At 58.5% G+C, this 57,671-nt stretch carries 50 protein-coding genes (1 of these 50 running past the window's edge); 15 read left to right on the plus strand and 35 right to left on the minus strand.

Annotated elements, in window-relative coordinates; genetic code table 11:
* A partial coding sequence (locus CLH61_RS08070; RefSeq protein WP_143752124.1) for an Ig-like domain-containing protein occupies positions 1-8,399 on the minus strand: 8,399 nt, incomplete at its 3' end.
* 179 nt (positions 8,400-8,578) lie between these two features.
* Positions 8,579-10,159: a flavin-containing monooxygenase gene (locus CLH61_RS08075; protein ID WP_099614224.1), complete on the minus strand. Its 1,581-nt coding sequence runs from the start codon at positions 10,157-10,159 to the stop codon at positions 8,579-8,581.
* Positions 10,160-10,468: 309 nt separating this feature from the next.
* Between CLH61_RS08075 and CLH61_RS08080 the strand changes: the two genes are divergently transcribed.
* From CLH61_RS08080 to pntB, 3 genes are all read left to right on the plus strand, one after another.
* A complete protein-coding gene (locus tag CLH61_RS08080; RefSeq protein ID WP_099614617.1) occupies positions 10,469-11,101 on the plus strand; it encodes a TetR family transcriptional regulator in 633 nt (210 codons plus the stop codon).
* Between the two features lie 101 nt (positions 11,102-11,202).
* Positions 11,203-12,780 (plus strand): Re/Si-specific NAD(P)(+) transhydrogenase subunit alpha, encoded by a 1,578-nt coding sequence (locus tag CLH61_RS08085; protein ID WP_099614225.1) that lies wholly within the window; start codon positions 11,203-11,205, stop codon positions 12,778-12,780.
* A 12-nt stretch (positions 12,781-12,792) separates the two neighbouring features.
* On the plus strand, positions 12,793-14,187 hold the full coding sequence (gene pntB, locus CLH61_RS08090) for a Re/Si-specific NAD(P)(+) transhydrogenase subunit beta (RefSeq protein WP_099614226.1): 1,395 nt from the start codon (positions 12,793-12,795) through the stop codon (positions 14,185-14,187).
* A gap of 51 nt (positions 14,188-14,238) precedes the next feature.
* On the opposite strand, the gene CLH61_RS08095 is transcribed toward pntB, so the two are convergent.
* Complete coding sequence (locus tag CLH61_RS08095; RefSeq protein ID WP_099614618.1) at positions 14,239-15,351, minus strand: NADH:flavin oxidoreductase; 1,113 nt, start codon at positions 15,349-15,351, stop codon at positions 14,239-14,241.
* Positions 15,352-15,441: 90 nt separating this feature from the next.
* Here CLH61_RS08095 and CLH61_RS08100 point away from each other — a divergent pair, with 90 nt between their 5' ends.
* Together CLH61_RS08100 and CLH61_RS08105 are read left to right on the plus strand one after the other, a co-directional pair.
* Positions 15,442-15,927 (plus strand): winged helix-turn-helix transcriptional regulator, encoded by a 486-nt coding sequence (locus CLH61_RS08100; protein ID WP_099614619.1) that lies wholly within the window; start codon positions 15,442-15,444, stop codon positions 15,925-15,927.
* A 159-nt stretch (positions 15,928-16,086) separates the two neighbouring features.
* Positions 16,087-16,782 carry an OmpW/AlkL family protein gene (locus tag CLH61_RS08105; protein WP_099614227.1) on the plus strand — a complete coding sequence of 232 codons (696 nt, stop codon included), beginning with the start codon at positions 16,087-16,089 and terminating at the stop codon, positions 16,780-16,782.
* Between the two features lie 141 nt (positions 16,783-16,923).
* On the opposite strand, the gene CLH61_RS08110 is transcribed toward CLH61_RS08105, so the two are convergent.
* The 3 genes from CLH61_RS08110 to CLH61_RS08120 all read right to left on the minus strand — a co-directional run bounded on the left by CLH61_RS08110 (position 16,924) and on the right by CLH61_RS08120 (position 20,851).
* Positions 16,924-18,792 (minus strand): hypothetical protein, encoded by a 1,869-nt coding sequence (locus CLH61_RS08110; RefSeq protein ID WP_143752126.1) that lies wholly within the window; start codon positions 18,790-18,792, stop codon positions 16,924-16,926.
* A gap of 126 nt (positions 18,793-18,918) precedes the next feature.
* On the minus strand, positions 18,919-19,398 hold the full coding sequence (gene mrtJ / locus CLH61_RS08115) for a JDVT-CTERM system glutamic-type intramembrane protease MrtJ (protein ID WP_099614229.1): 480 nt from the start codon (positions 19,396-19,398) through the stop codon (positions 18,919-18,921).
* A gap of 127 nt (positions 19,399-19,525) precedes the next feature.
* Positions 19,526-20,851: a DEAD/DEAH box helicase gene (locus CLH61_RS08120; protein WP_099614230.1), complete on the minus strand. Its 1,326-nt coding sequence runs from the start codon at positions 20,849-20,851 to the stop codon at positions 19,526-19,528.
* 369 nt (positions 20,852-21,220) lie between these two features.
* Here CLH61_RS08120 and CLH61_RS08125 point away from each other — a divergent pair, with 369 nt between their 5' ends.
* Complete coding sequence (locus CLH61_RS08125) at positions 21,221-22,033, plus strand: TlpA disulfide reductase family protein (protein ID WP_099614620.1); 813 nt, start codon at positions 21,221-21,223, stop codon at positions 22,031-22,033.
* A 24-nt stretch (positions 22,034-22,057) separates the two neighbouring features.
* On the opposite strand, the gene CLH61_RS08130 is transcribed toward CLH61_RS08125, so the two are convergent.
* A complete protein-coding gene (locus CLH61_RS08130; RefSeq protein ID WP_099614231.1) occupies positions 22,058-23,410 on the minus strand; it encodes a hypothetical protein in 1,353 nt (450 codons plus the stop codon).
* A 34-nt stretch (positions 23,411-23,444) separates the two neighbouring features.
* Positions 23,445-23,825 (minus strand): MerR family transcriptional regulator, encoded by a 381-nt coding sequence (locus tag CLH61_RS08135; RefSeq protein ID WP_099614232.1) that lies wholly within the window; start codon positions 23,823-23,825, stop codon positions 23,445-23,447.
* A gap of 79 nt (positions 23,826-23,904) precedes the next feature.
* Between CLH61_RS08135 and CLH61_RS08140 the strand changes: the two genes are divergently transcribed.
* Complete coding sequence (locus tag CLH61_RS08140) at positions 23,905-24,978, plus strand: NAD-dependent epimerase/dehydratase family protein (RefSeq protein WP_099614233.1); 1,074 nt, start codon at positions 23,905-23,907, stop codon at positions 24,976-24,978.
* Here the strand turns inward: CLH61_RS08140 and CLH61_RS08145 are convergent.
* Positions 24,952-26,478, minus strand: coding sequence for a flavin-containing monooxygenase (locus CLH61_RS08145; protein WP_099614234.1), 1,527 nt, complete (start codon positions 26,476-26,478; stop codon positions 24,952-24,954). The two genes, CLH61_RS08140 and CLH61_RS08145, sit on opposite strands and share 27 nt — an antisense overlap.
* Positions 26,479-26,758: 280 nt before the next feature.
* On the opposite strand from CLH61_RS08145, the gene CLH61_RS08150 reads away from it, so the two are divergent.
* Both CLH61_RS08150 and CLH61_RS08155 read left to right on the plus strand, forming a co-directional pair.
* Positions 26,759-29,389, plus strand: a complete 2,631-nt coding sequence (locus CLH61_RS08150; RefSeq protein WP_099614235.1) for a winged helix-turn-helix domain-containing protein — start codon at positions 26,759-26,761, stop codon at positions 29,387-29,389.
* A gap of 224 nt (positions 29,390-29,613) precedes the next feature.
* A complete protein-coding gene (locus CLH61_RS08155) occupies positions 29,614-32,367 on the plus strand; it encodes a peroxidase family protein (protein WP_099614236.1) in 2,754 nt (917 codons plus the stop codon).
* A gap of 114 nt (positions 32,368-32,481) precedes the next feature.
* On the opposite strand, the gene CLH61_RS08160 is transcribed toward CLH61_RS08155, so the two are convergent.
* Together CLH61_RS08160 and rlmE are read right to left on the minus strand one after the other, a co-directional pair.
* Positions 32,482-32,691, minus strand: a complete 210-nt coding sequence (locus tag CLH61_RS08160; RefSeq protein ID WP_099614237.1) for an acetyltransferase — start codon at positions 32,689-32,691, stop codon at positions 32,482-32,484.
* A 121-nt stretch (positions 32,692-32,812) separates the two neighbouring features.
* Positions 32,813-33,433 carry a 23S rRNA (uridine(2552)-2'-O)-methyltransferase RlmE gene (rlmE, locus tag CLH61_RS08165; RefSeq protein ID WP_099614238.1) on the minus strand — a complete coding sequence of 207 codons (621 nt, stop codon included), beginning with the start codon at positions 33,431-33,433 and terminating at the stop codon, positions 32,813-32,815.
* Positions 33,434-33,640: 207 nt separating this feature from the next.
* On the opposite strand from rlmE, the gene CLH61_RS08170 reads away from it, so the two are divergent.
* Together CLH61_RS08170 and CLH61_RS08175 are read left to right on the plus strand one after the other, a co-directional pair.
* Positions 33,641-35,302 carry an NAD(P)/FAD-dependent oxidoreductase gene (locus CLH61_RS08170; RefSeq protein WP_099614239.1) on the plus strand — a complete coding sequence of 554 codons (1,662 nt, stop codon included), beginning with the start codon at positions 33,641-33,643 and terminating at the stop codon, positions 35,300-35,302.
* Complete coding sequence (locus CLH61_RS08175; RefSeq protein ID WP_099614240.1) at positions 35,299-36,030, plus strand: TrmH family RNA methyltransferase; 732 nt, start codon at positions 35,299-35,301, stop codon at positions 36,028-36,030. The genes CLH61_RS08170 and CLH61_RS08175 overlap by 4 nt, the downstream gene beginning before the upstream one ends.
* Here the strand turns inward: CLH61_RS08175 and ahpF are convergent, their stop codons facing one another.
* Positions 36,031-37,599 (minus strand): alkyl hydroperoxide reductase subunit F, encoded by a 1,569-nt coding sequence (ahpF, locus tag CLH61_RS08180; RefSeq protein WP_099614241.1) that lies wholly within the window; start codon positions 37,597-37,599, stop codon positions 36,031-36,033.
* Between the two features lie 239 nt (positions 37,600-37,838).
* Entirely contained in the window at positions 37,839-38,402 is a 564-nt protein-coding gene (gene ahpC, locus CLH61_RS08185; protein WP_099614242.1) for an alkyl hydroperoxide reductase subunit C, read from the minus strand.
* Between the two features lie 278 nt (positions 38,403-38,680).
* Here ahpC and CLH61_RS08190 point away from each other — a divergent pair, with 278 nt between their 5' ends.
* The gene (locus CLH61_RS08190; protein WP_099614243.1) at positions 38,681-39,349 is read left to right on the plus strand and encodes a transglutaminase-like domain-containing protein; all 669 of its coding nucleotides are present in this window, start codon (positions 38,681-38,683) and stop codon (positions 39,347-39,349) included.
* Here the strand turns inward: CLH61_RS08190 and CLH61_RS08195 are convergent.
* The gene (locus tag CLH61_RS08195; RefSeq protein ID WP_099614244.1) at positions 39,346-40,365 is read right to left on the minus strand and encodes an Ldh family oxidoreductase; all 1,020 of its coding nucleotides are present in this window, start codon (positions 40,363-40,365) and stop codon (positions 39,346-39,348) included. The two genes, CLH61_RS08190 and CLH61_RS08195, sit on opposite strands and share 4 nt — an antisense overlap.
* Before the next feature lie 39 nt (positions 40,366-40,404).
* A complete protein-coding gene (yghU, locus tag CLH61_RS08200) occupies positions 40,405-41,283 on the minus strand; it encodes a glutathione-dependent disulfide-bond oxidoreductase (protein ID WP_099614245.1) in 879 nt (292 codons plus the stop codon).
* A 112-nt stretch (positions 41,284-41,395) separates the two neighbouring features.
* On the opposite strand from yghU, the gene CLH61_RS08205 reads away from it, so the two are divergent.
* Positions 41,396-42,139, plus strand: coding sequence for a class I SAM-dependent DNA methyltransferase (locus CLH61_RS08205; protein ID WP_099614246.1), 744 nt, complete (start codon positions 41,396-41,398; stop codon positions 42,137-42,139).
* A gap of 37 nt (positions 42,140-42,176) precedes the next feature.
* On the opposite strand, the gene CLH61_RS08210 is transcribed toward CLH61_RS08205, so the two are convergent.
* The 5 genes from CLH61_RS08210 to CLH61_RS08220 form a co-directional block, all read right to left on the minus strand.
* Complete coding sequence (locus CLH61_RS08210) at positions 42,177-42,812, minus strand: LysE family translocator (protein WP_099614247.1); 636 nt, start codon at positions 42,810-42,812, stop codon at positions 42,177-42,179.
* Between the two features lie 92 nt (positions 42,813-42,904).
* Entirely contained in the window at positions 42,905-43,096 is a 192-nt protein-coding gene (locus CLH61_RS18320) for a hypothetical protein (RefSeq protein ID WP_143752128.1), read from the minus strand.
* Positions 43,097-43,196: 100 nt separating this feature from the next.
* Positions 43,197-43,886, minus strand: a complete 690-nt coding sequence (locus CLH61_RS08215) for a VIT1/CCC1 transporter family protein (protein ID WP_099614248.1) — start codon at positions 43,884-43,886, stop codon at positions 43,197-43,199.
* Between the two features lie 92 nt (positions 43,887-43,978).
* Positions 43,979-44,272, minus strand: coding sequence for a type II toxin-antitoxin system RelE/ParE family toxin (locus CLH61_RS18325; protein ID WP_143752130.1), 294 nt, complete (start codon positions 44,270-44,272; stop codon positions 43,979-43,981).
* Positions 44,269-44,493, minus strand: a complete 225-nt coding sequence (locus CLH61_RS08220; protein WP_091853959.1) for an addiction module protein — start codon at positions 44,491-44,493, stop codon at positions 44,269-44,271. The genes CLH61_RS18325 and CLH61_RS08220 overlap by 4 nt, the downstream gene beginning before the upstream one ends.
* 228 nt (positions 44,494-44,721) lie before the next feature.
* Here CLH61_RS08220 and CLH61_RS08225 point away from each other — a divergent pair, with 228 nt between their 5' ends.
* On the plus strand, positions 44,722-45,765 hold the full coding sequence (locus tag CLH61_RS08225; RefSeq protein ID WP_099614249.1) for an IS110 family RNA-guided transposase: 1,044 nt from the start codon (positions 44,722-44,724) through the stop codon (positions 45,763-45,765).
* A 463-nt stretch (positions 45,766-46,228) separates the two neighbouring features.
* Here CLH61_RS08225 and CLH61_RS08230 read toward each other — a convergent pair whose 3' ends face one another.
* Positions 46,229-46,579: a hypothetical protein gene (locus CLH61_RS08230; RefSeq protein ID WP_099614250.1), complete on the minus strand. Its 351-nt coding sequence runs from the start codon at positions 46,577-46,579 to the stop codon at positions 46,229-46,231.
* An 88-nt stretch (positions 46,580-46,667) separates the two neighbouring features.
* Here CLH61_RS08230 and CLH61_RS08235 point away from each other — a divergent pair, with 88 nt between their 5' ends.
* The gene (locus tag CLH61_RS08235) at positions 46,668-46,817 is read left to right on the plus strand and encodes a hypothetical protein (RefSeq protein WP_099614251.1); all 150 of its coding nucleotides are present in this window, start codon (positions 46,668-46,670) and stop codon (positions 46,815-46,817) included.
* A 178-nt stretch (positions 46,818-46,995) separates the two neighbouring features.
* Here CLH61_RS08235 and CLH61_RS08240 read toward each other — a convergent pair whose 3' ends face one another.
* From CLH61_RS08240 to CLH61_RS08305, 14 genes are all read right to left on the minus strand, one after another.
* Entirely contained in the window at positions 46,996-47,487 is a 492-nt protein-coding gene (locus CLH61_RS08240; protein ID WP_211289090.1) for a hypothetical protein, read from the minus strand.
* Between the two features lie 117 nt (positions 47,488-47,604).
* Positions 47,605-49,176: an IS1182 family transposase gene (locus CLH61_RS08245; RefSeq protein ID WP_099614252.1), complete on the minus strand. Its 1,572-nt coding sequence runs from the start codon at positions 49,174-49,176 to the stop codon at positions 47,605-47,607.
* Between the two features lie 167 nt (positions 49,177-49,343).
* Entirely contained in the window at positions 49,344-49,571 is a 228-nt protein-coding gene (locus CLH61_RS08250) for a hypothetical protein (RefSeq protein WP_099614253.1), read from the minus strand.
* A 114-nt stretch (positions 49,572-49,685) separates the two neighbouring features.
* Positions 49,686-50,318 carry an HNH endonuclease gene (locus CLH61_RS08255; RefSeq protein ID WP_099614254.1) on the minus strand — a complete coding sequence of 211 codons (633 nt, stop codon included), beginning with the start codon at positions 50,316-50,318 and terminating at the stop codon, positions 49,686-49,688.
* A 100-nt stretch (positions 50,319-50,418) separates the two neighbouring features.
* Positions 50,419-50,766 carry a DUF3024 domain-containing protein gene (locus tag CLH61_RS08260; protein WP_022993294.1) on the minus strand — a complete coding sequence of 116 codons (348 nt, stop codon included), beginning with the start codon at positions 50,764-50,766 and terminating at the stop codon, positions 50,419-50,421.
* 80 nt (positions 50,767-50,846) lie between these two features.
* Positions 50,847-53,132: a DEAD/DEAH box helicase gene (locus tag CLH61_RS08265; protein ID WP_099614255.1), complete on the minus strand. Its 2,286-nt coding sequence runs from the start codon at positions 53,130-53,132 to the stop codon at positions 50,847-50,849.
* Positions 53,129-53,863, minus strand: a complete 735-nt coding sequence (locus CLH61_RS08270; RefSeq protein WP_099614256.1) for a hypothetical protein — start codon at positions 53,861-53,863, stop codon at positions 53,129-53,131. Before CLH61_RS08270 ends, CLH61_RS08265 begins: the two co-directional genes overlap by 4 nt.
* Positions 53,864-54,017: 154 nt before the next feature.
* Entirely contained in the window at positions 54,018-54,377 is a 360-nt protein-coding gene (locus CLH61_RS08275) for a hypothetical protein (RefSeq protein WP_099614257.1), read from the minus strand.
* Positions 54,378-54,449: 72 nt separating this feature from the next.
* On the minus strand, positions 54,450-54,848 hold the full coding sequence (locus CLH61_RS08280) for a GFA family protein (RefSeq protein WP_099614258.1): 399 nt from the start codon (positions 54,846-54,848) through the stop codon (positions 54,450-54,452).
* Between the two features lie 107 nt (positions 54,849-54,955).
* The gene (locus CLH61_RS08285) at positions 54,956-55,336 is read right to left on the minus strand and encodes a phosphopantetheine adenylyltransferase (protein ID WP_099614259.1); all 381 of its coding nucleotides are present in this window, start codon (positions 55,334-55,336) and stop codon (positions 54,956-54,958) included.
* A gap of 108 nt (positions 55,337-55,444) precedes the next feature.
* Complete coding sequence (locus CLH61_RS08290; RefSeq protein ID WP_099614260.1) at positions 55,445-56,053, minus strand: hypothetical protein; 609 nt, start codon at positions 56,051-56,053, stop codon at positions 55,445-55,447.
* A gap of 94 nt (positions 56,054-56,147) precedes the next feature.
* Complete coding sequence (locus CLH61_RS18330) at positions 56,148-56,528, minus strand: hypothetical protein (RefSeq protein WP_143752132.1); 381 nt, start codon at positions 56,526-56,528, stop codon at positions 56,148-56,150.
* 369 nt (positions 56,529-56,897) lie between these two features.
* Positions 56,898-57,275 (minus strand): DUF2750 domain-containing protein, encoded by a 378-nt coding sequence (locus CLH61_RS08300; RefSeq protein WP_099614262.1) that lies wholly within the window; start codon positions 57,273-57,275, stop codon positions 56,898-56,900.
* Between the two features lie 280 nt (positions 57,276-57,555).
* Positions 57,556-57,671: the end of a ribonucleotide-diphosphate reductase subunit beta gene (locus CLH61_RS08305; protein WP_099614263.1), read on the minus strand. 943 nt of this gene lie beyond the right edge of the window; 116 of the gene's 1,059 nt are visible here — the last part of the coding sequence; its start codon lies beyond the right edge, outside the window — the gene reads right to left on this strand; the stop codon is at positions 57,556-57,558.

A 57,671-nucleotide genomic window follows, 5' to 3' on the forward strand; every position in this document is an offset into this window, starting at 1 on the left:
AGCAGGTTACCCACGCTGTCGTAGCTGTTCTGGTAGACGTTGCCACGGGCGTCAGCAATGGTCAGCTCCTGGCCACGGCTGTTGAAAGTGAACGCGACCGTGTTGCCGAGGGCATCGGTCTGGGTGAGCTGGTTGTTGCGCTCATCGAAGCTGGCGGTGGTGACGTTGCCCAGCGGGTCCACCTGGCTGAGCTGGTTGCCCCGCTCGTCGTAGCTGTAATTCCAGCTATGGCCGGCCGCATCCACCTTGGTGGTGACGTTACCCCGGTCATCGTAGTAGTACAGCGTGGTGTTGCCATTACGGTCGGTGACCACAGACTGACGGCCTTCAACGTCGTGGTTGAAGTCCGTGCGGTTGCCATCGCTGTCTTCCTGGGCGATCAGCCGGCCACTCTCGTCGTAGATATTGCGGACCAGGGTGCGGCCGAGCGGGTCGATGATGTCCAGCAAGCCGTGGTTACGGTTGTAGGTGTATGCGGTGGTATTCCCGAGGGCATCGGCACTGGCCTCCAGGTCCCCATCGCTGCTGTAGTGATAGGTGAGCTGGTCGCCCCCGGGGGTGGTGAGGGCCAGAATACGGCCGTGACTGTCACGCTGGAAGGTGACGGCCTTGCCGCTGGAATGGAAAATGCCATCGTTGGTATAGCGCAGGGAGTGACCGTTGGGGTCGACCACCTTCTCGATGCCAAAATCCTGGTTCAGGGTATAAATGTAGCCAGCCTGGGTGGTCAGCTCATAACGATCCGGATCAACCGGACCGGAGTAGTAGCCTGTCTCCAGCAGTGTTCCACCCTCATAACGGGCGGAGCTCTGGTTCAGCGCCTTGAGTGTGGACTGGGTATCTCCCACCGGATTGAACACCAGGCTGACATCCTTGATGACCTGATAGGTGTTACAGCGTGGCGATGCTCCCACCTCGAAGCGTTCGACATCCCCCGTGGGCAGGGTAACCGTCACGACGGGCGCACCCAGCGGCTCAACGCAGAAGTCGGCAATCAGGTTCATCGGGCCGCGGTTGTACTGGTTCACCGTCCAGTAACTACCCAACGTCCGGGACTCCTCAACTTTGGCGTCCTGATAGCCAACGCTCCAGCCATGGCCAAAGTCCAGCTGCTCGAACCTGCGACGGCTATCGTAGGTCCGGGTGACCCGGATCGGGATACCGGCCATCGGAATCGCCAGGTCTTCCAGGGTAATGCTGAAGTTGCCAACCTTGAGATCACCCTCGACCTGCAGGGACATCATGGCCGAGGCGGACAGACCATTCACATCCAGTGCCAGGACGGCCAGGTCATATTGGCCATTCATCAGCAGACTTGGGTCGAAGGTTGCGACCGGAGCCGACAGCTGGTTGGTGCTGCCCTCGGCAATCACCTGCCAGTCACTCGTGCCGGCCGGCGTAATGAGCACCTCCCACGCGGCCAGATTATCATCCTCGATGGTGGCGATGACCGGTGTCGGTGCAGTAACGACAATACCGTTCTCCGGTCCTTCCAGGCTCACTACCGGCGCAGTGGTATCACTGCTATCCCGGAGCGTGACATAGGCAACGCCGGTCGCACTGGTGTCCCGATCAGTCACTTTGGCGGTCACGGTATGACGGCCAACACCGGTTGCGGTCCAATAACTGCGGCCGTAGGGGTTGACCGGCAACGGCTGCCCATCGACGTCGACCGCGGTGACGAGTTCGCCGGTGCCACCCTGGGTGAACACATCGATAGTGACCGTGCCACCCGCGTCCACGGCGTCCGGAGTAACCAGCACGGTTACCGCCAGCGGCAAGGGTTCATCCTGTACCCGGAGCGTCGTGTTCTGCAGGGTTCGCCCCTTGCCATCGTCGGCATAGTAGGAGATCTCGTGAATACCGATCTGATCCGCCGTCGGTATCCAGCTCACGCGGCCCGAGGGGTCAACGGTCATCCCGTCAGGCTGAACCATCGCACCAAAGGTGATGGCGTCGCCATCGGCATCCGTTGCCTCCAACTGATAATGGTAGGTTTCACCAACTACCGTCTGAAAGGCCGGGCGGCTGGTGATTTCGGGATAGGCGTTCTCCGTCAACTCAACCACCGTGAGCGTATAGCTCTGGGTTGCCCATGCCGAGCCGTCTGACACCCGCACGGTAACCCGATGATCGCCCTGCTGCTCTGCCGTCGGTGTCCAGCGCAGCTGGCCGCTGCTACTCAGCGCCATGCCTCCGGGCCCGGTCTCGAGGGTATAGCCAAGACTGTCGCCATCGGCATCCCGGGCGATCACGTCGTAGCTGTATTGCTCACCGACGAACGCCGGCGAGGTGGGTACGCTGCTGATTTCCGGTGCCGCATTGGCCACCGCCGGCACATTCACTGCAATGCCAAAACTCTGTGTTGACGCGGCGCCACGGGCATCCGTCACCCGGACAACCACATCGTGAACCTGCCCGGCCTGAGCCTGCGCCGGCGTCCAGCTGACCTGTCCACCACTGAGGGTCATGCCATTGGGCGCCCGTTCCAGACGGGAACTGAAGTTGTCACCGTCGCTGTCAACGGCCGTCAGTGCATAGCTGTAGAGAGCGTCCGCAAGTGCCTGGGTTTCCGGCAGGCTGGTGATCTGTGGCGGATGGTTGGCACTTTCGTTGACCGGCAAAGTAAGCTTCTGGCGCGCCTCACCACCGCGACCATCGGAAACGGCAATCTCGGCAATGGCGGTGTCGCCAATCCACTCGATGGCGGGTAGCCAGCTGAACAGTCCGGCAGCCGTCAGCTCCATCCCCGCTTCGGAGGTGATCAGCGTATAGCTGAGGTCATCGCCATCGGGATCATTGGCGGTCACCTGGTAGCTGAATCGCTGGCCGGCATAAACCGCCCCGCCCGGCGTACTGGTGATGGTCGGCGGCTGGTTGCCACTGTGGGGGTCGACAACCTCGATCAGGAAATACTGTCGGCTGGATGCCCCACGGGTATCCAGGGCAGTAACCTCAGCGGAGTAAACACCCAACGCATCCAGCGATGGCGTCCAGCGAATGCTGCCGGTGACACCGTCAATGGTCATGCCAGGCTGGGACCGGCTCAGCAGGTAAACCACTGCGTCCCCATCGGGGTCGGTGGCGACGGGGTCGTACCGGTAGGTTTCGCCGCCGACAACAGTTCCCGGTGCTTCAGTTTCGAAAACCGGAGCCAGGTTATCTGCGGGAGTCACCGTTACCACATGCGTCTGCTCGGTGACGGCGCCGGAGAGGTCGGTCGCCTGCACCTGAAGGGTATACAGACCTTCGCCAAGTCCTTCGGCAACGATCCTGCCAGTACGAGAATTGAGGTCAAAGCCGGCTGGCGCGTCAACCAGTTCAAAACGATGGGCATCGCCGCGATCCGGATCGGCCACGGCAAACTCGAAACCGTAGGGCTGGCCAACGACCGCAGTGCTGGACGCTGCACTGGTGAAGGTCGGCTCGTCATTGCTGTCCGCCATCGATACAGCGAATTTCTGGCGATCGAACAATCCGGCCTCGTCGTAGGCGCGGACCTCCACCACGGCAGCCAGAGTTTCATTGTTGTCGGTGACGCACTCGGCAGCCGCAGCGGGCAGTGAGACAACGGCCCTGATGGTATCGGTGATAACTCCGTCATCCACCACCAGGCTGGCCCGGGTTTGCTCTCCGGCGGCCAACCCGGAAACGGTGACCTCGCCAAGGGCGGTTTCCCCGGTCCAGCCGTGCTGGTGCATGAACCGCACGGTTAACGGCCCCGCCAGCGGAGCCAGCCCCCGGTTCAGGACCTGAACAGAGACCGTGCTGGCAGCCGCGTCGTAGGCGATGCCGGTGACTGTCACATCGGGCAGTGCCAGCGCGTCGCGATCCGGGAACGTATTGAGACGGAAGGAGTTGTGGGTAAGCCAGCTGGCCACCGGACGCGCCGGCACCGACATATCATCGTTGATGTTATTGATGTTGTAGGCGTGCTGGTTCCAGATGGAACGGGTGGGTGCCCAGGAGTCGCTGGCATCCTCAAAAACTCGAATGCCCGCAAATGCACCACGACTGTAGTTATTGGCAATGACCACAACTTCGGCATGGCCGTCGTTGTCTACGTCCGCAACCACCGGCAGTTCATGGGTGGTTCCACTGGTATTTTCCACTTCGTAGACAATTTCCCCCGTAGGGCCGTCATAAACCCGGAAGAAATACTCATCGGCATAAACGACTTCCGCACGTCCATCCCCGTTGAAATCAAAGACCGAAGACCCGGTTTTGTTGGAGGATCGATCACGCGTGGCGGACTGCCAGACGATGTCTCCATTGGCGTCGAACACCACATAGGCATTGGCTCCCGCCACCCCGATTTCCGGAATGCCATCGCCCGTCATATCAGCAACGGTGGGGGGCCCACCGACGCCGCCACCCGGTATATCCTTCCCACTCCAGACGACCGAACCATCATTACGGTAGAGACTGACGCGACCACTGTGCACAACCGCCAGTTCCGGTGTCCCGTTCTCATCAAAGTCACCAACAGCGGCAAAGCCATCTCCGCGGTTAAACATTATCTGACCGTCGTGACGGTAGACCGTGCCACCCGCGATGACTTCCTGGAATCCGTCATTATCGATGTCAGCAGCAAACGACAGCGGGCCCACGCCATTACCACCAGCGGCTCCGGCCCCGCGCCAGAGTACCTGGCCCACATTATCGAACACGGTGTTGCCTACGATGATTTCCGGTACAGCGTCACCGTCCAGATCGGCAATTGTGGGCCCGCCCCAGCGGACATCAACCCGGTAACTCGACTCCCACTTGATACTGCCATCATGGGAAAACACGATGAGGCCACCGCCATACCGACCAGTGATGATCTCGACATTGCCATCGCCATCAATATCGGCAGCCGCCGGGGAGCTGACCGGCAAAATGGAAGCCGAGGAGGAAGTCCAGATATGTTCTCCCGACTTTGCCCAGACGGCCCTCAGGTAGCCCGGATTGTTGTAATAAGAGTTTCGGAAGGTCTGGAAGATAATGGCAATATCATCCTGGGTATTAACCGTGCCATCACCGTTAGTGTCGAAGAGGGGCACCGCAATCGGTGCATGCATAACCTGGTTATAGCTGGACGCAGGTAAGCCGGTCGCGGTCCAGCGCCATTTCTCAATTGGCTCGAGAGCGCCCAGATTCCGATCTGGCTCACCTATGCACAGGGCGTTCGTGTCGGATCGGTTATCCACCCATTTCGGGGTGGCCCGCCACTCAATCACCCCACTCTCCCGCACAATCTCCATTCCCGGGGGCGCAAGCTCGAGACCAAAAGCCAGCTCATCGCCCTGATTGGGGTCCTGTGCGTCGATGTCGTAGCGGTAGCCGGATGCTTCGTCGCCGGCTGCAACGATGGGCGTTACGATCTGCGGTGGCAGGTTTTCATGGATGACCAGGGTGAAGGTCTGCTCTGTGGTCGCACCACGGAGGTCGGTGACAAGTACCACAACCTCATACTCGCCAGGGGCGACGCCGCCGGGAGCGGACGTGAAGCGGCCGGTTCGTTCATCCACGTACAACCCGTCCGGGCCGGACACCAGGGTGAAGATATGGGCGTCTCCCACGTCCGTGTCGGATACCTGAACCTGGTAGTTGAATGACTGTCCACCTTCCAGCTCCGTCTGTGGCTCACTGGCGATGACCGGCGCTTCGTTGACGTCCTCCACATTCAGCACATAGAGCTGGGTATCACTGAGGCCATCGGGGTCGGCGACGCGATGGCGTATCAGCGCCGCACGGGTGATGTTGTTGTTGATTTCACATTCTGCAACCGCCGGATTGGCGGTAAGCACAACGGTGATATCGTCGGTCAGCGCCTCGTCAGCCACCAGGATGGACGGCTGGCTGCGCGCGCCGCTCAGCAGGCTGGCTACCTGGGTCGAGCCGAGATAGACAGGCTCGTCCCCAAGGCCTGCGAAAAACGCCAGGTCCAGGGGTACCCGGATGTCAGCCAGCCCCCGGTTGGTCAGTTCCACGCTGAGCTGGTGGGTGCCATCGCGGCCTCCGGTCAGGGTCACGTGGCCAAGACGGACATCCGGGTTACCCAGGTGGTCAAGGGCCACCGGCAGGTAGGCCATGACCAGGCTGGTGGTTGCCAGCCGGGTACCGAACAGGCCACTGGTGGTCAGCCAGGTACCACCCGCCTGCTGACTGTCCAGCAGGTACTCGATGTTGGCAAGCACCGCCGGATCCGTCAGTTCCGGATTCTGGTAGTTCAGCGCCAGCCCCACCCAGGCGGCTGCCAGCGGGTCACTTCGGGTTCCGCCAGCAGTGATCGCCCAGCCACCATCCTCGCGTTGACGCTGGCGCAACTGCTGATCCAGCAACTGCACCGCATCCGTAATCCGGGACTGCAGATCGTCGCTGTCCACATAGGGGGCGATTTCGGCGAGGCCCACCAGCCGGAAGACCCGCTTGAAAGTATCGGCTTCATTGTTATCCAGACCCGCCAGCAGATACTCGGCCATCGCCGGCATCAGTAGCCGGTAGCTGTCCGCAAGGGTCAGTTGCTCCGCGGTCGGGCTGTCGAGCGCTTCCAGATCATTCAGATAACCGGCCGCCGCCTGCCCCACCAGGGCAGTCATACTCAGTGGCTCCCGTAACCAGCCACTGCTGTGGTCTGTCGTCCAGTATGCGCGGTTGCCACTGGTGGCTACCCGATCAAGGAAGAACCTGAGCCCGTTCTGCCGGACCTGGAAGGTGCGCTCGCGTTCCGGCACGGCATTCAGTGCCCAGAGCGCAAAGGCCGTCTGGTTTTTGGCATAACCGGGGTGGGAGCGACGAATCGAGCCGTCCCCGAGCTGGGAGGACAGGATTTCAGCCAGCAGGTATTCCGCCGCTTCCTCGTCCACCTCGGCCTTGTCCTTCGACGACTCGATGCCCAGCAGGCTCTGGGTCTGAATATGACAGCCAAGACACTGGTTCTGCTTGTGCCAGGCAATTGCCTGGGGAGCAACATAACGGCTGGCGTCCGCAATCGCTGTTCGGACACGATTGAACAGGGGCGCAATGTACGCAATGCCACTGCCGCCATCGCCCTCTTCGTAGACCTTCACATTCCCGGTCGGCACCACATAACACTGCTGGTTGAACGAGGGTACGGACTGGGTGAACAACTCGGGCGGCAGCCAGCGGATGATGCCGCTGGCCGGATCCATTGCCATTCCTTCCGGCCCTCGGTCGAGGTTGTGGACCAGAACATCCTGGTTGGGATCCTCAGCCACAACCGGATAGCTGTACAACTGCTGTTCCGGCGTTGCCACGATGGGGAGACTGGTTATGACCGGCGGCAGGTTTGGCTGGATGACATTGATGGTGATGGTTGCGGTCGCGTGTAATTCGCCATCAGAAACCTGGTAGGTCAGAACTTCCTGGCCCTCGAACCAGGGCTCCGGAGTATAGACAAGATGGGGTGCGGTGCCGGAAAAGGTGCCGTGAACAGGTTCATTGACCAGGCTGAACGACAGCGTCTCACTGTCAATATCAGAACCGACCAGGGTGATGGCAACCGGATCTCCGCCCTCGGTTTCCGCGACGATATCGCTGGCCACCGGAGGATCATTCACCGGTAGCACCTCGATCGAGACTACCGCCGGCCCGGACAACTGCTCCCCGTCGTGAACCCGGAACCGGAGCTGGTCGTTTCCGGAATAATCCGCTTGGGGCGTATAAATCACCTCGCTACCCGATACCTCGATGGTGCCATGTTGTGGCGCCTCCAGAAGCTCATAGGTGAGGGCGTCGTTATCGCCATCCAGGGCCTGTAACTCGAACGCCACCGGAGTATCTTCCGGCGTCTCCACACGGCTGTTGAGGGTTTCAGGGCGATGGTTGTAGCACCGGGTGAATCGTTCGAACGTGAAATCGATATAACCCTTGCCATTAAGGGCGAAATCAGTCAGTCGGACGACGGCAAAACGGGCAACGCCATAGTTGAAGTTGGCCCCCTGCCCCGCCAGTTCGCCCCACACCGGGATGATGATGTTGCGACCAAGCAGGCCGGCAAGTCCGGTACGGACCGCCTGGCTGTTATTGACACCCGGCGCTCCCTGGACGAAGTCACCAACATCGAGGCGGGCATCGGTCGGATCATCGGGATTGCGGTAGGAACCACTGGTTCCGGGGGGCACCAGCGCTGCCGCCAGGGTATTGGTGTCGTTGGCGCCGCGCCACGAGAGCCAGCTGTAGTTGCCCTGTCCGGTGCCGAGCGCAACCTGCTGGAACGTCTGCCCTGGCGCCGCAGAGGCTATCAGAGAGTCGGAAATGGTCAGAGGATAAAGTGAACAGAAGTCCGGGCCGAGGACGATGTCGTCGGTTTCGCTGAAGGGCTGGGCCTGTGCGGCAGAGAGAAAAGAGGCAACAACCCAGGTGAACGCCAGCCCGAATGCGAACTTGTACATCACAACTTCCTTGTCTGATTTAAGTGCAAACCCTCTGCACTACTGCAAATGAATGCGACGCATTGTAGGAACGGGCAGCCGGCGTCCAGCGTGCACAGTTCACAAATTTACATTCACTTACAAAAAACAAGGCAAAAACGGGCCCTAAGGCCCGTTAGCAAACACCCGGCCTGACCGCCTCAGGCGACCGCCGGTTCACCCGGTTCCGCCACGGTTGCCCGGCTCTCACACAGGTACTGCGCGGCATCAAAACTGCGGGTCTGCTGGCGGAACTGCCAAGTGAAGCCCGGCCACAAGGTGGTGTTCTTGCCGTTTTCATTGACGTACCAGCTCTTGCAGCCGGTCTGCCACACCGAATCACCCAGTTTGGCGTGAATCGAGGCGTTGTACTTGCTGAACGCATCGGCCTTCACTTCGACGCTGGTCCAGTCGTGTTTTTTCATCTTGTTCAAGGCGTCCAGGATGTACTGGATCTGGGATTCAATCATATACACCATGGAGCTGTGACCGAGCCCGGTGTTGGGTCCCATGATCATAAAGAAGTTGGGAAAACCCGCTACGGTGGTGCCTTTATAAGCCTCGGCACCCTCCTTCCAGGCATCCAGCAGGTCCTGCCCACCACGGCCGAACACCATGCCTCGGGGGATGGGCTCCTGAGCCTTGAAGCCGGTACCGAAGATGATGCAGTCCACCGCCCGCTCAACCCCACGGTCATCAACAATCACATCGCCCCGAACCTCACGGATACCGTCGGTAAGAACGTCGACATGGTCCTGATCCAGTGCCGGGTAATAGTTATTGGAAATCAGCACCCGCTTGCAGCCAAAGTGAAACTCCGGCGTGACCTTCCTGCGCAGCTCCTTGTCGCGGATCTGGCTGCGGATGTGGCGTCGGGCCTGGAGTTCTCCGAGTTTCAGGATGCGCGGGTTACCAACAAATCCCAGCACCCGGGCTTCCAGCATCCAGTAGATGCTCTGACGCAGGGCATTGAGGGTTTGCGGGAACTTGCGGAACATCATTTTTTCCAGCGGGCGGATGGCGCGATCCGGCTTGGGCATGATCCAGGGCGGGGTACGCTGGTACAGGTCCAGATGGCCAGCGTCCTTCGCCACCTCTGGCACAAACTGGATGGCCGAGGCGCCGGTGCCGATTACCGCTACCCGCTTGCCCTTGAAGTCGTAGCTGTGGTCCCAGTCCTGGGAGTGAAAGCTTTTACCGGTGAAGGTTTCAAGCCCGTTGATGGCCGGGTAGGCGGGGGTGCTTAGGCCGCCCATACCGGACACCACGATGTCCGCCCGCAGGGTGGTAAATGCCGGCAGGTCACGGTCGGAACGGTCCAGGGGGTCACCGGGCTTGAGGCCTTTATTCTGCCTGTAGGCCCACAGTTTGGGGCTGTCACAGGTTTCCACGGTCCAGCTGGCGGTCTTCTCGTTATAGCGGGCCTCCGCCACGTGGGTATTCAGGCGGATGTGTTCCATCAGGCCGTACTTTTCGGCACAGCTCCGGAGGTATGCCTTGATCTCCTTCTGCTGGGCGAACATGCGGCTCCACTCGGGGTTCTGTTCGAAGGAGAAAGAGTACAGCGCAGACTGGACGTCGCAGGCGCATCCCGGGTAGTGGTTCTCGTGCCAGGTGCCGCCCACGTCATCACTCTGTTCGAGAATGACGAAATCGTTGTAGCCGGCTTCCTTCAGTTTGATGCCCATTCCCAGGCCGGAGAAGCCCGTGCCGATGATGGCGATCTGTGCGGTTTGTGTCATCGTTACGCTCCTGCGTCGGCCTTGGCGGCCTTGGCTGTTGTTGTCGGTGTGGTCATCATGACCGGGTAGACACATGTATACATTCGCAGGTAGACACTTGTATACTTCTGAAATTCAGATCCCGGCGGTTTGGCCCCGGGAGACAACAGACTGTCCCGACTCCCCGCGCCCAATCCGGCGGGGCCGGGTGGGCAGGGCTTCCGAAAATGCTTGGAGCCAGGGATGGCGGAAAGCAAGCGTACATGGATGTACTCGCAGCGGTTTTCGGAAGCCCTGCCCACCCGGCCCTTCCCCGAAGCTGAGAGATCCATGAACCTCATGACCGGCGGAAAACTGAAACTGGTGCAGGCCGCGCTACGGCTGATCACCGAAACCCGCAGCCTGACATCCCTGGGCCTGCGGGAACTTGCCCGTGAAGCCGGACTCAACCCGAACACCTTTTATCGTCACTTCAAAAACCTCGATGAGTTCGGCCTGCAGGTACTGGATTATATTGCCGAGGACATGAAAGCCGGGGTACGGCAGTTGCGGCAGATGGCCGCGTCCTCCGAACAGGCCTCCCACGAAACAGTCGCTTTCGTCTACCACTACTTCCTGGCCAATCCGGCCGCCACCACGGTGGCAGTGCGGGAATTGCACGGGCCGTCCGCGGTTCTTCGGCAGGCGCTGGAAGCCCAGCTGGATGCCAGTGCCCGGGAAATGGCTGAGGACATTCTCGAGCGCAGGCTGGTCGCCGGCGTGGCCGCAGAGACGATTCACGAGATCTCTCGGATGACCATCCGCTACATTCTGTTCCGGGCCATGGACTACATCGAGAAGCCGCATCAGCGGGAGTCCATTCAGCAGGAGACCGAGCGCTTCATCAATCGCCAGTTTCGCGGCGCGCTGCTGGATGACCTTTCGCCCGCCCGGCTCGAGCAACTGGTCACAACGCTCGTTTAGCGACACAGCAGCACCCGGCCGCAACAGGCAGGATTCTCAGGTTGCACTAATCTGTATAGCAGGCATCAGATTCATCGGTTCTCCCGGAGGTCGCCTGCATCATGAAACTTGGTATCCCGAAAGAGATTTTTCCAGACGAGCGGCGGGTTGCGGCAACGCCGCCGTCCGTGCACAAGCTGATCGCCCTGGGTTACGACGTGGTTGTCGAAGCCGGGGCCGGTGAGGCGGCCCATTACCGCGATGAGGCCTACGAGGCAGTGGGTGCAGCGGTCGCCGTCGATACCCGCGCATTGTGGAGCGAAGCGGACTTCATCCTGAAGGTGCGGGCGCCGATGGATAATCCCGCCCTGGGCAAGCACGAGGCCGACCTGATGAAACCGGGTGCGTTCCTCGTCAGCTACATCTGGCCGGCGCAGAATCCCGAACTGCTGCAGAAACTGGCGGCCCGCAACATCACCAGCTTTGCCATTGACAGCCTGCCCCGCATCAGTCGCGCCCAGAAAATGGACGCCCTCAGCGCCATGGCCAACATCGCCGGTTATCGTGCCGTGATTGAGGCGGCCAATCGCTTCGGCCGCTTCTTTACCGGGCAGGTCACCGCCGCCGGCAAGGTACCGCCGGCCAAGGTCATGGTGATCGGTGCCGGGGTGGCCGGGCTCGCCGCCGTGGGAGCGGCGAACAGTATGGGAGCGGTGGTGCGGGCATTTGACACCCGGCTGGAAGTGAAAGAACAGATTGAAAGCATGGGCGCGGAATTCCTCCAGCTGGATTTCGGGGATGAAGACGGCAGCGGCAGCGGTGGTTACGCCAAACAGATGAGCGACGAGTTCATCAAGGCGGAAATGGCACTGTTTGCCGAACAGGCCAGGGAGGTCGACATCATCATCACCACCGCGCTGATTCCGGGCAAACCCGCACCCAAGCTGATCACCGCAGACATGGTGAAATCGATGAAGCCGGGGAGCGTGATTGTCGACCTCGCCTCCGAGCGCGGCGGCAACTGTGAGCTGACCGAACCGGGCAAAGTTGTCGAACAGCATGGCGTCACGCTGATTGGCTATACCGACCTGCCCAGCCGCATGGCCAAGGTTGCCAGCGATCTGTACGCCACCAACCTGTTCCATTTACTGACCGAGCTGACCCCGGACAAGAACGGCCAGCCCGCGGTGAATATGGATGACGACGTTATCCGCGGCCTGACGGTGGTGCTGGGCCACGACGTAACCTGGCCACCACCACAGCCGCAGGCGCCGGTGAGCCCCAAACCCGCGCCCGGCACCGAGGAACCCTCCGCCGAACAGCAGGCGGCAGCGCGGCGGCAATCCGAGCGCCGCAGCCTGATTGGCAAGGGGGCGCTGCTGGTGGCCACCGTGGCCGCGCTCTATGCCGTTGGCGCTCATGCGCCGGAAAGCTTCCTGCGCCACTTCACGGTATTTGTATTGGCCTGTTTCATCGGCTGGCAAGTTATCTGGAATGTCACTGCCTCCCTGCATACCCCGCTGATGAGCGTGACCAACGCCATCAGCGGCATCATTGTGATCGGCGCCATGCTGCACCTGGCCCGGGCAGAGAGCATTGCGGTCGGCATCATGGCCTTTGTCGCGGTGCTGATCGCCAGCATCAACGTGGGGGGCGGCTTCCGGGTCACCCATCGCATGCTCAGAATGTTCCGCAAGTAGGAGGCGCCCGCCATGAGTACCGGACTCGTCAGTGTGGCCTATGTGGTGGCCAGCGTGTTGTTCATCCTCAGCCTGGGCGGACTCAGCCATCAGGAGTCGGCTCGCCGCGGCAATCTCTACGGGGTTGCCGGCATCATTCTCGCCCTGGCGGCCACCCTGGCCAGCGTCAGCGATGAGGGCATCACCGCCATCGTCATCGCTGTGCTGGCAGGTGCCAGCATCGGAATCGCCATCGCCAACAAGGTTGAAATGACCCAGATGCCGCAACTGGTGGCACTGCTGCACAGCTTTGTGGGCCTGGCGGCGGTGCTGGTGGGCTTCGCCGGCTACCTTGAGCCGCTGACCAGCACCACCGGCACCGAGCACACCATCAAACTGGTGGAGGTGTATGTCGGCATCTTTATCGGTGCCGTCACGTTTACCGGCTCGCTGGTGGCCTGCGGCAAACTGGATGGCCGCATCGACAGCAAGGCCCTGACCCTGCCCGGCCGGCATGTAATGAACCTGGCGGCCGTCGTTGTCTCGGTCATACTGGGCGGCTGGTTCCTCGGCACCGACAGCCTGGCCCTTGGCCTGCTCGCCCTGGTGCTGATGACGGTCATTGCCGCCGCCCTCGGTATTCACCTGATCATGGCCATCGGCGGTGCCGACATGCCGGTGGTGGTCTCCATGCTGAACAGCTACTCCGGCTGGGCGGCCGCCTCCATCGGCTTCATGCTGGGCAATGACCTGCTGATCGTCACCGGCGCCCTGGTCGGCAGCAGCGGCGCCATCCTCAGTTACATCATGTGCAAGGCCATGAACCGCTCGTTCATCAGCGTGATCCTTGGCGGTTTCGGCCAGACCACCAGTAGCGCTGCGGTCGCCGGTGCTGACCAGTCGGTCCAGGAAACCAGTAGTGACGAGGTGTGCGAGGAACTGCGCAATGCCGAGTCGGTGATCATTGTGCCGGGCTATGGCATGGCGGTGGCCCAGGCCCAGAGCGGGGTCAGTGACCTGACCCGGCTGCTGCGGGAGCGCGGGGTGAATGTCCGCTTCGGTATCCATCCGGTCGCCGGACGCCTGCCCGGGCACATGAACGTGCTGCTGGCGGAGGCCCACGTGCCCTATGACATCGTGCTGGAAATGGACGAGATCAACGGGGATTTTCCGGAAACCGACGTGGTGCTGGTGATCGGTGCCAACGATACCGTCAACCCGGCAGCCGCAGAGGATCCTGGCAGCCCGATTGCCGGCATGCCGGTGCTCGAAGTCTGGAAGGCCCGCCAGGTGGTGGTGCTGAAGCGGGGTATGGCAACGGGTTACTCCGGAGTGGAAAACCCGTTGTTCTTCAAGGACAACGCCCGCATGCTGTTTGGCGACGCCAAAGACAGCATCGACAAAATGGTCAGCGGCTTGCGGGCGTAAAGCCGTGCTGCAGGCTTCAGAGCGCTGCGGCACAGGCACTTCACGGCTGGATCAGTACAGCTCGGTCAGCGCTTTATTGGCGAACGGCGCCACCTCGCTGATCCGACCTTCCTTCACCTTGAGCAGCCATTGCGGGTCCTGCAGCAGGGCCCGGCCCACAGCAATCAGCTCGAACTCGTGGTTGTTCATCCGCTCCACCAGCTCGTCAATGCCGGACTGCGCCACCGCGTCCTGCTTGCTGGCAAAGGTACCGCTGATAAAGTCTTCGGTCAGACCCACGCTGCCCACCGACATCGCCGGCTTGCCGGACAACTTCTGGGTCCAGCCGGCCAGGTTCAGGCTGGAGCCTTCGAATTCCGGCTCCCAGAAGCGACGGGTGGAAGCATGGAAAATATCCACGCCCGCTTCTACCAGTGGCTTGAGGAATCGCTCCAGCTCTTGCGGGCTGTTGACCAGTTTCGCCTCGTAATCCTGCTGCTTCCACTGGGAGAACCGCAGCATGATGGGGAAGTCCGGGCCGACCCGGTGACGAACTTCCTCAACAATTTCCACCACGAAGCGCAGGCGTTTTTCCAGGCTACCGCCGTACTCATCCTCGCGCTGGTTGGTACCCTCCCAAAGGAACTGGTCCAACAGATAGCCATGGGCACCGTGGATTTCGACACCGTCAAAACCCAGCGCCCTGGCGTCCTGGGCGGCGTCGCCAAAGGCTTTGATCACATCGCGGATGTCTTCCAGGGACATGGCCTTGCCATTGGACTTGCCGGGCGCAAACAGACCGGACGGACTGTACCCTGGTACTGACGGATCGGGCTCGGTGCCCTCCTTGCGGACCGCTCCCACATGCCACAGCTGCGGGAAAATCGCACCGCCGGCTTCATGCACCGCATCCACCACCCGCTTCCAGCCGGCCAGGGCTTCATCGCCAAAGAAGGCCGGCACGTTGGGATAACCGTTGGCGGCGGGATGGTTAACATAAGTACCTTCGGTAATCAGCAGGCCCACGCCACCCTCGGCCCGGCGGCGGTAGTAGTCCACCACGTTATCGCCGGGCACGCCTTGCGGTGAAAAGTTGCGGGTCATCGGCGCCATGGCGACGCGGTTGCGCAGCGTCAGGTTGTGGATCTCAAACGGTTCGAACAAGGGGCCAAGATTCATGGACATGGTGAAAAACAACCTCATCAATTTGGTTTCGTTAAGCAACCCTATTCAATCTGGTTTTAAAATGCAACCCTATTGGGTACACTGCAAGCCATGGCCAGAAAACGTTTTGATGACTCCAGCTGTTCCGTCGCCCGCGCCCTCAATGAAGTGGGGGACTGGTGGTCGCTGCTGATTGTGCTGCAGGCCATGTACGGCACCCGCCGTTTCGTGGACTTTCAGCAGGAGCTCGGTATTGCCCGCAACATCCTGTGTGACCGGCTGGCACGGCTGGTGGACAACGAGGTGCTGAAAAAGGTCGACGTGGGCGAGCACGGCTCCCGCTTCGAGTACCGCCTCACCGACAAGGGTCGCGACCTGTTCCCGGTAGTGATTGCCCTGCGCCAGTGGGGGGACAAATGGAACCCCTGCCCCGACCGCGCGCCACTGGATCTACGGGATCGCGCCAGCGGCCGCCCGGTGCAGCAGATGCAGGTAACCGATGCCGACGGCAAACCGCTGACCGTGAGGGATGTCACGCTGGGCGATGCGGTTGGCGAGGACGAGCCCGCGTCAAAACGACAAAAGCAGGCCCGCTGACAAGCCGGAATTACCCTGCAGCGCGCCGTTTTTTGAGCTGGGTCAAACCGACAACCGGATTCACGACCCGACCTCTCCTTTCTTGCGTTATATCAAGTTTCAAATCTCCCCGAGGTTTAACCTGACGGTCATCAATGATTCAGGTGCAAGGAGATTGCCATGTCCCGTATGTTCAAACTCAGTGTTCTGGCCGCCGCCGTACTGGCCGCCCCGATTGCCCAGGCCTATGAGCCGGGTGACTTTATCCTTCGTGCCGGTGCCGTCACCGTGCAGCCGGATGCCTCCAGCAGCAACGTCAGCGTGGGCGGTGCCGAACTGGATGGCTGGCAGGTCGATGTTGAAGATGATACCCAGCTGGGCATTACCGCCACCTACATGCTGACGGATTTCGTGGGCATCGGTATTCTGGGCGCCACCCCGTTCAAGCATGACATCGAAGGCGACGCGGCGATCTCCGGCGCAGGCAAGCTGGCCGAAACCCGCCATCTGCCGCCGAGCATCACCTTCCAGTTCTTCCCGCTGGCGGCGGGCAGCAAGCTGCAGCCTTATGCCGGTATCGGCTTCAACTACACCACCTTCTTTGAAGAGAAGACCACCCAGACATTGACCGACGCGGTTGGCGCAGCCTCTACCGACATCGAGCTGGACGACAGCTTCGGCATTGCCGTGGAAGCAGGTGTGGATTACATGCTGACCGAGAACATCGGTATCAACGCCGCGGTCTGGTGGGCGGACATCGACACCGAAGCCACCATCGGCGCCTATGATGCGGCAGGCACCAAAGTTGCCACTGCCAAGGTGGATGTGGATATCGACCCCTGGGTTTACATGGTCGCGCTCAGCTACAAGTTCTGATGCCCGTGCCAGCCGGGAGCCTTCTGGTCTGTGGGCTCCCGACCGGTGCGTTCTCCTGTGCGGAGCCTTCGGGCTCCGCCTTTTTTTGTCCGGCTGAAAAGCCCGCCCCGAAATCTCGTCGTTGCACCCTGCCCGGCGGCCCTACTCGACCAGGAAGTTCACCGATGCCATAACCTCCGCCCGCGGCGGATTGACGCTGACGATGCCCTCGAATTCACGGATCCAGGGATGCTCGCCATGTGCTGCCTTGACGAAGGTGGGGCGAATACCCTGGTAATAGAGTGTGGCTTCGACGCGGAACGGCGCCACCGCAGTGGCGGGCAACGGCAGGCGGTAGGCAATGGTATCTTCGCCGGCGTTAGCCAGGTTGAAATCGGCATCCCCGGCGACACCCACCGGCATGACATAGTCCGGTACCACGGTGCTGTCAAAGCCCCTGGGCGGAATCCGGTTATCCTTGAGCGCGGCCGATGCATACAGCAGGACATGGGTAATGGCGTCGGTGGTCGAACCCAGTACCACTTCGTAGATCGGAATATCTTCCGGCGCCGTAACCTGCCGGATATGACCCTGGAAGCAGCCGGCGGAGTCAAAAGCCGCCGGTTTTTTAATGGTCATGCAGTCGGCGGCGGTAAACCCGGCGTCCACCGTCAAATGGTAATTTGCATCGGGGAAACCGCTGTCGAAGACCACCTGGTCATTGCCGTCGGTTACCCGGGTCGCTACCCAGATCCGGCGGGACGGGAAGCTGGTGGGCAGCTTGTGACCGGTGTTGTTGCGAATGGTCAGGTCAAAGGCCAGTTCCTCCGTGGACCGGACCGGGTTCGCCGGCAACAGCTCCGCAGCGGTTCTGAGGAATTCCCTCGTCAGCCTGGCGGTGGCGGCAAACTCACCGGCCTGGTTAATTTCACCCCGCCCCAATTCCTCGCGGAAAATTTCCAGGGTGTCCAGCAGCCAGGTGTTACCGCCGATCATTACATGGGGGAAGTAAGGGCTGCGTTCCGGCCAGTTCTGGTTCACAGTGCCGTTGGCCGTCACCGCAATCCGGGTCTGGTAATCTGCGCTGATTCCCTCCCGCGCCATGTGGCATTGCTGACAGGACACACCGCTACCCTGGGGCCCGAGGTCGCTGTGTTCCCATTCCGCATAGGGGGTCTGCTCGGGGAACTGCTCGCCATTCGGCAGATCGGTCACCATATCCAGCGTCGGGGTGAACAGCTCATGACAGCTGGCGCAGTGGCGGGAGTCCGCCATGTGCAGCCCGAACGTCGGCGTGTAGCCAACCAGATTCTGCATCGCCTGGCCCACCGGAGCCTGATAAGGCCCGTAGATGGTAAACGCGCCCGGTTGGTCGGCCGCGACTATGTCAAAATTGCCCGAGTTCACCTCACCGGACAGCACAGAATCGGTAATCTGGTGGCAGGCGGTACAACTGACGCCCTCCCGGGCATGGGGATCGATCATCGCCTGGTCAGCCCGGTAGCAGCCGTCCTCCAGCAGACAGGACTCATCCTGCACCAGGCTCACCCCGGTCTGATGGGCGTGGGTGCGGGCCATGGGGCTATGACAAGTCAGGCAGGTATCCTCGATGAAACCGGCCAGATGAGGAAATACTTCGGTCTCATGCTTCACCACCGCCCGGTAGTAGGGGTCCGTGAAGGCGTTGGCCATGACGCTGCTTTTCCAGTCATAGAACGGACTGATGTCGGCGCCGTCCGCGGCGGGCTGGTTCTCCGATATCAGCGGATCCGGCATGCGCATGACCGCCGGCTCATCGCCGGGCCGGCTGGCGGTGTGGCACTGGCCACAATCAGCGGCCGCCAGGAAGACCCCGGTCTGCGCCCAGTGCTCGATCTGGGTGGTGAGGGAAGGCAGTAAGGCACCGTCGCCGGCATCCGCGCCGTCGTCCGGCACCACCGTGCCATCGCTGTCACTGCAGGCAGCCAGCATAACGATAGCCATTACGGCGATTAATGACAGCCCAGCCCGGCTGGAACCCGAATTCGTCATGATGGTACTCTCTGACCTTGCGATCCTCCCCCAAGTAAAGTGTACAAAGCGAACCCTGGCCAGCGGTCTTTGCCCTCCCGATGCAACCGTGCCCCCAACAGCGGGTTCGGAGTCTGCGATTGCCGGTCAGGAAAACAGGTACCAGCCGGGAATCAGGCAGGCGTTATAGGCAGCATGGAGGATCATGGGGCCGACAATGGACCCGTGGCGGTCACGGAAATAACCGAATACCAGGCCGGGGAAAAACACCAGCCAGGCCAGCACATCAGACCGGTACACCAGGTGCAACAGCGTGAACAATGCGGTCGTCACCAGGTTACTGAGGGACAGGCCCGCCAGCACCCGCCGACCGACAGCCGTGGTAGTGAGATACCCTTGAAGCGCACCGCGGAACAGCAGTTCTTCCAGCACGGGGTACCAGAGCACGAGGGAAACGGCCTGGACCGGCGTCAGGCTGACGGCGGAGGGTCCCGCAACCGACAGCGCTGCCACCAGCAGACTGATGCCACAGCCGGCCAGCAAGGCCAGTACAAACTGGCGATCCCTGAACAGGCGATGGGGCATGACCAGCCCCAGCTCGTGTTTTGCGGTGGTATCGGAAGCCATGGATGGGCTATTGCGCCTTGTGCCGGAGTCCAGTGATCGATACTAGAGCATTCCCCCCGCCAAAGTCAGGGGCCAGAAACAACAAAGCGGAGCAATTGCTCCGCTTTGTAAAGGCTTGCCGGAAGGGTCAGGCGCTCGGGCGCTGTGCCGACCGGCCCCGCTGACCGCCGCCACCGCTACGGCCGCGGCCCTCGCTGCGACCAGCGGAGTTACCGCCGAAGCTCCGGCCATTGCCACCGGGCTTGCCACTGGCACCGCCATTGCCATTGCGATTGCGGGCACGGCTGGGGTCCGCCTTGGCTTTCGGTTTCAGCGGCAGGTTGTTTTTCGGCTCAAAGCCTTCCACTTCCTTGCGCGGCAGCTGCTTCTTGATCAGCTTCTCGATGCCGGCCAGCAGCTTGCCTTCGTCGGCACTGACCAGCGACAGGGCGTGGCCGCTCTCACCGGCCCGGCCGGTACGGCCGATACGGTGGACATAGTCTTCCGGTACGTTGGGCAGCTCGAAATTCACCACCTGGGGCAGCTGTTTGATATCAAGCCCACGGGCAGCAATATCGGTGGCGACCAGCACGCGGATATCGCCCTGCTTGAACTCGGCCAGGGCTCGGGTACGGGCACCCTGGGACTTGTTGCCGTGGATTGCCGCCGCGGTGATACCGTCTTTTTCCAGCTTCTGGGTCAGGCGGTTGGCGCCATGCTTGGTGCGGGTAAACACCAGCACCTGTTCCCAGCCATTGTCACGGACCAGTTTGCTCAGCAACGCGGTCTTCTGGCTCTGGTCAACGGGGTAAACCGACTGTTTCACCTTCTCGGCCGTGGTGTTCCGTGCCGCAACTTCAACCTGTACCGGGTCGTTCAGCAGTCCCTGGGCCAGGGTACGGATCTCGTTGGAGAAGGTCGCGGAGAACAGCAGGTTCTGGCGTTTAGCCGGCAGCAGCGCAAGGATCTTGCGGATGTCGCGGATGAAGCCCATGTCCAGCATCCGGTCGGCTTCATCCAGCACCAGGATTTCCACTTCGTTGAAGCGCACCGCATTCTGCTGGTACAGGTCCATCAGACGTCCCGGTGTTGCCACCAGCACGTCCAGGCCCTTGCGCAGCTTCATCATCTGCGGATTGATTTTGACACCACCGAATACCACGGCGGACTTGGTCGGCATGTACTTGCTGTACAGCGCCACACTGCCATGAACCTGGGCCGCCAGCTCACGGGTAGGCGTCAGAATCAGCGCCCGGGGGCCCTTGCCAGTGCTGGGGTTGGCGGCCAGCCGCTGCAACAGCGGCAGGGTAAAGCCGGCGGTCTTGCCGGTGCCGGTCTGGGCGGCAGCCATCACGTCTTTGCCAGACAGCACCGCAGGAATTGCCTGGGCCTGGATGGGCGAAGGGGTTTCATAACCCTGGTCGGTGGTGGCACGAACCAGCTGCTCGGACAAACCGAGTGAAGAAAAACTCATATAGGATCAACTCTTGATAATTCTGCCATCACGACACACCATCAGGCGGCGGGGGCAGAAGCCACAACGTTTTCAATAACGCGTGGAAATATAGACGACTACGGTCAACCGCCGCTGTGCGGGGTGACGTCCTCTGACAGGTCGTATCGGATGGTTCGCAAGGCGGCTTCAAGCCGGGAACTGCGGGAATCCTTAGAGGCAGGATGCGGGCAAGTTAACAGAGCCATCGGGAAATAGCCATAAGTGATTTTAATTAGCCGGTTTTTATCCGGCGCCCCGAAGGAACTCCCCGCGGCCCGCACGGTCACATCCGGCCTGGCCGCCTGCGCCGATCTGCAAGCAACCAACGGAATCACCAACGGAGCAACCATGCTGAGTGTAAGCCTCGGGCCATTAGGCCTGTCCCTGGGACATCTGATCCTGATGCTGGCGTTCATCGTCGCCCTGGTGGTCGGCGCGGTAAACGGGCGCAAGGAAGGCGTACCGGTTGCCGGCAGTCTGGCGGATATTTTCCTGGTGGCCATGGTCTGTGCCCGAATCGGCTTTGTAATCCGCTACTTCGAACATTACCAGGACAACTGGCTGGGCGTGCTGGATATTCGCGACGGCGGCTTCGACGTCCTGAGCGGCCTCACCGCCGCCCTGGTGTTTGCCGGCTACCTGTGGCGGCGGCGCCGACCGCTGCGTCGTCCACTGGCCTTCGCCATGGCGGCAGGCCTGATCACCTGGGGTTCGGTCAGCGGCCTGATCGGGCTGATTGAAAGCCAGGCCCAGAGCCTGCCCGACACCCCTCTGGCCACTCTGGACGGTCAGCCCACCAGCCTGGCAGGGGTGGCCGCCGGCCAGCCAATGGTGGTAAACCTGTGGGCTTCCTGGTGCCCGCCCTGCATCCGCGAAATGCCCGTACTGGAAGAAGCCCAGCAACGCTACCCGGAGGTCGCCTTTGTATTTGCCAATCAGGGTGAGCACCCGGATACCATCCGGAGTTTTCTCGCCAGCCACAGCCTGACGCTTGACCACGTGCTCAGTGACCGCAGCGGTGCCCTTGGCCGGGTCAGTGGCAGCCAGGGCCTGCCCACCACCCTGTTCTACAATGCCCGGGGCCAGCTGGTGGACAGCCACATGGGCGAACTTTCCCACGCCACCCTGGCCCGGTCTCTGGAGCGGTTTGACAGCCGCTGAGTGGCAGAACGCGGGCCGTGGCGGTCAGAGCAGAAGTGTGGTCGTCACCGCCGCCAGCAGGCCTGCAACCGCAAGGCCGGAGAACGACAGGGCAAGACTCCAGCGCAAGGAGGCATCCCGGGCCGGATACCCCGTCAGCCGCTCCATGATCAGCGCGTTGGCGGCGAACGGGGTACCGAAGGCGGTGACCGACCAGCCGGTCACCATGCCAATCCCGAGGCCAAGCACCGCCTCCGACGGCCACACCGCACCAAGGATCCCCCCCACCAGGGTACCCACCACGATCGGATTGACCCCGAGCAGACCGGCAACAAAGTAGGTCCAGGGCACACTGGCCGCCAGCAGGGCCCAGGCCCATAGCGGCCACTCCGGACTGCCGCTGACCTGCCCCAGTACCGCACCGCTGATCACTGCGCCGATAAATGCCGATCCGCCCACGATCGCCAGTTCGTTACTGACATTGCCCATATTCACCAGCGGCGGGTTCTGCCGCTGCAGCCAGCTCAGCAGGCGTGCGGCAATCACGGCCGCCATACAACTCAGGGTCACACTGTGGGCATAACTCAGGCTGTAACTGTGGGTAAACACAAAAACACCGGCACAGATGGCCAGAATCAGCCCGCCAAAGCGGGTCCAGCTGGCCCACCCTGCGGTCTGTTCCGCAGCCACGTCGGTCTGCGTCGGTTCCGGCACCCGCCACACCAGCCCGGCGAGGATCAGGGCTACAGAAAACGGAATCGCCAGTGCCAACAGCGAGAAAATGCCCAGGCCGGGCAACAGGGTCAGGGTCAGCACCACGGAAATCGACAACGGCGAAAACGCCGGTGATGAGCCGAAGCCCCGCAGCACCGCGCGGGTCGCATTGCGGGTTTCCGGTGAATCACCCCGGCTGCGGATGCGCTCCGCCACCAGGCTGCCCACGACCGCCACCGAGCCGAAATTGAGCGGAATGGAGACCAGGGCCGTGCCGAAGGCGAGGCTGAGATAGCGGGTAGCGGGCTTACCGGAGAACAGGCTGGCGGAAATCCGCCGCAAATCACCGGAACGACCCAGCACCGACGACAACAACATCACCGCGAGTACCAGCCCGGCCAGCCGGCTCATGTTGGCCGCCGCCTGGCCAATCAGTGCCGGATCCCGCCCCAGGGCAAACACCAGTGCCAGAATGGCGACAATAAACACCGCCCGCGGCACCTTGCGCATGTCCTGCCAGCCCAGCATCACCACCAGGGCGACGGCCGCCGCACCCAGCATTTCGGCGCCCGGCAGCAACGCCAGCAAGGCTGCCGCCAGGGCAACATAGGCAAGGACTGAACGCAGCAACACGGCTTGGCTCCATAGGAAGGGGGTCAGAGGAAGGGGGTCAAGGCAAGCCATCTTAGGCCGCGCCCTGGTGGTCCGCTATCCGCATTTATGGCGACTCATCGGCAAGGCCATGGCAGCGGGCACTGTCTTCCAGCCGTTGTTGCTCGGCGGCCAGCAAATCCCGCACCCGGCTCAGTTCGGCAATGCGACGCTCGACCCGGGCCCGCTTCTGCGCCATCACCCGGGCTCCTTCGAGACAATCGATGCGGTCTGTGCGCAGCGCCTCGAGCAACTCACGAATCTCCCGCAACGAGAACCCGAGCGCCTTCAGCTCGCAGACCATCCGCACCCGCTCGACTGCCTGTTCCGGATAATCGCGGTAGTTGTTCGCGCTCCTCCGGACTTCGGTCAATAAACCTTCCCGCTCGTAGTAGCGCAAACCATGACGGCTTACTCCGGTACGCCGTTCCAGTTCAGCAATTCGCATAGGATCCATCCTGGCTGTTGACCTTAGAGCTCACTCTACACTTTAGGCTGCCTCCTGATGCCAACACAAGGAGCCTGTCATGACCATTCTCGTTACCGGAGCTACCGGTTTTATCGGCCGCCACCTGTGCACAACCCTGACCCGCGATGGCCACCGGGTCATTGCCCTGCTGCGCTCACCCGGAGCGCTGGACCCGCTGCGTCGATTCGTCAACAGTAACGGTGGCGACGGCACGCTGATCACGCCACTGGCGGGCGACCTTGAGCGGTCCGACCTCGGGCTGGAGAAGCCGTCGGAAAATATTACTGCCGTAGTTCATCTGGCCGCCCGCTTTGGCTGGGGCCTGGCTGCGGCCGCCGCACAAGACACCAATGTTACCGGCAGCCTGCGGGTGGCCGCACTGGCCGGCAAGCTGGGCTGCCGGCTGGTTTTCGTCAGCGGTTTCATGCTCGCTAACCAGCCCCATCTGGAACGCCTGGGCATCTCTGCCGCGTGCACTGACTGGACGAAGGTGTACCGACGGGTAGGCGCCTACGAAGCCAGCAAACTGGAGGGCGCATGGGCAGTACGCCAGTTCACCAGCAACAACGGGCTGGAAATGATTGAGGTCCAACCGGCAACCGTCATCGGTCACCGTCAGAGTGGCGATCTGGATCCGGCGCAGCCGTTCTTCAGCCTGCTGGACAACCTCTACCATGGCCGAATGGCAATGGTACCCGGCAGCCCTGCGCACTGGCTGCCTTTGGTCACGGTGGATTATCTGAGCGAGGTCATCAGCGCGGCCTGCCTGCAACCGCAAGTGCCGGCCCGTCTGCTCGCCCTGGACCCGGCTACTCCGGGACTCCGGGATCTGCTGGCGATCCTGGCCGCAGAGCTCGGCTGCAAGGCGCCGCAACGCCACCTGCCAGTGGGGCTGATGCAGTTCTTGCTGCGTTTGCCGATGCTGGCCCGGGCTTTGCGCGTAGCGCCGGAATCCCTCGAGTTTATCGGTACCACACGGTTTGATACTGCGGCCACCGATGCCTTCATGGTACCCGGCGGAATCCGGCAACCGGAGCTCACCAGCGCGTTGCGCGCCAGTGCCCGGCACTATCTTTCACAGCAGTCGCCGCGGGACCGTTTGCCGTCAGGATCCGAACAGCGCGGAACGTAACGGCCTGAGGAAACCGGCGGCCGGGCGCTGTCCCTTGCGGGAGGGCTGGCCGTCGAACTCCAGGTAGCCGTCTTCGATGGGCTCGAAACGGAGGATCTTTACGTCCTCCAGATAGTTCTGTGACGACTTCCAGGGGCCGTGGGTGCCCTGCTTCGGCAATCGGTCCGCAGCCCGCTGGATATAGCCGGCGCTGAGGGAGCCCAGAATGGTATCCTCGCCACGGCTGTTTTCCCGGTCCCGCGGCGTCGCCACGCGGATTCCGCGCTGGTCCATGAAATTGAACAGCCGGCACAGGTACTCGTTGGCGATGTCTGCCTTCAGGGTCCAGGAAATGTTGGTATAGCCGAAGATCATGCCGGCATTGGGCACGCCTTCCACCAGCACGTTCTTGTAAATGATCTTGTCCTTCAACACCACCGGCTCACCATCGACCGAGGGCTGGATGCCCCCCAGCATCTGGATATCGAGCCCGGTTGCCGGGATGATGATGTCCGCTTCCAGCTCGGCACCGGACTTCAGCCGGATGCCGGTGGGGGTAAAGCTGTCAATGTGATCGGTGGCGATCGATGCCTTGCCGGACTTGATGGCCTTGAACAGGTCGCCATCCTTCACCACACAGAGACGCTGGTCCCAGGGATTATAGTCCGGCGTAAAGTGCCGCATGTCGGCCTTACCGTCGAGCTGGCGACGGATGATGCCGAGGAACAACCGGCGCATGGCCTTCGGGCTCCGGCGGGAGCGCTCGTACAGCAGACGGGCGATGGAAATATTGCGGGCCCGGGTAATCCGGTAAGCAACCTTTGCCGGCAACACCTTCTGCAACGCCAGGGTCACCTTGTCGGTAGACGGCAGCGGCATCAGATAGGTCGGCGAGCGTTGCAGCATGGTGACATGGGCCGCCTCCGCCGCCATGGTGGGCACCAGCGTGATCGCCGTTGCGCCACTGCCGATCACCACCACCTTCTTGCCGCGGTAATCGAGATCTTCCGGCCAGTGCTGGGGATGGACGATCTGGCCCTGAAAGGTTTCCTCTCCCGGGAAGTCCGGTTTGTAGCCCCGGTCATAGTTGTAATAACCGGTGCAGCCAACCAGGAAATTGGCCGTGAAGCTGTTGGTCTCGCCACTGGCTTCGTTCACCGCCGTGACCCGCCAGCACCGGTCGGTACTCGACCAGTCAGCGGATTTCACCGCAACGCCAAACCGGATATGCCGGTCGACGCCGTATTCCCGGGCGGTGTCCTCGACATAGGCCTTGATGGCAGCCCCGTCCGCCAACACCTTGCCCCCGGTCCAGGGCCGGAAATTGTAGCCAAAGGTGAACATGTCGGAGTCCGAGCGGATACCCGGATAACGGAACAGGTCCCAGGTGCCCCCGATAGCAGTGCGCCGTTCGAGAATGGCGTAGGACTTGCCGGGACATTCTCGGGTCAGGTGGCAGGCCATACCGATACCGGATACGCCGGCTCCGACAATCAGGACGTCAAAGTGTTGCTGGCTCACGACAGGGACCTCTCATTATTGGCGTTATCGACCTGCCCGGGCAGGCGGCCACGGCCATGGTGGATGTCATACCCATCAACCTTATCGCTTTCAGGATCCCGGCAAATTGGCCCTGCACCCGGCCTGCCCCGGTTGCCAAAGTCAGTTCCCTGCCACCATTAAATCACACTGTGAACTGGTCATAAGTCCTGCCGCCGACATTTGGCTAAGGTAACTGTCGGACAATGCCCAGTGGTGCCGTCGGGCAGACGACAACAACAACCAAACGCCGGTACCGGACATGACCACCACGGAAACCTGCTCCGACAGTCGTCTGCTGCGCCCGCATTTGCAGGAGCGACTGCAGCAGAGCCAGCACTACGCCCTGACCCTGCTGCTGGCACCGGCCGGTTGCGGCAAGTCCACCCTCCTGCAGCAATGGGCCACTTCACCAACCGCTCCGGATACCGTCCTGTTATCGCTCACCGAAGAGGACAACGATCAGGTCCGGTTGTTCAACCGGCTCGCCGACGCGATTCGACGCATCGCGCCGGCCTTCGATACCACCCGCTTCAACCCCTTCGACAGCCGTACCGGCCTGCCTCCGGCCGCCACCGCCGACGCCTTTGCCGACGCGGTGCGGTCAACCGGCCAGCACCTGACCCTGATCATTGATGAATTCCAGAACCTGCGTAACAGCCGGGTTCTGCAAGCCCTGGATTGCCTGCTGGAGGATCCACCGGCGGCACTTCACCTGATCTTTGCCAGCCGCACCCTGCCCCGGCTCCGGCTCGGCAAGCTGCGGCTGGACGGCAGGCTGCAGACCATCGACCAGCAGGCCCTGCAGGTAACGGCCGCGGAGGCCGCCGAACTGTGCCGGCGGCTGGGTGACCCGAACCTGACGGCAGCGGCAGTAGACCAATTACTGGCAGTCACCGAGGGCTGGATGGCGGGCCTGCGGCTGGCGCTGCTCGCCGCCTCCCGCACCGGGCTGGAGGCCATCGCCTGCTTCAATGGCCGGCAGCCGGAAGTGGTCGATTACTTCGGGGATGTGGTGTTTCGCGGGTTACCGGAGGAGCAACGGGAGCTGTTCGTCCAGAGCGCACTGTTCGACCAGATCAGCGGCCCACTGTGCGACCACACCCTGCAACGCACGGGCTCGGCACTGACCCTGGAGCGGGTAGCGGCCCACCAGCTGTTCGTGATCCCGGTTGAGAACCGCCCGGGCTGGTACCGCTACCACACCCTGTTACGGGATTTCCTCGCCAGCCGGCTGGCGGTGGAGTCACCGGACATCATCAGCGGCCTGCACCGCCGCGCCGCCGACTACTTTCAGCGCCAGGGCGACCTGGACCGGGCCCTGCGCCATACCCGGGACAGCGGCGACAGCGGCCTGTTCGCGACCATACTGGCCGAAGCCTTCAACACCTGGGGCAAGGAAGGCAGTTTTTACCGAATCCTGCAGTGGGCGGACGAACTGGCCGGCAGTAACCTGCTGTTGCGGCCGGAGATTGCCCCGCCACTGATCTGTACCCTCACCCTGTCGCGGCAGTTTCACCGTGCCGGCTGCCTGCTGGAGGTGTTTCGCCGCCATCACTCCGCCGACGGCGAGCCGCAGGGGGACCTGCCCCTGGTGATCCGTTTCCTCGAATTGCACCTGGAACTGTTCCAGCACGATACCGACTTCCTGGTACGGGACGATCTGCAGCACCTGCTGCTGCAGAGCCAAGACCACTACCTGCATGCCTTCACCCTCTGCATGGTGGCCTACCACCACCTTCAGCATGCCCGCCTTGACCTGGCCCTGCGCCATGCCCTGCAAGCCCGCGAGGAATTCCTCCATCAGGGCCATCGCTTCATGGCGGCCTATGTGGACCTGATCATCGCCCTGTGCAATCGCACCATGGGGCGCCTGGATATTGTCCACAGGGACGTCCAGAAGGCCTTCGAAGACACGCCACCCCGCAGCCCGGCGCGAATCCTGCGCAGCACCGCGATGATCGTCGCGTTCTATGAACAGAACCGCCTGGACGACGCGCACGACCTCTGTGCCGACCTGCTGCCCCGACTCAATGCGACGTCCGCCACCGAAGTGATCAGCACGGTCTACCTCACCCATGCCCGCACCCTGTTCCAGCAGGGCAAGCCGGATCGCGCCCGCCACCTGATCGGCAAGCTGCAGGGCATCCTGCGTCCGGGCAATTACGATCGGTTCGACAGCCACCTGGCTGCCGAGTCTCTGCGCCAGGCCTTTATCAGCGGAGACCGGGTACTGGTCGAGAGTGCGGCGCGGCAGTTCGGGATCCCGGAAGAGGTGAGCGCCGGCACCTGGGACCGCCAGCGACCCTATACCGAAAGCTGGGAGCGGCTGGGGCTGGCCGCGGTGTACTGGCTGCAGGCCAACCGGCGCCTGGACACCGCCGAGCGCATCCTGCGGGTACTGATTCGGGAAGTCGAGCCCGCCGGCATCATCAGCCGCGCGGTGGTGCTGGAAGCCAACCTGCTGGTGGTCACCGCCCGCAAACACGACCGGCTGGCACGCAGCCAGGCCCTGCGACGCACCGTCATGGCCTACGGCCTGATGCGCTTTTCCCGCAGTGTGCTGGATGAGGCGCCGGGGTTTGGTTCGCTGCTGATGGAAGCAGACCGTTGCGGTGTCTTTCCGCTGCCAACGGAGTATATCGACGTTTTCCGGGATGCCCTCGAGCCGACAGCAGCCCACAGTTCGGCGGCGGACCCCACCACACTGCTCACGGACAAAGAGCAGGAAATCTACCATCACCTGCTGGCCGGGCTCAGCAATAACGACATCAGTATCCGCACCGGTATCACCATCGCCACCACCAAATGGCACCTCAAGAACATCTACAGCAAGCTGGGCGTCTCCAACCGCACCGAAGCGGTCCTGCGACACCGCACCGTCGCCCGGTAACGAGCGCGATAACGGATGCGGCCTATCGTAACCTGTCGCCGGCCACGACTGGCACAACGGTAATCCGTCACATTTTTAACTCCGCCCCACTCACCCCAGCGGTTTTCCCTAGCTCCCCCCTCCCCGGGGAGGGGGCCAGTTTTTGCCCGATCGGAAATGCTCGTCCACTGCAACACCCGGCAAGACCGACAAGAACAATCGACGAAGCATAAGGAAGATCGAAAATGGCTATAACCCCCTGGGTCACCTGGCCCGCACTCACCAAGTTCGGTTCGCTCGGAATAGTGGGCGGACTGCTGGTGCTGAGTGCTGAACGCACCGAGTTGCTGGAAAACAACATGTTCGACATGGAAAACTGGGACCGCTACAACGCCCAGATCGTCTGTGACGAACGCAGCCTGACCGCCCGTACCGAGGACGGCACCTGTAACATCCTGGCAAACCCCGCGGAAGGCTCGGCGATGAAGCGCTTCGGTCGCAACGTCGACCCCGCCACCGTGTTCGCCGAAACCGAACAGGACATCCTGCTGACACCGAATCCGCGGGAAGTCAGTAACGTACTGATGGCCCGTGGCGATGAATTCCAGCCGGCCACCATCGTCAATTTCATTGCCGCCGCCTGGATCCAGTTCATGGTCCACGACTGGTTTGACCACGGCCCCAACGCCGAAGGCAATCCGATCGAATTCGCACTGCCCGATGGCGACCCGCTTGGCAGCGGCACCATGAGCGTGCGCCGCACCCAGCCGGATGCCAGCCGGACACCGACCGAAACCAGCCTGCCGGTCACTTACCAGAACACCAACACGCACTGGTGGGACGGTTCGCAGCTCTATGGCAGCGACAAGGCAACCAACGACAAGGTGCGTGCCTTCGTCGACGGCAAACTGAAGGTGGACGGCGACAACACCCTGCCCACCGAATTCTGGAGTGGCAAACCGGTTACCGGCTTTAACGAGAACTGGTGGGTCGGGCTGAGCATGATGCATCGCCTGTTCACCCTCGAACACAACGCCATTGCCACCACCCTGAAGCAAAGCTATCCGGACGCCACTGACCAGTGGCTGTACGACAAGGCCCGCCTGATCAACGCCGCCCTGATGGCCAAGATCCATACCGTGGAGTGGACGCCGGCCATTCTCGCCAACCCCATCCTCGAGCGCGCCATGTACGCCAACTGGTGGGGCATTGGCGGCGACCTGGAGAACCGCGAGTTCTTCCAGAACGCCCTCGACATGCTCAATAACGACGTGGAAAGCCTCGGCAATCTGCTGACCATGCTCGGTCTCGATAACGACCTGGCCAACATGGACGCCGGCACCATCGATCACGCCCTCGGCGGCCTGGTCGGTGCCCGTACCCCCAACAACTACGACGTGCCCTACACCCTGACCGAGGAGTTCGTGTCGGTCTACCGGATGCACCCTCTGCTGCGGGACGACATCGAGGTCTATGACATCGGCTCCAATATCATCGATCAGGTGATTCCGGTGCCCGCCACCCGCGATGGCAATGCCGAGGACATCCTCGACAGCGTCGGCGCCGACCGTATGTGGTACTCCTTCGGCATCACCCATCCGGGTGCGCTTACCCTCGAGAACTACCCGGACTTCATGCGCAACCTGTCCATGCCCATTGTCGGCGACATCGACATGGCCGCCATCGACATCCTGCGTGACCGTGAGCGTGGCGTTCCGCGCTACAACGAGTTCCGCCGCCAGATCGGCCTCAAGCCCATCACCAAGTTCGAAGACCTGACCTCCAATCCGCAGTTACTGGCCAACCTCAAGCGCCTGTATAACGGTGACGTGGAAATGATCGACACCCTGGTGGGCTCACTGGCGGAAGAAACCCGTCCCGATGGCTTCGGCTTCGGCGAAACCTCGTTCCAGATCTTCATCCTCAACGCGTCGCGCCGGCTGATGACCGACCGTTTCTTTACCTCCGACTACCGCCCGGAAATCTACACCCCGGAAGGCATGGATTGGGTCGAAGGCAACACCATGGTGGACGTGATCCGGCGCCATTACCCCAACCTGGCCAGCAGCCTGGTGGGCATGGATAACGCGTTCAAGCCCTGGGGCCTGAACATGCCGGCCGACTACGAGAACTGGACCGCGCGGCAGAAGCAGATGCACCTGTGGACCAACGGTGCCATGCGCACCGAATACCGTGACGGCGAACTGCCCGCCCTGCAACCGGTGGACATCGGCGGTCTGATCAGCTCGGTACTCTGGGACAAGGTCAAGCGGGATTCCGACGTGGCTCCGGCCGGTTATGAGAAGCCGATTCATCCGCAGGCGGTAATGGCGCGGGTAAGCTTCAAGGCGGTACCGGGCACCCCGTACACCGGGCTGTTCCAGGGCGCGGATCACGGCCTGCTGCGGCTGTCGGTCACCGGCGATCCGGCCGATCGCGGCTTTGCGCCGGGCCTGGCCCTGAAACTGTTCGCCGACGGCCAGCGGTCACGGAACGTGTCTGCGCTGTACACGCTCTCCGGTCAGGACCAGAACCACAATTTCTTTGCCAACGAGTTGTCGAATTACGTCTCACCGGAAGTCAACGACACCCTCGGCAGCACCACGCTGTTCTCCCTGGTGACCACCAAGCCGACCCGGCTGATGGTCAACGACATCTCCGAAGTCACCCAGGATGGCACCCCGGTGGCAGCACCGAAGGCTCCGGTCCAGGTCTACTTCGTACCTAATGCCGACCTCAAGGCAAGCTTCCCCAGTGAGCCCCATGATTTCCGGGAAAGCCTGATGACTCTCAGCGAGGGCACCCGGGTGTATGACGTCTATGCCACCAGCAAAGACATCCGCACCTCGATCTTCCCGTCGCTGAACCGCCGCTATGCCGAGGAGCGCCGCAACAGCGCCGTCAAGATTGGCGAGATTACCCTGACCTCACCGCTGATTGCCTCGCAGTTCGGTGATTCCGGAGTGTTCTTCAAGCACGAACGCTACGAAGACCGCTAAGCGGGCACCTGGTTTGACTGCAGAAGCACCTGCAACCTTTAGCCCCGGCCTCGCCGGGGCTTTTTTTACAGCTCTTGCGGACAGGTGGATGGCTGCTTTGCGGCACTCTGCCAGCTAACCGCGCCGGTAATCCGGATCGGTCCAGCAGCGTGGCAAGGCCTCACCCGACGGGAACCCCAAACCCTGCTTGTCGAACTGCTCCGGATCCTGGGCTTCCTCGCCGAAATGCAGGCAACCGCTCACTGTGGCGGCAAACGGATTGAACAGGGCCTGCAAATCCTGGATTTCCACCAGGTGCCCGGTGGTTTTTTCGGCCAGCAACATAATCCTCTCCCCACGCCTCCCTGAACGACAGCCCCAAGGCCACCCTGCGGGAGGTCAGCTATGTGATTGAACGAGTCTTACCAAGAGCATAGACCCGGTCCGGGGAGGTTGCCTGTGGTGGTTATCCCTTGAAACCCTTGCCGACAATATAGACTTCCCGCGAACGGGAGCGGGATGACTCGGGCTTGCGCACCACGACCTTGTCGAACACTGCGCGCACCGCCTTGACGTAGTCGTCATAGCCTTCACCCTGGAACACCTTGGCGACAAAGCTGCCCTTGGGCTTGAGGACCTGGCGGGCCATATCCAGCGCCAGCTCCACCAGGTACATGGAAGCCGCTTGGTCGGCGGCATTCACGCCGCTGATGTTCGGTGCCATGTCGGAGATCACCACATCCACCGGCGCACCCTCGAGGGTCGCCATGATCGCCTCGAACACCGCATCTTCGGTGAAATCCCCCTGAATGAACTCAACCCCGGCAACGGGATCCATCGGCAGGATGTCGGAGGCCACCACCCGGCCCTTGTGACCCACCAGGTCGGCGGCGACCTGGGACCAGCCACCGGGGGCAGAGCCCAGGTCCATCACCACCATGTTGGGGTGAATCAGCCGGTCTTTCTTGTTGATCTCGAGGAGCTTGTAACTGGCCCGGGAGCGGTAACCGTCCACCTGCGCCTGTTTGACGAAAGGATCGTTAACGTGCTCTTCAAGCCAGCGGTTACTGCTTTTGGATCGGGCCATAGTGACTCATTCAATGGTTCAGGCGGTTGCCAGACAGACGGCAGGATACTGCCCACCATTGTACGTGCCCCACCCGGCAGCCGCAAAACCCTGACAACCGCCCCCGGCACACGTACAATTGGCCCGTTTTCAACCCGACTTCACCACCCGGCATCTCCGGCAAGCACCCTGTGCCCTGTGACGCGGAGCTTCCGGGCAGGACTGACTATGATCCGCCTTACCGAACTGGCCCTGCCACTGGACCACCCTGAAAGCGCCCTGCGTGCCGCCATTCTCGAGCGGCTCAAGATCTGGGACGCGGACCTGCTCAACTTCACGGTGTTCAAGCGCAGTTACGATGCGCGCAAAAAAAACACCGAGATCAAGTTTGTCTACATCATCGATCTGCGGGCCCGCGACGAAGCCGCTATCCTCGACCGGTTTGCCGCCGACAACCACGTGCGCCCGGCCCCGGATACCGGGTACCACCCGGTGGCCCGGGCTCCCGCTGAGCTGACCGAGCGCCCGGTGGTGATCGGCTTCGGCCCCTGCGGTCTGTTTGCCGCCCTGCTACTGGCCCAGATGGGCTTCCGTCCCATTGTGCTGGAACGGGGCAAGGACGTCCGGCGGCGGACCAAGGACACCTGGGCGCTGTGGCGCAAGAAAACCCTGACCCCGGAATCCAACGTGCAGTTTGGTGAAGGCGGCGCGGGGCTGTTTTCCGATGGCAAACTTTACAGCCAGATCAAGGATCCGAAGTTCTACGGCCGCAAGGTCATGCAGGAGTTTGTCCGCGCCGGTGCCCCGGAAGAAATCCTCTACGTCAGCAAGCCCCACATCGGCACCTTCCGGCTGACCGGCGTAGTGGCCGCCATGCGCCAGGAAATCATCGACCTCGGCGGGGACATCCGCTTTGAAAGCAAGGTAACCGACCTGCTGCTCAACGACGGCCGCATCGAAGGCGTCGAGCTGGCGAGCGGAGAACGGATCAGCAGCCGCTATGTGGTGCTGGCCCTGGGCCACAGTGCCCGGGAAACCTTCCGCATGCTGCAACGCAACGGCGTCTTTATCGAAGCCAAACCCTTCGCCATCGGCTTCCGCATCGAACACCCGCAATCGCTCATCGACCAGGCCCGCCTCGGCAAATACGCCGGCCATCCGGCCCTCGGCGCGGCGGACTACAAACTGGTCTACCACGCCAGCAACGGCCGCGCAGTATACAGCTTTTGTATGTGCCCCGGCGGCACCGTGGTCGCCGCCACCTCCGAACCGGAACGGGTAGTGACCAACGGCATGAGCCAGTACTCCCGCAACGAGCGCAACGCCAACGCCGGTATCGTGGTGGCCATTCACCCCGGTGAGGACTTCCCCGGCGGCCCGCTGGCCGGCGTGGAACTGCAGGAGCAACTGGAAGCCAACGCCTACAAACTCGGCGGCAGCGACTACTGCGCGCCGGCGCAGCTGGTCGGTGACTTTATTAAAGGCCGCCCCTCCACCGCCCTGGGCGAGGTCGAACCCTCCTACAAACCCGGCGTCCGGCTGGGGGATCTGGCACCCTCGCTGCCGCCCTATGCCATCGAAGCCATCCGCGAAGCCCTGCCCGCCTTTGGCAAGCAGATCCGCGGCTTTGACCGGGACGACGCGGTACTCACCGGCATCGAGACCCGCACCTCGTCGCCGGTGCGCATCACCCGTGATCACGCCAGCCTGCAGAGCCTGAACGTCCGCGGGCTGTACCCGGCCGGTGAAGGGGCCGGCTATGCCGGAGGTATCCTGTCGGCGGGCGTGGATGGCATCAAGGTTGCGGAAGCCCTGGCCCTGGCCATGGTGGCGGACCTGCAGGGCAGCCATAGCGGGGACGCCGCCGCTCCTGCCGGGACGCAGCCGTGAAACTGGACGACATCAAGAAACTGCACCAGAAGAAGTACCGGCAGGCCTTCGGCCACTACCTGGTGGAAGGCGAACACCTGGTGCTGGAACTGCAGAAGGCGGCTGTCCGCCAGCCCGCCCTGCGCCAGGCCGAACTCTATGTGACCCCGGCCCACGCCGGCTGGCAGAGCCCGTTGCGCATCCATCCGGTGAGCGAACGCCAGATGGCACAGCTGGCGGATACCCGCACACCCCAGGGCATCCTGGCGGTGGTGCCCCTGCCCCGGCTGGCGGCCGCCCGGGACACCGAGGCCGGTGAAAAAGCCATTTACCTTTACGAGGTCCAGGACCCCGGCAACCTGGGCACCATTCTGCGCACCCTGGCGTGGTTCGGCGGCTTCCGCTGCCTGCTCAGCCCCGGCAGTGTTGACCCCTACAACCCGAAAGTCGTGCGCGCCAGCATGGGCGCCATTTTCCACGTGCCACTGGAAACCGAGGTGCCGCTGGCTGACCTGGCCGCCCGCTATTTCAGCATTGCCTGCCTCGACCTGAACGGTGACCGGCTCACTGCGCCGGGCTTTCAGCAGCATGACTGCTACCTGTTCGGCAACGAGGCCCGGGGGGTGCCGACCGAGGCCCTGCAGCGGCTGGGCGCAACGCCCTATACCATAAACGGCAAAGGCGAGATTGAATCCCTCAATCTCGCCTCCGCCGTCAATATCTGCGCTTACGAACTGAACCGCAGCTGATCAGTCTTCCGCGCTGTTGCGGATCAGGAAGTCAAAGGCGCTCAGCGCAGCCTTGGATCCCTCACCCATGGAGATGACGATCTGCTTGTACGGCACGGTGGTCGCATCGCCCGCTGCGAAGACGCCCGGAATGGAGGTCTCGTTGCGCTCGTTGATCACAATCTCGCCATGCTGGCTCAGCTCGATATCGCCGTTCAGCCATTCGGTGTTCGGGACCAGGCCGATCTGGACAAACACCCCTTCCAGCGCCACGTGGTGCGTTTCGCCGGAATTGCGGTCCGTGTAGTTCAGGCCGCTCACCTTGCCGTTTGCACCGGTCACCTCGGTGGTCTGGGCAGACGTGACGATGTCCACGTTCTTCAGGCTGCGCAGCTTCTTCTGCAGCACCTCATCGGCACGCATTTCGGCACCGAACTCGAGCAGGGTGACGTGACCGACGATACCGGCCAGGTCAATCGCCGCTTCCACGCCGGAGTTACCCCCACCGATCACCGCAACGCGCTTGCCCTTGAACAGCGGGCCGTCACAGTGCGGGCAGTAAGCCACCCCCTTGTTACGGTATTCGGCTTCACCCGGCACGCCCAGCTGACGCCAGCGGGCGCCGGTGGCCAGCACCACCGTGCGCGCCTTCAGTGACGCCCCGTTGGCCAGCCGTACTTCGTGGGCCTGGCCAGGCTTCGCGGCAGGAATCAGCTTGTCGGCACGCTGCAGGTTCATGATGTCCACGTCGTACTCTTTAACGTGCTGCTCCATGGCCGCCACCAGCTTGGGGCCTTCGGTATAGGGTACCGAGATCAGGTTTTCGATGCCCATGGTGTCCGACACCTGGCCACCAAACCGCTCGGCAGCGATGCCGGTTGCGATGCCCTTGCGGGCGGCGTAGATCGCCGCCGCCGAACCCGCCGGGCCACCACCGATGACCAGCACTTCAAAGGTGTCCTTCTGCTTGAGCTTCTCAGCCTCGCGGGCCTCGGCACCGGTGTCCACCTTGGCCAGGATCTGCTCCAGGGTCATCCGGCCGTTGCCGAAAGGCTCGCCATTGAGGTAGATGCTCGGCACCGCCATCACTTCCCGCTGTTCCACTTCGTCCTGGAACAGCGCGCCATCGATCGAGGTGTGGCGAACCTTCGGATTCAGCACTGCCATCAGGTTCAGGGCCTGCACCACGTCCGGGCAGTTCTGGCAGGACAGTGAAAAGTAGGTCTCGAACTCGAACTCGCCGTCCAGCGCCTGGACCTGTTCGATCACTTCCTGGCTGGCCTTGGACGGATGGCCGCCCACCTGCAGCAGGGCCAGCACCAGCGAGGTGAATTCGTGGCCCATGGGGATACCGGCAAAGCGGACACCGATGTCAGTACCAACACGATTAATGGCAAACGACGGCCGCCGGATGTTGGAGGCACCGTCCTCTGTCAGGGTGATCTTGTCCGACAGTGAGGCGATCTCGGTCAGCAGCTCATGCAACTCCCGGGACTTGGCGCTATCGTCCAGCGCGGCAACCAGCTCGATGGGTTGCTTGACGTTCTCGAGGTACGCTTTGAGTTGATCCTTGAGATTGGTATCCAGCATGTAGGTATTCCCCTTGATCGGTAATGAAGTTTTGGCCAGCCAGCGCCCTAAGACGCTGAGGTAACACAGGTTGTGCCGTTATGATGGTTCAACAATACGGCCAGGCTATAGAAAGCTCAAATTGATTCACACAAAACTATTGATAGCCGTTTACTATTTCTGACCATGACTCTGATAGAGCAGCCATAAAAAAGGCCCGCAGCGCGGGCCTTTCTCACAAGTCTCTGATTGAACTCAAATCAGATCTTGCCTACCAGGTCCAGGGAAGGAGCCAGGGTCTTCTCACCTTCCTTCCACTTGGCCGGGCATACTTCGCCCGGGTTGTTACGAACGTACTGGGCAGCCTTGATCTTGCGCAGCAGGTCGTCCGCGTCACGGCCGATACCTTCAGCAGTGATCTCAACAGCCTGGATGATGCCATCCGGGTCGATTACGAAGGTGGCACGGTCTGCCAGGCCCTGGCCTTCACGCATAACACCGAAGTTGTTGGTGATGGTGCCGGTCTGGTCGCCTACCATGTAGTAGTTGATCTTGGCGATGGTCTCGGAAGTGTCGTGCCATGCCTTGTGGGTGAAGTGGGTGTCGGTAGACACGGAGAACACTTCGACACCCAGCTTCTGCAGCTCTTCGTACTTGTCAGCCACGTCGCCCAGCTCGGTCGGGCAAACGAACGTGAAGTCGGCCGGGTAGAAGAAGAACACCGCCCACTTGCCTTTAACGTCGGCTTCGGAGATCTCTACGAACTCACCCTGCTTGAATGCGGTGGCGTTGAACGGTTTGATTTCAGAGTTAACAATACCCATGAAAGAAAGACTCCTGTTGGTTGGTTTCCGGTATTGAATCCGGGTCGATGAAGTTACGGATGACACCTTAACGGCTTTGCCCGCTTCATTTAAATTAATTATTTTCAAACCAAGAATAGTTTTTGGCTATACCGGACAAGTCGACTGGCATCTGCGGTCAGTCAGATTGTCCGGAAACATCATTGCAGCCCCATGACCACTCGGGGATTATCACGGGTTGCAGGCACGGTTTGCGAGCCCTACCGCCAGCCCACCGCACCGGTCGAGGATACCCAGGCATGCAGCAATACCTTGAGGCAACGCGTTTTTTCGATTACGACCACCCCCAGGTACAACACTGGCTGGAACGCCAGCTTGAGGGCGTCGGGGAAGACCCGCTGGAGCGGATCCGCGCGCTGTACCTGGCGGTTCGTGACCAGATCAGCTACAACCCCTACGTGTTTCGGACCGACCCGGCGACGTTCAGCGCCAGCTATGCCCTTGAATCCGGAGAGACCTATTGTATCCCAAAAGCGGTGCTGTTGGGTGCCGCTGCCCGGGCCATCGGCGTTCCCAGCCGGCTGGGCCTGGCCGATGTGAAGAACCATCTGTCCAGCCCCAGGCTCATCGAGTGGCTGCAATCCGACATCTTCCGCATGCACGGCTACATCGAGCTCTACCTTAACGGCCGCTGGGTCAAAGCCACACCGGCCTTCAACGCCGAGCTGTGCGCCATGATGAACGTCGAGCCCCTGGAGTTCGACGGTGTCCGGGACTCAGTGTTCCAGGAGTATACCGCAAGCGGTGACGCCCACATGGAATACATCAACGACCATGGCGTCTTCGACGACCTGCCCCACCAGTTCATCGTGGATGGCCTGCGCCGGGCCTACGGCCACCTGTTCCGGGAGGACCGCCGCCAATCCGGCGGGGGCGCCAGCCTCACCCGCGACATCACCGCCGGCTAACCGAGCAAGCCCCGGAGGTACGCCAGATCCTCGCTCGCAATGGCCACTCCGGCCCGAGCGGACTCGGCCCGCTGGCGATAGCGGCGGTCGCCGGGTTGACGGGTCTGGCCGGCGGCTGCCATTTCCCGGACCAGGGTTGCCGTTCGCTCGGCAAAATTACTGCCGGCACCTCTGGACGGATCAATGACAATCAACAACTCGCCGGTCCACGGGGTTTTCGCACCGGGATGCTGCGACCAGTCAAACTCGAACGAGAAATTCCCTCCGGTGAGGGCCGCCGCCAGCAACTCCACCATCATCGACAACGCCGAACCTTTGTAACCACCGAAGGGCAACAACGCACCGCCGTTAAGGATGGCCGCCGGGTCACAGGTCGGCCGGCCATCACTGTCGACCCCGTAGCCCTCGGGCAGCAGCTGGCCTTCCCGGGCAGCAATCTGCACGTCGCCGTGGGCAATGGCACTGGTGGCCAGATCGAACACCAGCGGATCAGCACCCGCCCGGGGGGCGGCAAAACTGATGGGATTGGTGCCAAACAACGGCTTCCTGCCGCCATAGGGCACCACGCAGGCCATGCTGTTGACGAACGCCAGTGCCACCAGTCCCTCACGGGCAAAGGGCTCGACGTCCGGCCATAAGGCGGCAAAGTGGTGGGAGTTGCGGATCGCCAGCATGGCGATGCCATTGTGCCTTACCTTGTCCAGCAGCAAACCACGCGCCGCCGCCAGAGCCGGCTGGGCAAAACCGTTACCGGCATCCACCGCCACCAGGCCGGGTGCGATATCCTCCACCTGCGGTACGGCCCTGCCATCCACCCAGCCACTGGCCAGGGTGGACAGGTAACCGGGAATGCGAAACACCCCGTGGCTCTCCGAGCCATCCCGCTGGGCACTGGCACAATTGTCAGCCAGCACCGCAGCCACCTCGGCAGAGGTGCCATGACGCTCGAATACCCGGGCCAGCAACGTCTTCAGCTCCGCAAACGCAATCCGGGTGACCTCGTCGGTATTCGTCATCACCAATCTCCTGTCAGTCGGCCAATACCATTTAGCCGCTTAGTCGCCCTGCTCCGGGTGCAGCTTGTCCTCGGTGCGTAATTCAAAATCGCTGGCGTCGTGGCGCTCATGAAGCTGCCTGGCCAGCTCACCCCAGGTGCGATTGACCATACGCCCCCGCTGGACCGCCGGTCGCCTTGCCAGCTGACTGGCCCAGCGCAACACATTCTTGTAGCTGTGGGCCTCCAGAAATTCCGCAGCCTCATAAACCGTATTGGTCACCACCCCGCCATACCAGGGCCAGATTGCCATATCGGCAATGGTATACTCATCGCCGGCCACGTACTCGTTATCCGCCAGCTGACGGTCGAGGACATCCAGTTGCCGTTTGACTTCCATGGTGAAGCGGTTGATCGGGTACTCGTACTTTTCCGGAGCATAGGCGTAGAAATGCCCGAACCCACCTCCGAGGAACGGCGCACTGCCCATTTGCCAGAACAGCCAGTTGAACGTTTCGGTACGCTTGCGCAGGTCCTGCGGCAGGAAGTCACCGAACTTTTCTGCCAGGTACAGCAGTATCGAGCCGGACTCGAATACCCGCACCGCCGGGTCCTCACTGCGATCGAGCAGGGCCGGTATTTTCGAATTGGGATTAAGCCGGACAAAACCACTACTGAACTGCTCGCCCTCGTGGATCCGGATCAGCCATGCATCGTATTCGGCGCCCTTGTGCCCTTTTTCCAGCAGCTCTTCCAGCATAACGGTGACTTTCACGCCGTTGGGCGTGGCCAGGGAATACAGCTGCAGGGGGTGCTTGCCCACCGGCAGTTCCTTGTCATGGGTCGGGCCGGCGATGGGGCGATTGATGTTGGCAAACGCGCCGCCACTGGCAGCGTCCCATTTCCAGACTTTCGGTGGCGTGTAGGTTCCGTCGGACATAGTCACAGCCTCGTGCTGAGTGGTGGAGTATGCGTTTTCCAGGCTATCTGCGCCTGAGTGCTTGCGATATTATACGTGACCGATGCTATCCCGCCCGCCGCGCCAGGTACACATGTCCGCCAACGCCTTATACACCGACCTGTCGGGCTACTACGACCTGATGTGTGCCGACATCAACTACCCGGCGCAAAGCAACGGCGTGCGGCGGCTACACCAGCTGTTTGGCAACCAGGGCCGCCGCCACCTGGACCTGGCGTGTGGAACCGGCCCGCACATCCGGCACTTTATCGATTCCGGCTACGACAGCTGCGGCCTGGACATCAACCAGCCCATGCTGGATCGCGCCCGGCAACGCTGCCCGGAAGCCTTGTTCACCCGCCAGGACATGGCCAGCTTTGAATTCGACCACCCCTTCGACCTGATCTCCTGCTTCCTGTATTCCATCCATTACAGCGCGGGTATCGACAAACTGGAAGCATGCATCAAAAGGGCCCATAACGCCCTGACCCAAAACGGGGTGTTCTGTTTCAACGCGGTCGACAAAAACCGGATCAACAACAACCTGTATGTCAGCCATACCACTGAGCACGACGACAGCAGCTTTACCTTCCGGTCTGGCTGGCATTACTGCGGCCAGGGGGATCAACAATCACTGAAACTGAGTATCGCCAAAACCACCCTGGAGGTTACCGAATCCTGGCAGGATGAACACGCCATGGTGGCACTGGGTTTTGATGATTTCGACCGCCTGCTCCGGCGGTATTTCGACGTCCACATTTTCGAACATGACTATGAAAAGATCATCCCCTGGGACGGCGTCTCCGGTAACGCCCTGTTCGTCTGCGTAAAAACCTGAAGCCCGGAGGTTTCGCAGCCCCCGATGTTCACCTGCATTACCTGGTACTGGCAGCAAGCCGCGCACCCAGTGCGACGAATACGACGCCAAGGCCGCGATCCATCCATAAGCCAACTCGTCGATTCTGCCTCAGGAATACCCCAAGCTTTGACCCCATCATAACCAACGGTGGCTCGATGAGCGCCGCGACAACAATGATCAGGCTTCCGTGCAACAACAGCTGAGCACCTGGAGAACCAGCACCTTCCACGACGAACTGTGGCAGGAACGCGAGGAAAAATACCGCTACCTTCGGGTTAAGTGTGCAAACCAACACGCCTTGCCAATAAATTGAATGCAGTCGTTGATGGCGAACACCCTCACCGGGCACGAAGGAGTCGCCACGGGATAAGAGCATTCTGATACCAAGCCACATCAAATAGGCGGCGCCCACCCACTTAACAATCGAAAACGCCAGCGCGGACGTGGCAAGGATGGCAGAAAGGCCCACTGCGGCCATAGCGACATGCAATGCCGCCCCCGTCCAAATACCAAACATCGCAGCAAACCCGTGTTGGCGTCCGTTGCGCAAGGTTTGCCCTAAAATGAACGCGATATCCGGGCCTGGGGAAAGGTTCAGAAGAACTGCCGCAACCAGAAATGTCACCCAGTGAATCGTTGTGTAATCAAACATTTTGACACTCCTGTGTTCTTAACGGTGGCCGCCAGCAGAGGAGTTACAGGATCAGGATGGCTGACGCTTGCTGCTCCATACAATGGATCGCCTCAATCACCATTTGATTGCAGAATAACGATTACACCGTTTTGTGAAGATAAAGCAACGACAAACAGCCCCGGAGCCATCCAGGCCGTGGCTGTGATTTGTTCATATCCCAGCAACTCTGCCATCGGACGAAATCTTGATTTCGCAGCAGAAGAAAAGCTGCGGTAGTTTCTAGTCTTCTCTGCGGATTCCATGCTCTTGCCTAACACCGCGCTCTGCGGCAAATTTGGAGCGCAGCGTAAAATTTGTCCGACAGCAGCGCCTGGTTAGGCGAGAGAATGCACCGCCAGCAAATCATACGGCCACGCCAAAGAGCGCACCGACCCCAGCCGTCAAAGCCATTGCCAAGGCCCCCCAAAACGTAACCCGAGAGGCAGCCTTAACAACAGGAGCGCCGCCAACTTTCGCTGCCAATGAGCCTAACAAGGCAAGGAAAAACAGCGAACTGCCGGGGACGACCCACATAAGCAGCGACACCGGAAACAGAAAGACGACGCACAGGGGAAGGGCCGCACCTACCGAGAATGTGCCTGCTGACGCGAGCGCAGCCTGAATTGGGCGGGCCGTGGAGACTTCTGAAATGCCAAGTTCATCGCGGGCATGCGCCCCCAGTGCATCCTGCTTCATCAGTTGACTTGCTACTGTGTCTGCGAGCGCCCGGTCTAAACCGCGCCTAACGTAAATCTCGGCAAGCTCCGCATGCTCTTGTTCAGGCGTATCAGCCAGCTCGGCTCTCTCTCTGGCAAGGTCGGCCTCCTCAGTGTCGGCTTGAGAGCTGACTGACACGTACTCACCCGCTGCCATCGACATAGCGCCTGCGACGAGACCAGCAACGCCTGCAACCAAAACAGCCTTAGAGTCCGCCCCTGAGGCCGCCACACCCAGGACCAGGCTCGCAGTAGAAACAATCCCGTCGTTTGCACCAAGAACCGCAGCACGAAGCCAGCCGATCCGATCTGTTCTGTGTCTTTCAGAATGCCGCATGCGAAGTCCAAATATAAAGGTGAGCAGTCGCGCCTAACGCGCCGGTCTGGAGCCTCGAAGCGGCTGAAAATCGGTCGCTGTGCAGCCGATTGTTAAAGCCGTCCCAGCCAGTACTGCGGGCGCCGGCGGTCATGGGCAACAGCCAGAACCTGAAAACCATCAGGGCTCTCTCGGTAAACGATAGACAAGGGAAACCTGTGAAGGGGCGCTCTACGAATATCTGGCGGCAACTCAGCTTGCCAGGCTTTTGGTGACTCGCCAATTAAATTGGCCAGGGCCTCAAATTCCTCTATAAAGGCACCACCCAATCCCGGAACTTTTGATTCATAATAACCAACTGATTCCAGGAACTCGGCTTCCGCTGCCGGGTGAAAAGAATAGTTCATTTAATCAGTGCTCTAGCCTTCCTCATGACATCCTCACCAGACACAGCCTGAACTGTGCCATTGTCGAGCTCTTCACCCCTGCGCCGCGCTTCAAGCAACCAATCGGACCTGAGCTCTTCTTCTGACGGAGACTCCAGACTCAACACCAGTCGCTGGATCAACTGGGCTCGCTCCTCTTTAGGGAGGTGGAGCGCCTCGTCTTCAATTTTCTGGAGATTCATGGACAAAACCTCTCGTTCACATATCGCTCAATTTTGACACGGATGGGTACCAGGTGCCACGACTCGGCTTTTCAGCTTTAACGCCAGCCATCACAGGCGGCAAACTCGTAGCGCAGAAAAGAGTTTGGTGTCCTGTGAATGGCATTGATACTGATTGAGCCTTCTCCCCAGCCCAGCGGTTGCCCGCTAAGCTGGAAGGCGACCAAGCACTACAAGGGAGAAGACTCAATGAACTTTTACCATAGCACCCACCGCCACTATTGTGGAATCGATCTGCACGCCCGCAGCCTGTATGTCTGCATCATCGACCAGCAAGGGGAGGTGTTGTTGCACAAGGAGATCAAAGCCCGGCCGGAACCCTTACTCGCCCTGCTCAAACCTTTCCGAGATGACCTGGTCGTGGGTGTCGAATGTATGCACTGCTGGTACTGGATCTCGGATCTGTGCGAGGAACAGGGTATCCACTTTATCCTGGACCACGCACTGTACATGAAGGCCATTCATGGCGGTAAAACCAAGAACGACCGTACCGACTCGTTCAAGATTGCCATGCTCATGAAAGGCGGCAACTTCCCTCTGGCCTATACCTATCCCAAGGAGATGCGGGCCACTCGCGACCTGCTGCGTCGACGCACCCGCATTGTCCAACATGGTGCCATGCTCAAAGCCCATGTGGTGAATACCACCAGCCAATATAACCTGCCGCCCAACAAGGTAAACCTGAAGAATGTGGGAGCCCGGGAACAGGTCCAGGCGGCCTTTGCCGGGCAGGATGTCCAGCACAACATCGATCTCGACCTGGCCATCATCGAATGCTATCACCGTGAGCTGACCAAGCTTGAAGAACACCTGGAGCGGCAAGCCAAACAACATGATCCCACTTCTCTGAGTGTGCTGAGGACCATTCCCGGTGTAGGGCGCATCCTGGCGCTGACCATTCTCTACGAAATCGGTGATATCCAGCGCTTTGAGTCAGTCCAGAAGTTCGCATCCTACGCCAGACTCATCAAGTGCAAAGCCGAGTCTGCCGGCAAGGTCTACGGCACCCAGGGCAACAAAATCGGCAATGCCCACCTGAAGTGGGCTTTCTCTGAGGCGGCGGTGCTGTACCTGCGCGGCACTGACAAGGCCCAGCGCTACCTACAGAAACTCCAGAAACGCATGAACAAGGCAAAGGCGTTATCCGCACTGGCCCACAAGCTCGGCCGTGCTGCCTACTTCATGCTCAAGCATCAGAGGGTGTTCGATGAACAACGATTCCTGAAGGGTTAGTCACGCCACGGGGTGAGCATGACGTCTAACTGGATCAAACAGGATGATGACTGAAAGCCGGGTGTCCGCTGACTGGTACCCGATACCGAACCGGCCTTCTATCACCGTCGTTGAAGCCAGACGCTTTGATTGGCCACCCCGTGGGCGTGCCTTAATACCATGAGCCAGTACGCTTACACCGGTCCTGAGCCTGACCCTAACTGGAGCTCAGCAGCCAGCCCCTTGAATAGTGCCAGTGACCGGTTAACCGATGAATGTCTGGTGCCCCTGACCCACCGATGGAACGACCGGTCAGGCGGTGGTCAAAAGCCACGTAAGAGAGCCCCTATATGTGTTTGCTGTGAGTGCCTGACAGCCCCACGAGACTAGCGAAGAAGGCGTTCTCGCTCATGGGTTTAGGTTGGCCGCTGGCGCGGCCAAAAAAATGACTATTGTCTATTGATTCCGAGAAGGCTCATATGTGTTATAAGTTTTCTTCTTCATGCGCCAACTGACCTGCCAGTTTAGATATATCTTTCATGCCATCTTGCATCACACTGCTTAGATTTTCGCTCCCAACATGCACCGGAACGAGAATATCCAGCGTCCTACACTCACTTTGCCGAGAAAGAATTTTCAGATACTCCAATAGCCTTTCTGGTTTGGTTGTTGGCCTAGTTAAATCCTTTTTCAGCGATTCCTCGAATCTACCTATTTCCTCATCATCGTCGAACTCATTCGTTTCTGTATAGACGACTCTCGCGAGTTTCTTCTGCGACCATTTTAGCTTCGCTAGTAGCGACTTGATTTGAGTTTGAAGTTGTTTTGTTTCCATTGTCCCCATTTGTCCCCAAAGCCACTGCTAGATTTGCGGTTGCCATCCCAGCGGGGATGGCCTTTCACTGCATATTTAGGAGACTGAAATGTCGAAAACCAAGACCCCGATGACCCCAGCCGCTGCTGCACGAATTCAGTCAGCTACCGCCAAAGCTAACGGCGGCAAAACTCCGAAAGGTTCGTTTGCGGCAAAGGCTCAATCTGTTGCCTCCAAGAACAGTACCAAGACCGAATAGGAACTGACTATGCCAGACACATCGAGCATGACTGACGAAGAACTTGACCTCTGGTCAGATATTAACAACCCAAATAACGACGCCGATATGGACGACTGGGCGGATGCCCACAATCCAAATAATGACGACTATTTGGGCGATTGACCCCTAGCATATAGCCTGCTGCGAAAGCCGCAGGCTATATGCATTCTCGGACGTTTTCTCTAAATGCCCCCAAAAAACCCTTCTCATCAACTTTGTATCGTATGTAGGAAATTTCATTCATTGTTTCCTCCAGAGCGCATAAGCAAATCTTCTTCTTTGATCCATAGGCGCCATACGAGAGAGTGCTGGCATATGAATTCACACAGGCATCCATGACTGCATATTCAACAGACATTGGGTATCTATTATCAGTGATTGCATAATCAATAAACTGGCTGCCGCCATATGCCAATATCGCGGCAATGCTAGCCACCTTTAAAGGCTTTTTGATCTCGAACTTCTCGATGCTGCTTTCGCATTTTTCGCAGTGAAATTCAATCGTCCCTTGGACTTTAGCTTCATCGCCACACTTACAGCTTTCTGACACTACGATCTCCATGTCCTTTTTGCTTATAACGAGGCTGTAGAAAAACCCGATTCCGAGCCGTTCCCAACGCCTGATTCCTGTAATTTTTATCGCGGCCATCAACTGGCCGATTCTCATTAATTCGATGTTCAGCCATCTGCTTCGGCCTTTTGGGGCTCCTCGCGTCGGCATTACTGGTTTCCAGCAGGCACTTTTCCGGGAGTTCCGCCCTCGGCATTACGCCGCCACCCGCCCGTAATTCGCCAGCTTCTCAATATTGTGCACCAGGCAGTATAGCTGCCACCGGCCCTGCACCTTCTTCTTGCCCCGCAAACTGAAGCGATTCAGGCCCTTGTTCGTGCCGATGTTACCGAACACCGGCTCCACCACCGACATGCGGTGACTGTAGATCTCTTTACCCTGCGGGCTATCCACCCGGTGCTTCATCCAGTCGGTGTAGTTGGGTAAGCGCTTATTCTCGATAGTGAACGAGACCTGTCTTCCGGAGCCTTTGCGATGGTTGGCGGATGCCGGGTTCTGCATGCACCTGTGTTTCTTCGGGCAGTGGCGGCATTGCAGCAAACGGCCTTCGAAGTGCACCCGGATTTTGCCGTTCTCGGCTTCGCGTGTTCCCTGGTAGCTGATGGCGTTGCCCGCCGGGCAGATGCAGGTCAGGTTCACCGGATCGAACTGGAATTCACTGGCCGGAATGATGTCTTTCCATCCGGTGGTCGGCTGATTTTGATAGCGCTTGCCATACTTGTCTTTTTGATGCTGGAACTTCGGGTCACGGCTGCGAAACTTGTTGTCCGGTACGTAGCCATTGATCTGCCGTTCGTGCAGGTACTTCATGTTGGCTTCGTTGGCAAAGCCGGTATCGGCGGTGATTACAGTGCCTTGCCGATAAATGCTGTCAGCGATACCCAGCTTCCTGAAGCGGGCTTCCACGCTCTCCAGCACCGGCTGCAGGGTGTGGTGTTCCTGGCCTTCACCAAAGGCCTGGGCATCAATAATGACTTGGTGCTTCTTGTCCACCGTGGCCACGCCGTTATAACCCTGGATCGTGCCTTTGCTGGTGGTCATCTTGGCACTTTCGTTATCGGTGATGTTGCTCTTCACTTCCTTGTTCCGTTTCCCCCGGCCCATCCTTGGGCGGTTCGTCTTTAGGAAGCGGTCGACTTTCTGGGCGGCCTCATCCAGAGAGAGGATGGTCCTGGCTCGTCGGATGTCCCGGTCCAGTTCGGCTTCGGTCTCCGCCTCGTCCCGTTCGTAATGGGCCTTGAGGTGATGGCGAACCAGCCGTCGCAGCTTGGTGCGTTTCTCTTCCAGTTCCTTAAAGGTGCCGGACCATTCCTTGGCCGCGTTCGAGGACATCTTGCAGCCATCAATGGCAAAGAGTTCGTTGCCCAGAAGACCCTGTTCATGACAGACCAGCAGTACCTGCTCGAACAATTCTTCGATCTCATCGGCATGACCGCTGACGAACTTAGCCAAGGTGGTGAAGTGCGGAACGGTATCGCAGGATAACGCTTTGAAGATGATGTTGGTCTCGCAGCACCACTGCATCTCGCGGCTGGAGGTGATGCCCTTGGAGTAGGCGAACAGGATGATCTTCAGCAGGATGGCCGGATCGTAGGCCAGCCGGCCGGTGTCTTCGTTGCGGTACTTAGGATGGAAAACTGACAGGTCCAGCTTGTGCTCGATCAGGTAGTGCACCGCGTGTTCAAAGGTGCCGGGCTGCAGCTGTTCCTGATAATTGATCACGACCATCGCGTCTTGGTCGTAGTTGTAGTGTTTGAAGCGGGGCATGCCGACCTTCCGTTGATCCGTTTTCTGCATCCTATCAAAGCCAAGCGCTGTTTTTTGGGAGTTTTTCTACAGCCTCAACGCCAAGCTAAGCGGCGCCCCGACAGGGGCGTCCGGTGGACGGCCGCAAGGCCGGGAACAAACTTAAGCGACTGGTTATGTGCTGGACGTTACGGCTCATCTCGGAGCCGATCTCGGCACTGAGCAATGAACTTTTCATAGCTAATATCTTGAGCTTGATGCAAAGTTTTCTCGAAAACACAGCACAAATTCCAAAGTGCTCTTTGCTCGGCCTGATCTTCAATAGATAACTGGTCTGTATCGCTGAACCTGCGGACAAATTCGAAAAGCACCCATGCTTCATCCTCAGTGAGCTTAAGTTGGATTTCATCGCTCATGGATGCTCCTGCACATAACGCCGAGCACAGCGGCGACCTTGGAGTGGCACCGAAGGAGCCACGTAAAGGGCGTCCGGCGGCCATCGGCCATCGGCCGCGAACTGCTGCGATTTGTTATAACTTGCGCCCAAATATGACTTCATTGTGATATGAAATGCTACGCTCAGATATTTTGTGGCCTTCTGCAGTCCGCAAGTCTGAGAGCGCTAATTCCATAGCCCCATAATCACACAGAACGTGGTGATTCGGGCATAGGACTACCACATTACCCGGTACATCAGATCCGTTGTGAGGCGCGCCCAACGGTATAATATGATGAGCTTCAGAATAGGTTTTCCCATCAGATAAACTAACCGCCATGCCACAGATCTGACAGCGATCCTGATGCAGGACCTTTATCTTCCTGGCCAAGACCGTGTCCCGCAGGACCCGATATGTCAGCGAATAAGCTCGTCCGGGTTCCTCAACACCTTCCGGCAAATCTGAAGCCTTTGGAGTTTCTTCCAGATATGAACGCAGGCCCCAAACGCCAGCCCCCAATCCTTCCACGGAAAAGAAAAGATCTCTCCCTCCTTTAAAACCGGCAGAATCAGAGGAAAGATCCTGAATACGACGTCTTACAACCGATTTCCATGTGCTCGGGAGCCCAATGCGAAGTCGCTCAATCTCGGCGTACAGCGAATCGTAGCTCGCACTTCCACCAAGATTTTCAAATGCTTTGATAATGTCTTCGTCCCAACTCGACATCAGGATTCCCCGTTATAACGCCAATATTAAGCGGCGCCCGACTAGGGCGTCCGGTGGACGGCCGCCAGGCCGGGAACGAACTTGAATGACTGGTTATGTGCTACCCGAAGAAACAGCCATTCTCGTCGGCATTTACGATAGCAAAAAATTCCTCGATGGAGCGTGACTCAGGTTCTGGAGTGTACGAATGCCACTTTAAATCGCTACGCATCCAGTAGATTTTCCAGCGTTGAGATTTTTTGACGTAGGTAGCTTTGGCCACCGGCGACTCAATGATCGTGGCCGGCTCGCGGAAATGGGGGCGAATCTCGACAATCTGCACGCTTTGGCCAGAAACTCGAACGTCTAGATCTAACTTGGGTCGGATCTCGACTGGCGGCCTCCGGTCTTCCAGAAATTCAGAAGCGGCCCGCTCAATTTTCTTTGCTTCGAACTCACTGAATGCCATATGGATTCTCTATGGGAACGCCCACATAACGCCTAAATCAGGTGCGCCATAGGCGTCACCTGGATTTACTTGTTATGAGCCTAGCCCGGCAAATACCAATCAACCATTTCTTGAATATATTTTGGCGCATCTGATATCTCAGGCTTGAATGTTATGGTGTCTTCATTAATAAAAAGTATGTATTTTGATATTTCTGCAATATCTTCAGGTGGAAATCCATAACGTATTAGCAATGTATGTACTGTGTTATTTGTACCGAACCGTAATAACTCAATCATTTTATCAGAACGTAGGTCTGATGTTTGATCTTTATATATTTTAAAAGAGGTTATAAAGGATTCGGTAAGAGAGAATGAAATAACTTGATCAAGATAATCATATGTGTCAAAAACTACCGCGTCATAACTAACATTTTTTGCTAATGTGTCCTTGTCAAAGATTGAATATGTTTGCGTCAATGTGCTCTTTGGCAATTTAGCTGCCGGCTGTGAAAACGCAGCATAACCTTGTCTTCCCTCATCCTTTTTTGAAATATAACTATATCGAATGCCGACAATTTCTCTAAAGGATCTCCCTTGAATTACTTGGAGGAAAATTGACATTGCCTGCCTAAATACTGCAATTTCACCATCATACAAGACTCTATTAATTGAAGCTTCATATATAAATCTAAAGTATTGTTTTAATGACTCTCTTTTCCCCTCATTCTTAGCGCCATAGAGATTATCCTTAATCGAGTCCCCGTTATAGATAACACTTAATATTGCTTCGCAGTATTTTAATATTTCTGATTCAGATAGACGTTCAATTTTGGATAAAGGTGCTTGCTTATCATCGTCAAAGCTGCCTTCTTTTATTGAATTGAGAAATTCCGAAGTGTCAGGATCATCTATGGTTTCTGGGTTGTCGATGATTGATTGTTCATTTAATAGGAATTTCTCATTGACTCTTTGGGAGAGTAGCTGAGGGCTTTTTGTGAAAACATACCCAAAGTCAAATTTTGGTTTGTTGGATAGTCGGCCAGCTCTTCCGATTAGGTTTTTAAATGATAACGATCTACTTTGATCGCTATCACCAAGAATCCGCATGTTGTCAAGCCATACAATATCAAACGGCATGTTAACACCTTGTGCAAGCGTGCTTGTCGCAAAGCAAATTTTTGCATAACGCTTTCTTATTAAGTCTTCGACAAGAAAACGTACTTCTAGTGGTACTGAACCATGATGAATCACAATACCTTTGCGTAATAATGCGACCAGTTCAGATTTATGCTCATCGTTATCAGCACCCAGCAGGTGTTCAATTGTGTTAATTATCTCTTCAGCTTCAACTGAATCTATGTCCTCATAATTATCAATATATTTTCTGAATGGTTCGATGAATTTACCATTATATATAGATGCTTTTGATACATAGACAAGGACGGAATGGGTTCCATCAAATGCAAAATCACTGAACTTTTGTTCATGCTCTACACATTTTTTAATTTGGTGACCGCGTTCAATGAATGGAGAAAAGTGATAATATTTTTTATTTTTATGCTGATATATAAAGATTTTACCTACAGAGCCATGGGTATATGATCTCGAATAGCCTTCTGCTTCAGAAAAGTTATGCTTTTTAAGTTGGGCGTCAGGATTTTCTACAAATGGATGCGCAAAAATTAGTTTTGCTTTATCAAAATGTTGCTTAACCCTTCGCACAAGAACATCGAAAATAACTCCTCTTTCAATTTCTTCAGAGACCTGAGCTTCATCAAAGAAAAATACTTTGATATTTAATTTTAGGTTGCTGGAAAATAGGTCTCTTGCTCGTTCAGGTGTAAGAATAAATATTCTTCGTAGGTTCCTAGATTTGAATATGTCATCTACAAATGAGGATATCATCACATTTTTGTCACCATTGAACTTCTGCTTCATTGTGTTGACATACTCTGCGATCAAAGCTCTAGAAGGAACAATTACAACAGCATCGCCATCATTTTCAGCAATAAAATCTCTGATGGAATATGACTTTCCAGCACTTGTTGGTGCGGATATAGAGACTACTTTATTTTCATTAACTGCTCTTCTTACACTCGCCTGAACAGGGGTGAGATACTCACCAAACTCTTCCTTGTGTTGTTTTCCAATGCCCGACAAAAGGAATGAGTACAAATTGTTTGGTTCAGGTAATTTATAAAAGAGTCCGAGAGAAGTGATGATTTTCTCTTCATGTTCCTGAAACTCATCTCTGTGGAACTTTTTATAATAAGATATCTTTTCTAATATTTCAGAGCTTACAGGGCCTTCTTTATGAAGAATATCTAATAGTTCAGAAATACCATTGATTGGTTCTATGTCTTCTGCAATATCGACTATGCTCATTTGCTTACCCCAACCAAATATACTGCTTTTATGCTATCTGAACTCAATTTATCTTGAGCTGACTTGATAGCATTTTTTAAAACTTCAAGTGGGTCGGATGTATTTATTGAGAATGACGCGACAATACCAAAGCTATCATTATTCAGGTTTTCAACAGCTGCATCTAAAGCCAACTCTCTTAAGTGAACATAATCCCTTAGATGTTTTTCATCATCTATAAAACCTTTTGATTGATTTATTGCATTGCCATGGGGATTTGCACTTCCTGAATATTTTGCTTCTCCAAAATTTATATACATGTCAGAACAAACTGTGTGGAAATCAAAGCCTTCATTTTGTTTGATCTGGGGCTTCCAGAGTTCTGCTATGGGCAAAATTACATGATTAAATATTTTCTCAAGGGCTTTGGTAGATCCAATTGAAACCATGACTTCACCAAACTCACTTCCTACATCAGAAGGTGTGGTGGTAGATTCAAATATCTCAACAAGTGCAGAAGCAGTTTCTTGAACTGTTCTATCATATGCTCTCTTGCTACCTAAATCTAAATTTGCCATCCAAGAAGTATCAAGTACTTTTTTAGCTAGCGCTCTAGATATTATATTTATGTCGTTTACTACTACATGACATACCTTGATTTTTCCAATCGGTGTGTCTGTTTCTATCTCAAAGTAGTCACATCCCCAATCCGCATCAGAATGTTGACTTCCATATCTAGGTTTATCTGTCATAAAAAATTTACTTCAAATATGTTGAATATTAACTTGGATGTTGAGGCTTGGTAGCTCATAACGCCAATCCTCAGCGGCGGCCTTTGCGCAGCGAAGCGGAGAAAAGGCCGTCCGGTGGAGGCCCGTCAGGGCCGGAACGAACTGGAATGACTGGTTAGGCATTTCGCTCAAGCCACGTTTCAACTTCGAGCCCTTCACCAGCAGCCACGCCAAAATGCGCGCTGAGCCATTCGAGCGTGATGGGATAAATAAGAAACCAGCGTACCGGATGATGAGAAGACGATCGCGCCAGGATGAAATTTTTACTCCGCTCCAACGTCTGAAGTTCGTAAACCTTGTCACGAACTCCCTCAGGATAATTTGCGTGGTAAAACTGTAATTCGAACTTGCGACCACCTTTGAGCGTGATGCCCTCCACCCGAATTGGGGAATAGGATCTAATTTCCGCCCCGAACTCTTCCCCAATAATTTCAGCCGCGTACCAACGATGCTCCTGCAAAGCGAACCTGTCCATAAATATGCCTAACGCGGAGCGAAGCGGCGGCCCGTCAGGGACGTCCGCCTTACGCGGCTTGTTATCACTGCCTCAGTCATACTCTGCATGCTGAGGCAGATCATCTGTAATCTCGAACCAAGGAGCCTTACTCCCCACGAATACATGGCGCCCTGCTTTTACCTCTGGGTCGGTATCAAGTGTTCCGAGTGGGAAACCATAGATCTCGGGGGCTGCATCGAACTTGGTATAGAGGCTGGAGCCACAGTTTGAACAGAAGCCTTTGTGCTCACCCGGAGAAGATTCGTAAAACTTCAGCAGCTCCTGACCTTTGACGGTGTGCCAATCCGAGGATTGCACCTTAGCGCGAGTTCTGAAAGCCGAGGCATGAAGCTTTCGGCACATTGAACAGTGACAGTTCAGAACATCGGTCAGCGGACCGTTGATTTCGTATTGAATGCCCCCGCAGAGACAACTACCTGTTTGCTTCATTCATGCACCTCCTTGTGTGATAACGCCAGCGCACAACGGCGCTCTTGGAATGGAGGCGCAATGTAAAGGGCGTCCGGCGGCCGCAGGCCGCGTATTGATGCGCCTTGTTAAATTTGGTTGCGGCCGACGACACGGATTACCCCTGCAGCAGTGAGCGCGACGATGGCGATAATGTCTGCGATGACGACCTTGCGAACGGCCTCATTGTACCCGCCAACTGACCACGCAATCGCGATGAAGGACACAACGCTGACGAGGCCCGCGACAATTGCCAATGTTTGTAACGATGGCTGGAACGCTGCATACACCAGGAACAGACCGAGAAGCCCGAACAGGATAGCCCGGTGGCGCATCAGGATTTCGATATTGGGCTCCCCCAGGGAAACTCCATATAAAGCGGCCAATCGCTCCACGCCCAGAACCCCAGAAACGGGCAAGAGATGAATAATACCTACGAGCACCAGCAGGCCTGTGACAACTTTCTCCATGTTTGCGTTTCCTCCCTGAATTTAACGCTGCCAACACGGGCAGCTTTGGAGTGGAGGCGAAGCCGCAACGGAAAAGCTGTCCCTGTGCTTGGCCTTGTTAACTGCTGCCTACTCCGTAACTTGAATTCCAACTTTTTCACCGTTCTTGACGGAGCCAACTTGCTTCGAGAACTCACTCAAGAACAAGAGCGCTTCTCGGACAGCTACAGGCTTTAATGAAACCCCTCGCTTGGCTTCTTCTGTGCAAAATGGAGGGTAAGCGCTAATAACCTGCCCAGGTTCAAGGTCCAAACCTTTCTTCTGAAGCTGCATCAATGGTTGTAGCCCCAAGAAATCCACCGGATCGGCAGAAGCGGCGGCCAAAAAAGAGCCCAGCCCTAATTCGAGGCATTCAACCTCCCCAGTTTCCGAGTGTAGCTTATAGACAATGCGATCTCTGAGCAGGTACTGATCAGCCACACAATCCTGAGCAAAAGGAACATCCGATTGCTCCACTGAAGGGAAGAGTTTATGGATAGGCTCTTCCCCAAAAAGTGCCGCTCTTAGACTGTGCCACTCTGGTTCTTTACAGAGACCACGGACATGAAGCCCACCGCCAAACTGAATGAAGCCGTTCAGCTGCTTTAAGAGGGAGAGCAGGTTGTCAGGTATCAAGGACTCAATTTCTTGATCTGCACGATATTCCGGTCCCTGATATGTAAGGTTGGATAGATCCATGATCCCTCTTTGCAGTTAACGCGGAGCTTTGCGGCAATTTTGGAGCCGCAAAGCGGCGGAAAAATTGTCCGGCAACAGCGTTTTGTTAACCATGTCAGAGTTTACTCCAGAATGATTTCGTCTTGCTTTTTGGAGGTAAGCTCTTGTTCTTAGCTGTATGACGACGCACAAGCTCACGGTATAAAATCTCTGCTCTTTTCCGCCTTTGAGGGCTATCTGGCTGAGACATCAGTAACATCAATTTTTTGGAGATCTTGGGATTCTCGGCGGCTGCATCTCCGATCATCTCTTCAAGAATTTCATTTCTGGTTGATTCTGGCAGCTTTTGGAAGCCGCTTTCATAATCAACTACATAGGAAATCATCTCCTCAATTTCTTGACTTGAAAAGTCATACTGAGGCGCGTTCTTTTTGGTAAATTTTCGAAGCGTCACCTTGATTGCATCCCAAGATGCGCCTTGAACAATGCCCGACACGATGATCATGCCTACGAAAACGAGAACATCGTCTAGATGCTGTAAATATGGCTTCGCTCCCGACCCACTTTGATAATGCTTTCTGTACTGGTACCCGTAACGCATTGCGTAGAAAGCATAGCGATAGTAGTGGGTATGCAACCGAAGATTTCGGGATGCGCCACAGGCAGAGCATAGATCTCTATTGATTTCGCAATCCTGGTCAATATGACCGCATTCGAAACACAGAAGGCTTTCTTGGCTCCTTTCGTAAAGCCTACTCATCACTCACCTTGGTTAACGCTGAGCTTAGCGGCGCCCTTGTAATGGAGGCGAAGCCGCAATGAAAAGGGCGTCCGGCGGCCATCGGCCGCGTATTGATGCGCCTTGTTACGTTTTGAGTCTGGCACGGAGTTCCTCAGCTATGTATGTGAGAGACTCATGGCCGTAACGGGGCGAAGCCAAAACCTCGACGATTTGAAGGCTCGACGAAGCCAACCAGGCAGCGCCCACGAAATTGCTCATCGGTACGAACACCGGGGACAGCCCGCTTTGGTCCAAATTCTCGGCGAACACTTCTGCTTTTTCTGCTGACGACCAAACAGGAAGATCCCTGCCGCCCTCCGCTTGCAGGGCATAAAGCGACTGGTCTGCCATTAGCACCCAAACACCGTCTTGCTCCTGAATAGAGGCGATAAATTCGCGATCACCGATGATTTCTACATTCATCCAATTACTCGATGCCTTGTCGACGACAAAACGTAACATTTATATATGAGTCCCAACGACCACTTTCCCAACGACTCATATCTCAATTCAACAATCCTCCAAAACTAGGCAGAAAACCCCGTCACGTCAATCAGTTCCGTGCCATTGGCTATTAAAATCGTGATGGAAAAACGATCGTTGTGACCACTATCCCGAATTTCGGGACTAGCTGTAAGCGCATGAATCCATGAGTTAATTTAACCATAATTCAATTCGCGCCCAGTTCATGGTCGAAACGACCGTTTTTCCATTTCATTTGTCACACCATCAGGATTTACCGTTACCACTCCAGCTGCGCGCCGGTCTGGTACTCGATCACCCGGGTCTCGAAGAAGTTCTTCTCCTTGCGCAGGGTCGCCTGCTCATCGAGCCAGGGCGACACATTTTTTGCGCCCG

Origin of the sequence: Marinobacter profundi (genome assembly GCF_002744715.1) — a bacterium.
In the GTDB taxonomy this organism is placed as follows: domain Bacteria; phylum Pseudomonadota; class Gammaproteobacteria; order Pseudomonadales; family Oleiphilaceae; genus Marinobacter; species Marinobacter profundi.

Excerpts from the sequence above, each read along its gene's own strand:
- CLH61_RS08075 (WP_099614224.1), bottom strand. The coding sequence starts at position 10,159 with ATGACACAAACCGCACAGATCGCCATCATCGGCACGGGCTTCTCCGGC.
- CLH61_RS08080 (WP_099614617.1), top strand. The coding sequence starts at position 10,469 with ATGAACCTCATGACCGGCGGAAAACTGAAACTGGTGCAGGCCGCGCTA.
- CLH61_RS08085 (WP_099614225.1), top strand. The coding sequence starts at position 11,203 with ATGAAACTTGGTATCCCGAAAGAGATTTTTCCAGACGAGCGGCGGGTT.
- pntB (WP_099614226.1), top strand. The coding sequence starts at position 12,793 with ATGAGTACCGGACTCGTCAGTGTGGCCTATGTGGTGGCCAGCGTGTTG.
- CLH61_RS08095 (WP_099614618.1), bottom strand. The coding sequence starts at position 15,351 with ATGTCCATGAATCTTGGCCCCTTGTTCGAACCGTTTGAGATCCACAAC.
- CLH61_RS08100 (WP_099614619.1), top strand. The coding sequence starts at position 15,442 with ATGGCCAGAAAACGTTTTGATGACTCCAGCTGTTCCGTCGCCCGCGCC.
- CLH61_RS08105 (WP_099614227.1), top strand. The coding sequence starts at position 16,087 with ATGTCCCGTATGTTCAAACTCAGTGTTCTGGCCGCCGCCGTACTGGCC.
- CLH61_RS08110 (WP_143752126.1), bottom strand. The coding sequence starts at position 18,792 with ATGACGAATTCGGGTTCCAGCCGGGCTGGGCTGTCATTAATCGCCGTA.
- mrtJ (WP_099614229.1), bottom strand. The coding sequence starts at position 19,398 with ATGGCTTCCGATACCACCGCAAAACACGAGCTGGGGCTGGTCATGCCC.
- CLH61_RS08120 (WP_099614230.1), bottom strand. The coding sequence starts at position 20,851 with ATGAGTTTTTCTTCACTCGGTTTGTCCGAGCAGCTGGTTCGTGCCACC.
- CLH61_RS08125 (WP_099614620.1), top strand. The coding sequence starts at position 21,221 with ATGCTGAGTGTAAGCCTCGGGCCATTAGGCCTGTCCCTGGGACATCTG.
- CLH61_RS08130 (WP_099614231.1), bottom strand. The coding sequence starts at position 23,410 with ATGGCTTGCCTTGACCCCCTTCCTCTGACCCCCTTCCTATGGAGCCAA.
- CLH61_RS08135 (WP_099614232.1), bottom strand. The coding sequence starts at position 23,825 with ATGCGAATTGCTGAACTGGAACGGCGTACCGGAGTAAGCCGTCATGGT.
- CLH61_RS08140 (WP_099614233.1), top strand. The coding sequence starts at position 23,905 with ATGACCATTCTCGTTACCGGAGCTACCGGTTTTATCGGCCGCCACCTG.
- CLH61_RS08150 (WP_099614235.1), top strand. The coding sequence starts at position 26,759 with ATGACCACCACGGAAACCTGCTCCGACAGTCGTCTGCTGCGCCCGCAT.
- CLH61_RS08155 (WP_099614236.1), top strand. The coding sequence starts at position 29,614 with ATGGCTATAACCCCCTGGGTCACCTGGCCCGCACTCACCAAGTTCGGT.
- CLH61_RS08160 (WP_099614237.1), bottom strand. The coding sequence starts at position 32,691 with ATGTTGCTGGCCGAAAAAACCACCGGGCACCTGGTGGAAATCCAGGAT.
- rlmE (WP_099614238.1), bottom strand. The coding sequence starts at position 33,433 with ATGGCCCGATCCAAAAGCAGTAACCGCTGGCTTGAAGAGCACGTTAAC.
- CLH61_RS08170 (WP_099614239.1), top strand. The coding sequence starts at position 33,641 with ATGATCCGCCTTACCGAACTGGCCCTGCCACTGGACCACCCTGAAAGC.
- ahpF (WP_099614241.1), bottom strand. The coding sequence starts at position 37,599 with ATGCTGGATACCAATCTCAAGGATCAACTCAAAGCGTACCTCGAGAAC.
- ahpC (WP_099614242.1), bottom strand. The coding sequence starts at position 38,402 with ATGGGTATTGTTAACTCTGAAATCAAACCGTTCAACGCCACCGCATTC.
- CLH61_RS08190 (WP_099614243.1), top strand. The coding sequence starts at position 38,681 with ATGCAGCAATACCTTGAGGCAACGCGTTTTTTCGATTACGACCACCCC.
- CLH61_RS08195 (WP_099614244.1), bottom strand. The coding sequence starts at position 40,365 with ATGACGAATACCGACGAGGTCACCCGGATTGCGTTTGCGGAGCTGAAG.
- yghU (WP_099614245.1), bottom strand. The coding sequence starts at position 41,283 with ATGTCCGACGGAACCTACACGCCACCGAAAGTCTGGAAATGGGACGCT.
- CLH61_RS08205 (WP_099614246.1), top strand. The coding sequence starts at position 41,396 with ATGTCCGCCAACGCCTTATACACCGACCTGTCGGGCTACTACGACCTG.
- CLH61_RS08210 (WP_099614247.1), bottom strand. The coding sequence starts at position 42,812 with ATGTTTGATTACACAACGATTCACTGGGTGACATTTCTGGTTGCGGCA.
- CLH61_RS18320 (WP_143752128.1), bottom strand. The coding sequence starts at position 43,096 with ATGGAATCCGCAGAGAAGACTAGAAACTACCGCAGCTTTTCTTCTGCT.
- CLH61_RS08215 (WP_099614248.1), bottom strand. The coding sequence starts at position 43,886 with ATGCGGCATTCTGAAAGACACAGAACAGATCGGATCGGCTGGCTTCGT.
- CLH61_RS18325 (WP_143752130.1), bottom strand. The coding sequence starts at position 44,272 with ATGAACTATTCTTTTCACCCGGCAGCGGAAGCCGAGTTCCTGGAATCA.
- CLH61_RS08220 (WP_091853959.1), bottom strand. The coding sequence starts at position 44,493 with ATGAATCTCCAGAAAATTGAAGACGAGGCGCTCCACCTCCCTAAAGAG.
- CLH61_RS08225 (WP_099614249.1), top strand. The coding sequence starts at position 44,722 with ATGAACTTTTACCATAGCACCCACCGCCACTATTGTGGAATCGATCTG.
- CLH61_RS08230 (WP_099614250.1), bottom strand. The coding sequence starts at position 46,579 with ATGGAAACAAAACAACTTCAAACTCAAATCAAGTCGCTACTAGCGAAG.
- CLH61_RS08235 (WP_099614251.1), top strand. The coding sequence starts at position 46,668 with ATGTCGAAAACCAAGACCCCGATGACCCCAGCCGCTGCTGCACGAATT.
- CLH61_RS08240 (WP_211289090.1), bottom strand. The coding sequence starts at position 47,487 with ATGGCCGCGATAAAAATTACAGGAATCAGGCGTTGGGAACGGCTCGGA.
- CLH61_RS08245 (WP_099614252.1), bottom strand. The coding sequence starts at position 49,176 with ATGCCCCGCTTCAAACACTACAACTACGACCAAGACGCGATGGTCGTG.
- CLH61_RS08250 (WP_099614253.1), bottom strand. The coding sequence starts at position 49,571 with ATGAGCGATGAAATCCAACTTAAGCTCACTGAGGATGAAGCATGGGTG.
- CLH61_RS08255 (WP_099614254.1), bottom strand. The coding sequence starts at position 50,318 with ATGTCGAGTTGGGACGAAGACATTATCAAAGCATTTGAAAATCTTGGT.
- CLH61_RS08260 (WP_022993294.1), bottom strand. The coding sequence starts at position 50,766 with ATGGCATTCAGTGAGTTCGAAGCAAAGAAAATTGAGCGGGCCGCTTCT.
- CLH61_RS08265 (WP_099614255.1), bottom strand. The coding sequence starts at position 53,132 with ATGAGCATAGTCGATATTGCAGAAGACATAGAACCAATCAATGGTATT.
- CLH61_RS08270 (WP_099614256.1), bottom strand. The coding sequence starts at position 53,863 with ATGACAGATAAACCTAGATATGGAAGTCAACATTCTGATGCGGATTGG.
- CLH61_RS08275 (WP_099614257.1), bottom strand. The coding sequence starts at position 54,377 with ATGGACAGGTTCGCTTTGCAGGAGCATCGTTGGTACGCGGCTGAAATT.
- CLH61_RS08280 (WP_099614258.1), bottom strand. The coding sequence starts at position 54,848 with ATGAAGCAAACAGGTAGTTGTCTCTGCGGGGGCATTCAATACGAAATC.
- CLH61_RS08285 (WP_099614259.1), bottom strand. The coding sequence starts at position 55,336 with ATGGAGAAAGTTGTCACAGGCCTGCTGGTGCTCGTAGGTATTATTCAT.
- CLH61_RS08290 (WP_099614260.1), bottom strand. The coding sequence starts at position 56,053 with ATGGATCTATCCAACCTTACATATCAGGGACCGGAATATCGTGCAGAT.
- CLH61_RS08300 (WP_099614262.1), bottom strand. The coding sequence starts at position 57,275 with ATGTTACGTTTTGTCGTCGACAAGGCATCGAGTAATTGGATGAATGTA.